This is a genomic window from Bradyrhizobium sp. 27S5, assembly GCF_037217225.1.
Classification (GTDB): Bacteria; Pseudomonadota; Alphaproteobacteria; order Rhizobiales; family Xanthobacteraceae; genus Bradyrhizobium; species Bradyrhizobium septentrionale.
Window position 1 is genome coordinate 4,052,305 of sequence record NZ_CP147714.1, and the last position, 57,671, is coordinate 4,109,975.

At 65.5% G+C, this 57,671-nt stretch carries 43 protein-coding genes (2 of these 43 only partly in view); 23 read left to right on the forward strand and 20 right to left on the reverse strand.

Features of this window, described 5'->3' with window-relative positions:
- On the reverse strand, positions 1–1,243 hold the 5' portion of the coding sequence (locus WDM24_RS18720; protein WP_338700516.1) for a M48 family metalloprotease. The gene continues 179 nt to the left of window position 1, outside the view; the window shows 1,243 of its 1,422 coding nt (coding positions 1–1,243); it begins with the start codon at positions 1,241–1,243; its stop codon lies off the left edge, out of view.
- 239 nt (positions 1,244–1,482) lie between these two features.
- Here WDM24_RS18720 and WDM24_RS18725 point away from each other — a divergent pair, with 239 nt between their 5' ends.
- Entirely contained in the window at positions 1,483–2,670 is a 1,188-nt protein-coding gene (locus WDM24_RS18725; RefSeq protein WP_338700518.1) for a pyridoxal phosphate-dependent aminotransferase, read from the forward strand.
- 194 nt (positions 2,671–2,864) lie between these two features.
- A complete protein-coding gene (locus WDM24_RS18730) occupies positions 2,865–4,196 on the forward strand; it encodes a dicarboxylate/amino acid:cation symporter (protein ID WP_165123431.1) in 1,332 nt (443 codons plus the stop codon).
- 13 nt (positions 4,197–4,209) lie between these two features.
- Here WDM24_RS18730 and WDM24_RS18735 read toward each other — a convergent pair whose 3' ends face one another.
- A complete protein-coding gene (locus tag WDM24_RS18735; RefSeq protein ID WP_166294890.1) occupies positions 4,210–5,442 on the reverse strand; it encodes an NAD(P)/FAD-dependent oxidoreductase in 1,233 nt (410 codons plus the stop codon).
- Between the two features lie 106 nt (positions 5,443–5,548).
- Positions 5,549–8,749, reverse strand: a complete 3,201-nt coding sequence (locus WDM24_RS18740) for an Rne/Rng family ribonuclease (protein ID WP_338832051.1) — start codon at positions 8,747–8,749, stop codon at positions 5,549–5,551.
- A 705-nt stretch (positions 8,750–9,454) separates the two neighbouring features.
- On the opposite strand from WDM24_RS18740, the gene WDM24_RS18745 reads away from it, so the two are divergent.
- The 5 genes from WDM24_RS18745 (at position 9,455) to WDM24_RS18765 (ending at position 16,695) form a co-directional block, all read left to right on the forward strand.
- Positions 9,455–10,792 carry an N-acetylmuramoyl-L-alanine amidase gene (locus tag WDM24_RS18745; RefSeq protein WP_338832052.1) on the forward strand — a complete coding sequence of 446 codons (1,338 nt, stop codon included), beginning with the start codon at positions 9,455–9,457 and terminating at the stop codon, positions 10,790–10,792.
- A 279-nt stretch (positions 10,793–11,071) separates the two neighbouring features.
- Complete coding sequence (locus WDM24_RS18750; protein WP_338832053.1) at positions 11,072–13,573, forward strand: penicillin-binding protein 1A; 2,502 nt, start codon at positions 11,072–11,074, stop codon at positions 13,571–13,573.
- Positions 13,574–13,670: 97 nt separating this feature from the next.
- Positions 13,671–14,802 (forward strand): peptide chain release factor 2 gene (gene prfB / locus WDM24_RS18755; RefSeq protein ID WP_166204679.1). Its coding sequence is split into 2 segments (ribosomal slippage): positions 13,671–13,739 and positions 13,741–14,802, totalling 1,131 coding nucleotides; the frame shifts between segments, so codons are not numbered across the junction.
- 3 nt (positions 14,803–14,805) lie between these two features.
- Positions 14,806–15,675: an NAD(P)-dependent oxidoreductase gene (locus tag WDM24_RS18760; protein WP_338832054.1), complete on the forward strand. Its 870-nt coding sequence runs from the start codon at positions 14,806–14,808 to the stop codon at positions 15,673–15,675.
- Between the two features lie 84 nt (positions 15,676–15,759).
- On the forward strand, positions 15,760–16,695 hold the full coding sequence (locus tag WDM24_RS18765) for a DMT family transporter (protein WP_338832055.1): 936 nt from the start codon (positions 15,760–15,762) through the stop codon (positions 16,693–16,695).
- Here WDM24_RS18765 and WDM24_RS18770 read toward each other — a convergent pair.
- Positions 16,655–18,808 carry a carbamoyltransferase C-terminal domain-containing protein gene (locus WDM24_RS18770; protein ID WP_338832056.1) on the reverse strand — a complete coding sequence of 718 codons (2,154 nt, stop codon included), beginning with the start codon at positions 18,806–18,808 and terminating at the stop codon, positions 16,655–16,657. The genes WDM24_RS18765 and WDM24_RS18770 overlap by 41 nt on opposite strands.
- A 162-nt stretch (positions 18,809–18,970) precedes the next feature.
- Between WDM24_RS18770 and WDM24_RS18775 the strand changes: the two genes are divergently transcribed.
- Positions 18,971–20,206 carry an ABC transporter substrate-binding protein gene (locus WDM24_RS18775; RefSeq protein WP_338832057.1) on the forward strand — a complete coding sequence of 412 codons (1,236 nt, stop codon included), beginning with the start codon at positions 18,971–18,973 and terminating at the stop codon, positions 20,204–20,206.
- Positions 20,207–21,037: 831 nt separating this feature from the next.
- On the opposite strand, the gene WDM24_RS18780 is transcribed toward WDM24_RS18775, so the two are convergent.
- From WDM24_RS18780 to WDM24_RS18810, 7 genes are all read right to left on the reverse strand, one after another.
- Positions 21,038–21,697: a hypothetical protein gene (locus tag WDM24_RS18780; protein ID WP_338832058.1), complete on the reverse strand. Its 660-nt coding sequence runs from the start codon at positions 21,695–21,697 to the stop codon at positions 21,038–21,040.
- A complete protein-coding gene (locus tag WDM24_RS18785; RefSeq protein WP_338832059.1) occupies positions 21,694–23,019 on the reverse strand; it encodes an O-antigen ligase family protein in 1,326 nt (441 codons plus the stop codon). The genes WDM24_RS18780 and WDM24_RS18785 overlap by 4 nt, the downstream gene beginning before the upstream one ends.
- A 6-nt stretch (positions 23,020–23,025) precedes the next feature.
- The gene (locus WDM24_RS18790; protein WP_338832060.1) at positions 23,026–24,453 is read right to left on the reverse strand and encodes a glycosyltransferase family 1 protein; all 1,428 of its coding nucleotides are present in this window, start codon (positions 24,451–24,453) and stop codon (positions 23,026–23,028) included.
- Positions 24,450–25,190: an ABC transporter ATP-binding protein gene (locus WDM24_RS18795; RefSeq protein ID WP_338832061.1), complete on the reverse strand. Its 741-nt coding sequence runs from the start codon at positions 25,188–25,190 to the stop codon at positions 24,450–24,452. The genes WDM24_RS18790 and WDM24_RS18795 overlap by 4 nt, the downstream gene beginning before the upstream one ends.
- Before the next feature lie 2 nt (positions 25,191–25,192).
- On the reverse strand, positions 25,193–27,133 hold the full coding sequence (locus tag WDM24_RS18800) for a glycosyltransferase (protein WP_338832062.1): 1,941 nt from the start codon (positions 27,131–27,133) through the stop codon (positions 25,193–25,195).
- Positions 27,134–27,150: 17 nt separating this feature from the next.
- The gene (locus WDM24_RS18805; protein WP_338832063.1) at positions 27,151–27,357 is read right to left on the reverse strand and encodes a hypothetical protein; all 207 of its coding nucleotides are present in this window, start codon (positions 27,355–27,357) and stop codon (positions 27,151–27,153) included.
- A gap of 261 nt (positions 27,358–27,618) precedes the next feature.
- The gene (locus WDM24_RS18810) at positions 27,619–28,053 is read right to left on the reverse strand and encodes a hypothetical protein (protein WP_338832064.1); all 435 of its coding nucleotides are present in this window, start codon (positions 28,051–28,053) and stop codon (positions 27,619–27,621) included.
- A gap of 161 nt (positions 28,054–28,214) precedes the next feature.
- Between WDM24_RS18810 and WDM24_RS18815 the strand changes: the two genes are divergently transcribed.
- Complete coding sequence (locus WDM24_RS18815) at positions 28,215–29,090, forward strand: DUF6502 family protein (RefSeq protein WP_338832065.1); 876 nt, start codon at positions 28,215–28,217, stop codon at positions 29,088–29,090.
- Positions 29,087–30,310 (forward strand): DUF5666 domain-containing protein, encoded by a 1,224-nt coding sequence (locus WDM24_RS18820; protein ID WP_338832066.1) that lies wholly within the window; start codon positions 29,087–29,089, stop codon positions 30,308–30,310. Before WDM24_RS18815 ends, WDM24_RS18820 begins: the two co-directional genes overlap by 4 nt.
- A gap of 69 nt (positions 30,311–30,379) precedes the next feature.
- On the opposite strand, the gene WDM24_RS18825 is transcribed toward WDM24_RS18820, so the two are convergent.
- Entirely contained in the window at positions 30,380–31,744 is a 1,365-nt protein-coding gene (locus WDM24_RS18825; protein ID WP_166294912.1) for a M23 family metallopeptidase, read from the reverse strand.
- A gap of 100 nt (positions 31,745–31,844) precedes the next feature.
- Positions 31,845–32,558 carry a peroxiredoxin gene (locus tag WDM24_RS18830; RefSeq protein ID WP_338832067.1) on the reverse strand — a complete coding sequence of 238 codons (714 nt, stop codon included), beginning with the start codon at positions 32,556–32,558 and terminating at the stop codon, positions 31,845–31,847.
- 241 nt (positions 32,559–32,799) lie between these two features.
- Between WDM24_RS18830 and WDM24_RS18835 the strand changes: the two genes are divergently transcribed.
- Both WDM24_RS18835 and WDM24_RS18840 read left to right on the forward strand, forming a co-directional pair.
- Complete coding sequence (locus WDM24_RS18835; RefSeq protein WP_338832068.1) at positions 32,800–36,504, forward strand: DUF3971 domain-containing protein; 3,705 nt, start codon at positions 32,800–32,802, stop codon at positions 36,502–36,504.
- 37 nt (positions 36,505–36,541) lie between these two features.
- On the forward strand, positions 36,542–37,165 hold the full coding sequence (locus tag WDM24_RS18840) for a class I SAM-dependent DNA methyltransferase (RefSeq protein WP_338700560.1): 624 nt from the start codon (positions 36,542–36,544) through the stop codon (positions 37,163–37,165).
- A gap of 60 nt (positions 37,166–37,225) precedes the next feature.
- Here WDM24_RS18840 and WDM24_RS18845 read toward each other — a convergent pair whose 3' ends face one another.
- The 3 genes from WDM24_RS18845 to tyrS all read right to left on the reverse strand — a co-directional run bounded on the left by WDM24_RS18845 (position 37,226) and on the right by tyrS (position 41,558).
- Complete coding sequence (locus WDM24_RS18845) at positions 37,226–38,818, reverse strand: alkaline phosphatase family protein (protein WP_338832069.1); 1,593 nt, start codon at positions 38,816–38,818, stop codon at positions 37,226–37,228.
- A gap of 185 nt (positions 38,819–39,003) precedes the next feature.
- Positions 39,004–40,248 carry an MFS transporter gene (locus WDM24_RS18850; protein ID WP_338700562.1) on the reverse strand — a complete coding sequence of 415 codons (1,245 nt, stop codon included), beginning with the start codon at positions 40,246–40,248 and terminating at the stop codon, positions 39,004–39,006.
- Between the two features lie 56 nt (positions 40,249–40,304).
- The gene (gene tyrS / locus WDM24_RS18855; protein WP_338832070.1) at positions 40,305–41,558 is read right to left on the reverse strand and encodes a tyrosine--tRNA ligase; all 1,254 of its coding nucleotides are present in this window, start codon (positions 41,556–41,558) and stop codon (positions 40,305–40,307) included.
- Positions 41,559–41,708: 150 nt separating this feature from the next.
- Between tyrS and WDM24_RS18860 the strand changes: the two genes are divergently transcribed.
- The 3 genes from WDM24_RS18860 (at position 41,709) to WDM24_RS18870 (ending at position 43,905) form a co-directional block, all read left to right on the forward strand.
- Positions 41,709–42,812 (forward strand): anhydro-N-acetylmuramic acid kinase, encoded by a 1,104-nt coding sequence (locus WDM24_RS18860; RefSeq protein ID WP_338832071.1) that lies wholly within the window; start codon positions 41,709–41,711, stop codon positions 42,810–42,812.
- An 82-nt stretch (positions 42,813–42,894) separates the two neighbouring features.
- Positions 42,895–43,572, forward strand: coding sequence for a glutathione S-transferase family protein (locus tag WDM24_RS18865; protein ID WP_338832072.1), 678 nt, complete (start codon positions 42,895–42,897; stop codon positions 43,570–43,572).
- 3 nt (positions 43,573–43,575) lie between these two features.
- A complete protein-coding gene (locus WDM24_RS18870) occupies positions 43,576–43,905 on the forward strand; it encodes a multidrug efflux SMR transporter (RefSeq protein WP_338832073.1) in 330 nt (109 codons plus the stop codon).
- A gap of 102 nt (positions 43,906–44,007) precedes the next feature.
- Here WDM24_RS18870 and WDM24_RS18875 read toward each other — a convergent pair whose 3' ends face one another.
- Entirely contained in the window at positions 44,008–44,655 is a 648-nt protein-coding gene (locus tag WDM24_RS18875) for an alpha/beta hydrolase (RefSeq protein ID WP_016843213.1), read from the reverse strand.
- A gap of 358 nt (positions 44,656–45,013) precedes the next feature.
- Here WDM24_RS18875 and WDM24_RS18880 point away from each other — a divergent pair, with 358 nt between their 5' ends.
- From WDM24_RS18880 to WDM24_RS18915, 8 genes are all read left to right on the forward strand, one after another.
- Positions 45,014–46,171 carry a cysteine desulfurase family protein gene (locus WDM24_RS18880; RefSeq protein ID WP_338832074.1) on the forward strand — a complete coding sequence of 386 codons (1,158 nt, stop codon included), beginning with the start codon at positions 45,014–45,016 and terminating at the stop codon, positions 46,169–46,171.
- 96 nt (positions 46,172–46,267) lie between these two features.
- The gene (sufB, locus tag WDM24_RS18885) at positions 46,268–47,764 is read left to right on the forward strand and encodes a Fe-S cluster assembly protein SufB (protein WP_166294936.1); all 1,497 of its coding nucleotides are present in this window, start codon (positions 46,268–46,270) and stop codon (positions 47,762–47,764) included.
- 61 nt (positions 47,765–47,825) lie between these two features.
- Positions 47,826–48,578 carry a Fe-S cluster assembly ATPase SufC gene (sufC, locus tag WDM24_RS18890; protein ID WP_166294938.1) on the forward strand — a complete coding sequence of 251 codons (753 nt, stop codon included), beginning with the start codon at positions 47,826–47,828 and terminating at the stop codon, positions 48,576–48,578.
- Positions 48,579–48,597: 19 nt separating this feature from the next.
- Positions 48,598–49,920 carry a Fe-S cluster assembly protein SufD gene (gene sufD, locus WDM24_RS18895; protein WP_338832075.1) on the forward strand — a complete coding sequence of 441 codons (1,323 nt, stop codon included), beginning with the start codon at positions 48,598–48,600 and terminating at the stop codon, positions 49,918–49,920.
- The gene (locus WDM24_RS18900) at positions 49,917–51,164 is read left to right on the forward strand and encodes a cysteine desulfurase (RefSeq protein ID WP_338832076.1); all 1,248 of its coding nucleotides are present in this window, start codon (positions 49,917–49,919) and stop codon (positions 51,162–51,164) included. Before sufD ends, WDM24_RS18900 begins: the two co-directional genes overlap by 4 nt.
- Positions 51,161–51,532 (forward strand): SUF system Fe-S cluster assembly protein, encoded by a 372-nt coding sequence (locus WDM24_RS18905; RefSeq protein WP_166294943.1) that lies wholly within the window; start codon positions 51,161–51,163, stop codon positions 51,530–51,532. The genes WDM24_RS18900 and WDM24_RS18905 overlap by 4 nt, the downstream gene beginning before the upstream one ends.
- Before the next feature lie 74 nt (positions 51,533–51,606).
- Positions 51,607–51,996, forward strand: coding sequence for a HesB/IscA family protein (locus tag WDM24_RS18910; protein WP_029083373.1), 390 nt, complete (start codon positions 51,607–51,609; stop codon positions 51,994–51,996).
- A 145-nt stretch (positions 51,997–52,141) separates the two neighbouring features.
- On the forward strand, positions 52,142–52,621 hold the full coding sequence (locus tag WDM24_RS18915) for a TfoX/Sxy family protein (RefSeq protein ID WP_338832077.1): 480 nt from the start codon (positions 52,142–52,144) through the stop codon (positions 52,619–52,621).
- Between the two features lie 39 nt (positions 52,622–52,660).
- On the opposite strand, the gene WDM24_RS18920 is transcribed toward WDM24_RS18915, so the two are convergent.
- The 3 genes from WDM24_RS18920 to WDM24_RS18930 all read right to left on the reverse strand — a co-directional run.
- Positions 52,661–53,728, reverse strand: coding sequence for a GGDEF domain-containing protein (locus WDM24_RS18920; protein WP_166204707.1), 1,068 nt, complete (start codon positions 53,726–53,728; stop codon positions 52,661–52,663).
- A 316-nt stretch (positions 53,729–54,044) separates the two neighbouring features.
- Positions 54,045–55,553, reverse strand: coding sequence for a DEAD/DEAH box helicase (locus tag WDM24_RS18925; protein WP_338832078.1), 1,509 nt, complete (start codon positions 55,551–55,553; stop codon positions 54,045–54,047).
- Positions 55,554–55,943: 390 nt separating this feature from the next.
- A protein-coding gene (locus WDM24_RS18930) for an autotransporter domain-containing protein (RefSeq protein WP_338832079.1) crosses the window boundary here: on the reverse strand, positions 55,944–57,671 show its 3' portion. It continues 2,139 nt past the right edge of the window; the window shows 1,728 of its 3,867 coding nt (coding positions 2,140–3,867); its start codon lies off the right edge, out of view; it ends in the stop codon at positions 55,944–55,946.

The window sequence follows — 57,671 nt, forward strand, 5'->3', positions numbered from 1 at the left end:
CCTTGCGGCCATAGGCCATCGCGAGCTGGGTATAGCCGAGCGGCGCCTCGGGCTCGCGCGCCACCGCGGCGCGCAGCATGTTGATCGCATCGTCGGTGTAGGCCTTGTTGTCCGAAGCAACCAGGGCCTGACCGAGCAGCATCTCGATCAGCGGTGAGCTGCCGGAGAGTTGCACCGCGCGGCGCAGCGGCGCGATCGCCTCACTGGGCCGGCCGCCTTCGAGCAGCGCCTGACCGCGCAATTCGTAGAAATAGGGATTGTTCGGCTGCACCTGGATCAAGCCGTCGATCTGCGCGATCGCCGAACGCAGATCGCCGTGCAGATAGGTCGTGATCGCGCGCGCATAGCGCGCCGGCAGGCTGGTGTTGGACAGCGGATAGCGGCGGTAGACCGTGTCCTGCCGCTCCATGAAGCCCGAGATCTTGGCGCGCATCATGTCGTGACGCAGCTGCAGCGCCGGATCGTCCTTCTTGTCCCAATAGGGGCTCGAGCGCGCCAGTTCCTCCAGCGCCGAGACGCGATCGACCGGCATCGGGTGCGATTGCAGATAGGGGTCGGCACCACGCGAGGCGAACAGGCTCTCATCGGTGAAGCGCTTGAACGTCTCGTACATGCCCCGGGCCGACTGGCCGGTCGCGGTCAGGAATCTGACGCCGGCGCGGTCGGCGTTTTCTTCCTGCTGGCGCTGATAGGACAGCAGCGTGCGCTGAATGACCGACTGCGGCGCCGAGATCGCGGCGGCACCGGCGCTGGAGAGGCCGCTGCCACCGCCGCCGCCCGCTGCACCTGCGGCCAGCGCGCCGACGCCGAGCAGCATCGCAATGATCATCTGGGTCTGCGCCTGCGCCAGCTGCTCGCGCATTTTGGCGAGATGGCCGCCGGCCAGATGGCCGGTCTCATGCGCCAGCACGCCGATGATCTGGTTCGGCGTCTCCGATTGCAGCAGCGCGCCGTAATTGACGAAGATGCGGCGGCCGTCGGCGACGAAGGCGTTGAACGAGCTTTCGTTGATGATCACGATCTGGATGTTCTGCTTCTCCAGACCGGCGGCGCGCAGGATCGGCCGCGTATATTCGCGCAGCAGCTGCTCGGACTCGGTGTCGCGCAGCACCGGCGGGCCCTTCTGCTGGGCCCGCGCAGGGACGGCGGGACCAATCGCGAGCGCGACCGCAGTCAGCAATGCGGTCAGCTTGGATGCAGTCGGCTGGAAGGTTCTGGTGCGAAGCGCGAGGCGAAACAGCATGGGCGATCTATCGGCGATGGCTGGCCGCGCCGGGGCGAAGCCCGGTTCCGGGCCCGACCGGATCAGGCGCGTGGCGCAGTCTGTTGTTTTTGCAGTTCTTCTTCACGCGAACCGGGTATGCACTTGGCCTATTCACTTGGCCTGAAAACGTTATAAGGAGCCACCGAATGCGGCCAGTCTGGGGCGGTAGAAGGTGCGGGAACCTGAATTCGGCAGCGGCCGTGCAATAGCAGAAATCCATGCGTGAAGCGACAGCGAGAGACCGTGTGAGCAGCCTTTTGACAGCGTCCGGCCGGAGCGATGTTCCGCCGTTCATGGTGATGGACGTGATGGCGGCCGCCGCGCGAATCGAGGCGGCGGGCGGCCATGTCATCCACATGGAGGTGGGGCAGCCCGCCGAGGGTGCGCCGAAGCCGGCGATCGCCGCCGCGCAGGCCGCGCTCGCCGGCGGGCGGATCGACTACACCTCCGCGCTCGGCATCCCCTCGCTGCGCGCGCGCATCGCCCGGCATTACCGCGACACGTATGGCTGCGCGATTGCGCCCGACCGGATCATCGTTACCACCGGCTCGTCGGGAGGATTCATCCTGGCGTTTCTTGCGATGTTCGAGCCGGGCGACCGGGTTGCGGTCACCGTGCCGGGCTATCCGCCGTACCGGCACATCCTGACCGCGCTCGGCTGCGAGCCGGTGCTGATCGAAACCTCCGGCGACACCCGCCATGCGCTGACCGGGGAGGCGCTGCTCGCCGCCCATCGCAAGGCGCCGCTGAAGGGCGTGCTGGTCGGCAGTCCCGCCAACCCGACCGGCACCATGATGTCGCGAGAGGCGCTGTCGAGCCTGATGGCGGCCGCCGACAGCGCCGGCATCCGCTTCATCTCCGACGAGATCTATCACGGCCTCGACTACGCATTTCCGGCGGTGACGGCCGCGGAGCTGTCGCCGAACGCGCTGGTGATCAACTCGTTCTCGAAATACTTCTGCATGACCGGCTGGCGCGTCGGCTGGATGGTGGTGCCCGACGTGCTGGTGCGGCCGATCGAACGGCTGCAGCAGAACCTGTCGATCTCGGTGCCGACCTTGTCGCAGATCGCTGCCGAAGCGGCCTTCGAAGGCCGCGAAGAGATGGAGGCGATCAAGCGCGGCTATCAGGAAAACCGCCGCATCCTGATCGAGGGCCTGCCGAAGGCCGGGCTGACCAAATTCCTGCCCGCCGACGGCGCGTTCTATCTCTATGCCGACGTCTCCGACTTCACCTCCGACAGTTTCGCCTTCGCCAGCGAGATGCTGGAGAAGGCGCATGTCGCGGCGACCCCCGGCGTCGACTTCGATCCGATCCACGGCCGCGCCTTCATCCGTTTTTCCTATGCGCGCTCGGCGGCGGAGATGCAGGAAGCGGTTGCGCGGATCGCGCGTTGGCTTAAATAGCCCGCAAACTTCAAGAGCCTTCCGGAGTTCGTCTTGTCAGCCAGATCGGTCTTGCAGCCCGGCGCCATGATTTCGGCTGCGCGGTGCGCGGCAGATCGTCGCGGATAAGCGGCAGCGCACACACAGTTTCCAGTTTGACTTCAACCGCCAAGTTGATCTTGGCTATTTCCGCCACTTCTGAGGGGGAGTGACACATGGCAACGACAACCGTTGCCACGGCTGCGCCGGCGAGCGCCGGCAAGCCGTGGTACAAGATTCTCTATGTCCAGGTCCTGATCGCGATCGTGCTCGGCGCGCTGGTCGGCGCGTTCTGGCCGAGCCTTGCCACCAACGAGTGGATCAAGGCGCTCGGCGACGGCTTCATCAAGCTGATCAAGATGGTGATCGCGCCGATCATCTTCTGCACCGTGGTGTCGGGCATTGCCCATATCCAGGATGCCAAGAAGGTAGGCCGCATCGGCGTCAAGGCGCTGGTCTATTTCGAGGTGGTCTCGACCTTCGCGCTGGTGCTCGGCTTGCTGGTTGGCAATCTGGTCAGGCCGGGCGCAGGCTTTGGCAATGCGGCGGCGAACGCGCAGGCGGTTGCCGGCTATGCCAAGCAGGCGGAGGCGCAGAAGAGCGTCGACTTCGTGCTGCATATCATTCCGGACACCGTGGTGGGCGCATTCGCGCAGGGCGAGATCCTGCAGGTGCTGCTGTTCTCGGTGCTGTTCGGCTTCGCGCTCATGGGGCTGGGCGAGCGCGGCCACACCATCCGCTCGTTCATCGACGACGCCGCGCATGCGGTGTTCGGCGTGATCTCGATCGTGATGCGGGCGGCGCCGATCGGCGCGTTCGGCGCGATGGCCTTCACCATCGGCAAGTTCGGCACCGGCGCCATCCTCAACCTGATGGGGCTGATCGCGACGTTCTATCTGACCGCGGCGCTGTTCGTGTTCGTGGTGCTCGGCTTCATCGCGCGGACCGCCGGGTTCTCCATCTTCAAGTTCCTGGCCTATATCAAGGACGAGCTGTTGATCGTGCTCGGCACCTCGTCGTCCGAAAGCGCGCTGCCGTCATTGATGGAGAAGCTCGAACGGCTCGGCTGCTCGAAGTCGGTCGTCGGCCTCGTGGTGCCCACGGGCTACTCGTTCAACCTCGACGGCACCAACATCTACATGACGCTGGCGACGTTGTTCATCGCGCAGGCGCTCGGCTTCGATCTCAGCTTCGGCCAGCAGCTCACGATCCTGATCGTGGCGATGCTGACCTCGAAGGGCGCCTCCGGCATCACCGGCGCGGGCTTCATCACGCTGGCGGCGACGCTGGCGGTGGTCGATCCGCGGCTGGTGCCGGGCATGGCGATCGTGCTCGGCATCGACAAGTTCATGAGCGAGTGCCGCGCGCTGACCAATCTGTGCGGCAACGGCGTCGCCTGCGTGATCGTCGCCTGGTGGGAGGGCGAGCTTGACCGCGACAAGCTCAACGCCAACCTCGCCCGGCAGATCGATCCGACCGACCTGGAGACCGCGCTGACAACCGATTAATTCGCGTCCGGAATCAGAACCGGTCAAGCCGATACGGCGAGGTGTTCACCGAGGATGCCTCGCCGTTCATCGTTTCGGCCAGCACGCGCGCCGTCGCCGGGCCGAGCGTAAAACCCTGATGGCCGTGGCCGAAATTCACCCACAGCCCGCGATGGCGCGGCGCTGGCCCGAGCACCGGCAGCATGTCGGTGGTGCAGGGGCGGGTGCCGAACCAGGGCTCGGGCTCGACGCGGCTGCCGATCTCGAGCAATTGCCGCGCCGCAGCTTCGGCGTGGCCAAGCTGGATCGGCGTGGCCGGCGCGTCCGGACTGGTCAGCTCCGCGCCGGTGGTGATGCGGATTCCCTTCGCCATCGGCGCCATCGCGTAGCCATTCGCGGTATCGACGAGCGGTAGGTCGAGCGATCGGCCGCCCTGGTAATGCATATGGTAGCCGCGCTTGCGCACCAGCGGGATCCGGTAGCCGAACTTGCGTAGCAATTGCGGTGACCACGGCCCGAGCGTGACCACGACGTGGGCGGCATCGATCCGGCCGCCATCGGTGTCGACCGACCAGCCGGACGCGGTCTCGGTCAGCGTCTGCGCGTCACCGCGCAGCAGCGTGCCGCCGAGGCGTTCGAACAATCCGGCATAGGCCGAGACGAGACCGCCGGGGTCCGACACGGTCCACGGCTCGAGCCAGTGAATGGCGCCGGGCAGGTCGTCGCGCAGCAGAGGCTCCGCCCTGGCGAGCTCGCCGCCATCAAGCACGCGAAACTTCACGCCGAAGTCGCGCTGGTTCTCTTCGGCGACTGCGATCGCTTGCTCCAGCGCTGCCGGGTCGCGATGCAGCAGGCGATAGCCGGCGCGGCGGATCAGATTGTCGGCATGCGCCTCGCGGATCAGCGTGTCGTGCTCGGCAGTGGCGTGGGCGATCAGGCGCGCCCAGGCGATGGTGGCCTCGCGGTGCCGCTCGGGCGTCGAGTTCCACCAGTAGCGCAGCAGCGGACCCGCGTGCTGCGGCAGCGACGCCAGCCGATAGCGTACGTCGTTGGTGCGTCCCATCGCGATCCGGGCGAGTGTGGCGGGATCGCGCGGCATCGGATAGGGCCGCACGGCCTCGCTTTGAATGATCCCGGCGTTGCCGTAGCTGGTTTCGCGGCCCGGTTCCTTGCGGTCGACGAGCGTAACCGCCCAGCCGCGCCGCTGCAGATGCAGCGCCGTGCTGACGCCCACCATGCCGCCGCCAAGAACGATCGCGCTTTGCATTGGAATCCGTCTCCGTCAGGCTCCGTCACGCCGGCGCCTGACGAACGGTTTGCCTGTCCAATAAAAACGCCCGGCGTGAACCGGGCGTTTTGACTTCCAGGGAGCGCTAGTTGCCTCCGCCGCCGAAGCGGCGCGACCACCAGCCCTTGCGGGTCGGAGCCTCGGCCGTAGCGGCCGGCGCCGCCTCCTGGGCAACGGCTGCGGGCTCAGGGGCAGCTTCCTCAGCTGGGCTCTGAGCCAGCGCGTGCGCTGGTGTTTCAGGCTGCGGGCTCGACGCGAAGCTGACCTTTTCGCGCACCGTCGAACGGCGCCGCTGCGCGCGGTCGCTTTCGGCGGCCGTGTCGTCGGCGGCCGCGGCAGCAGCCTCCGGCGCGGGCGTGGCAACGGCCTCGACAGGTGCAGCCTCGATCGGCTGCCATTCCTGCGGCTGGGCGAACAGCTCGGGCTGCGCGAGCGTGGGGGCCGGCTCCGCGTCATGACTATCGAAATCGGCGACCGCGTCGGCGGCTTCCGGCGCTGCGGCAGGGCTCAGCTCGTCGGCGATCGATCCCGCGAGACCGTCATCCGGTCCGCTGCCGCGCCGGCGGCGGCCGCCACGACGTCCGCGGCGGCGCGGGCGGCGATCGCCGTTGCCGGCCTCACTTGCGGACTGGTCATCGCGGGCCGCGCCCTGCGCTTCGTCGCCTTCGTCCTCGTCGCCTTCGGCATCCTGCGCGGCAACCGCCTCGGTGCCTTCGGGCAGGACATGCATCAGATCGCCGTCCTCGCGCGGCTGCGGAGCGCCCTCGCGCGCTTCGTTGGCACCACCGCGGCCGCGGCGCCGGCGGCGGCGCTTGCGGCGCTGACCGTCACCTTCGCCCTCGGCGGCAGAGGCTTCCTCGCCGGCGGCCTGCTCGTCGGCAAGGCCTTCGGTCTCGTCGGTCTCGACCTCGTATTCGAACAGCTCTTCCTCGTCATCGGCCTCATCGGCCTGGGCCGGCGCGGCGGCGGCTTGCGCAGCCAGCAGCGCCTTGGCGGCCTCGAGCGTATGCACCTGCTCGCCGCGATCGATGATGTAGGATTGCTGGCCGTGCACCGTGGCGTCCGCCACGATCGACAGCGAGACCCGGAAGGAGTCTTCGAGGTCGCGCAGATGGCCGCGCTTGTGGTTGAGCACGTAGAGCGCGACGTCGGTACGGGTGCGGACCACCAGATTGTGGGTCGCGCCCTTCATCAGGATTTCCTCGATGCCGCGCAAGAGCTGCAGCGCCACCGACGAGACCGAACGGACGTGACCGCTTCCGCCGCATTGCGGGCAGGGCTCGGTCGAGCTTTCGAGCACGCTGGCGCGGATGCGCTGGCGCGACATTTCCAGCAGGCCGAAATGCGAGATGCGGCCGACCTGGATCCGCGCACGGTCCTGGCGCAGGCAGTCGGACAGCTTGCGCTCGACCGCGCGGTTATTGCGCTTCTCGTCCATGTCGATGAAGTCGATGACGATCAGGCCGGCGAGATCGCGCAGACGCAATTGACGCGCGACTTCTTCCGCCGCTTCCAGATTGGTCTTGAGCGCGGTGTCCTCGATATGGTGCTCGCGCGTGGCGCGGCCGGAGTTGACGTCGATCGAGACCAGCGCCTCGGTCTGGTTGATGACGATGTAGCCGCCGGAGCGCAGTTGCACGGTCGGCGAGAACATCGCGTCGAGTTGGCTTTCGACGCCCATGCGCGAGAACAGCGGTTGGCCGTCGCGATACTGCTTCACGGCGCGCACATTGGCCGGCATCAGCATCTTCATGAAATCGCGCGCTTCGCGGTAGCCGGCTTCGCCCGCCACCTGGATCTCGTCGATCTCCTTGTTGTAGAGGTCGCGCAGCGAGCGCTTGATCAGCGAGCCTTCCTCGTAGACCAGCGTCGGCGCCTGCGACTTCAGCGTCAGGTCGCGCACCGTTTCCCACATCCGGATCAGGTACTCGAAGTCGCGCTTGATCTCCGGCTTGCTGCGGGAGGCGCCGGCGGTGCGCAGGATGATCCCCATGCCCTCGGGCACGTCGAGATCCTGCACCACTTCCTTGAGCCGCGAGCGGTCCTGCGCGGAGGTGATCTTGCGGCTGATGCCGCCGCCGCGCGCGGTGTTGGGCATCAGCACGGCATAGCGACCGGCGAGCGACAGATAGGTGGTCAGCGCGGCGCCCTTGTTGCCGCGCTCTTCCTTGACGACCTGCACCAGCATCACCTGCCGGCGCTTGATCACTTCCTGGATCTTGTACTGGCGGCGCGGGCGGAACGCGCGCTCCGGAACCTCCTCGAGCACATCGTCGCCGCCGACGGACTCGACGACATCCTCTTCCTCGCCTTCCTCGCCGTCGTCCTCGTCATCATCTTCGCCGGCCTCGTCGCCGTGCCGGGCCTCGGACGCGGTCACATCCGCCAACGGGGCGTATTCGGCGCCCGCGTGCTCATCCGCGGTGGGGTGAACTTCGCCCGCAGCGATATGCGGAGCGTCGTCGGCATGCGCGGCGTTCTCTTCGACCTGTTCCTGATGGGCCCGGTCAGGCTCATGATTGACTTCGACCGTCTCGACGGCCTCAGGCGCGGCAGACGCGACCGAGGCTTCGACCGCCGCGACCACGGGGTCGGACTCGGCGGCCGGCGCCTCGCTCGCTGCCGGGGCGTGGTCGTGATCGTGCGCATGATCGTGGTCGTGGTGGTCGTGGTCATGATCGTCGTGACCATGAGCATCGTGATGCTCGTGATCATGGTGGTGATGCTCATGGTCCTCGTGACGGGCATGATCATGCGCATCATGCTCGTGACCTTGGTAGGCGACCACGCCATGATCGTGATGCCCGGCATCATGTTCATGATGCGCGGCATCGACGGGGTGCTCGTGAGCCTCAATGGCCGGCTGCGCCTGCGCGTCGCCAGCGCCCTCGATCACCTCGCTCTGGACGCGCTCGCCATGGCCGCGGCGACGGGCGTTGCGGTGGCGCGACCGGCGGCGATGGCCGCGGTTCTCGTGCTCTTCCTCGGCCTCGCGATGGGCGCGTTCGTCGGCTTCGATCAGCGCCTGACGGTCGGCGACCGGAATCTGGTAGTAGTCGGGATGGATTTCGCTGAAGGCCAGGAAGCCGTGCCGATTGCCGCCATACTCGATGAAGGCGGCCTGCAGCGACGGCTCTACGCGCGTGACCTTGGCGAGGTAAATGTTGCCGCGCAGCTGCTTGCGCTGGGCGGTCTCGAAATCAAACTCTTCGACGCGATTGCCACGGACCACGACGACCCGGGTCTCTTCCGGGTGGGTGGCATCGATCAACATCTTGTTGGGCATTTTGGAGCTCTTGGCGGCGGCGGGCGCGGATCATGGCGCGCGCAAATAGCGCCGCCCGGTGACGCGACGGTCCACCTGATTCGGGGGTGAGGGGAAGGCCAAAACGCGTCTCGCGGCGCAGCGCCGGACGGGAACCCACCGGGATGATCCGACGGGCGAAGCTTTCACCTCGCGTCAGCGCGATCATTCGGGGGATCCTGGTCGGCAATACAGTCTGGCGCATTAAGCGTCGGCCCGTCTAAACATGTTGGCGGCGAGAAATACCGCCGTATCTTTTGCTGAAGACCCCGCCTGGCGCCGAAGCGCCTGCCGGCCATCGCATATCGAGGCCCCAAGGGACCGGATAATCAGTTATGCCGTGTCTCAAACCGTCCCTCTGGCGAGGGAGTGTGCCTGGGACCGGACGCCGCTCGGGCTCGAATCCGCCACTCCATGTCAGCCGCGCGCGGCGCTGGCTGGGGAGGGACCGGAAAAACACGGCGGGATCTTCGATCTGGAAGGTTCCACCGCTGCACCGGGAGGCTGAACGCGACACAACCGGGAGTACTAGCCGTCAGCACCCCGTACATACGTGGATTGACCGCCGCGTGCAAGGGAAGCGTCACGCCGCCGCAACACTCGGTTCTTTTCGCCTGGGCGTCATTAGGGTGCGATTAACCGTCCGGTTCTAATGCGGTAAGAAGCAGTCGGGAGGCTCCGAATCGGGTGGCGAGCCGTGCAAATCACCTTGTTTTTCTGGGATGCGGGCTGTTGTGCACCGCAGCATTGGTGTTTGCTGTAGCCAGCGCTCCGAGCGCCGCCGAGGGACCGCAGGGCGGCGCGTCTACCCCCACCGCGAGCGCCCCGGCCGCGAATGCCCCGAATTTCCCGGTCGCGTCCGGCGCCAGGCTCGCCGGCGACGACAAGCAGACCCGATTCATCCTCGACCTCGACCGCAAGATCGAGTTTCGCGCCTTTCCGCTGGCTGACCCCTACCGCGTCGTGGTCGATATCCCGCAGGTCAATTTCCAACTCGCGGCCGGTACCGGCTCGGCGGGGCGGGGACTGGTGAAGGCATTCCGCTATGGGCTCGTGATGCCGGGCGGCTCGCGAATCGTGTTCGACCTGGCCGGGCCGGTGAAGATCGCCAATTCTTACGTGCTCGATGCCGCCAATGGCCAGCCGCCGCGGCTGGTGCTGGACTTCGAAGCGGTCGATCGCACCGCGTTCGTGCAGTCGCTTGCGCCCGAGAGCCGGCCCGAACTGAAGCCGGCGATTTCCGATGCCAACACCAGCAGCAACACCGTCACGGTTCCGCCGGTCACAACAGCGGCGCTGCCGCCGGTCGCGGTCACCGATCCCCGTCCATTGATCGTGATCGATCCCGGTCACGGCGGTATCGACAACGGCACCCAGTCCGGCGGCGAGACGGAGAAGAATCTGGTGCTGGGCTTTGGCCTTGCCCTGCGCGACCGGATCGAGAAGTCGGGCAAGTATCGGGTGGTTATGACCCGGTCCGACGACACCTTCATTCCGCTGAATGACCGGGTGAAGATCGCCCGAACCCAGTCGGCGGCGCTGTTTGTCTCGATTCATGCCGACGCTCTGCCGCGCCGCGAAGGCGATGCCCAGGGCGCCACGATCTACACGGTGTCGGACAAGGCTTCCGACGCCGAGGCCGAACGGCTCGCCGAGGCGGAAAACAAGGCCGATGCCATCGCCGGCGTGAACCTGACGGACGAGCCGACCGAGGTCGCCGACATCCTGATCGACCTCGCGCAGCGCGAAACCAAGACCTTCTCCAACCGCTTCGCCCGTCTCCTGATGGACGAGATGAAGACCTCGGTGCGGATGCACAAGCATCCGCTCAAGTCGGCCGGTTTCCGGGTGCTGAAGGCCCCCGACGTGCCGTCCGTGCTGGTCGAGATTGGCTACGTCTCCAACAAGGGCGACCTCGAGCACCTGGTCTCCGAGACCTGGCGGAACAAGGCCGTTGGCGCCATGGCCCAGGCGATCGACGCGTTCTTCGCCAAACGGCTGGCAACCGCCGGACCGGCAAAGTGAAATTGGCCGCCTGAAAAGGCCGCTCCGTTGCCGGGAAGCCCTAGTTTGGCCACAGCGGCGACGGTATAGACAATGGACCGCAGGCCCGCAGAATCGACCATATTGTCCGGCGGCTCTTGTATATTCGCGCGCGCAAGGCGGCTCGCTGGGCCAAGGCTTCGTTGTGTAAGGCCTCGTTGTTTGAGCCTTCGTTGTGCGAGGCTTTGTTTGAGGCTTTCGCTCTTTTGGACAGGCGCTCCCGACGACTGAGCGCCGGAGGGTAGGAACGGAACGTCGATAATGCGCCTGCTCGTGCGGTTCATGGGTTTCTTGTTCGCCGCTGGAACCGTTGTGTTCCTGGTTGGTGTCGCCGCCGTCGCCGGCGCGATCTGGCATTTCTCCAAGGATCTGCCCGACTACTCGCAGCTCCAGGATTACGAGCCGCCGGTGATGACCCGCGTGCATGCCTCCGACGGCGCGCTGCTCGGCGAATACTCCAAGGAGCGCCGGCTCTATCTGCCGATCCAGGCGGTGCCGAAGCTCGTGATCAACGCGTTCCTCGCCGCCGAGGACAAGAACTTCTACGAGCACGGCGGCATCGACTATCAGGGCATGGCGCGCGCCGCCGTTCTCTATGCGCAGAACTACGGCTCGAACCGCCGCCCGCAGGGCGCCTCCACCATCACCCAGCAGGTCGCGAAGAACTTCCTGCTCACCAACGAAGTGTCGTTCGCCCGCAAGATCAAGGAAGCCTTGCTGGCGATGCGCATTGAGCGCGCCTATTCCAAGGACCGCATCCTCGAACTTTATCTCAACGAAATCTATCTCGGGCTCGGCGCCTACGGCATCGCGGCGGCGTCGCTGGTCTATTTCGACAAGTCGGTCAACGAGCTGACGATCGCGGAGGCGTCCTATCTCGCCGCGCTGCCGAAGGCACCGGCTGCATTGCATCCCGTGCGCAACCGCGATCGCGCGATCGAGCGCCGCAACTATGTGATCGATCGCCTGCTCGAGAACGGCTGGATCAAGCAGGCCGACGCCGACAAGGCGCGCAAGGACCCGCTCGTCGTCACCAGCCGTTCCAACGGCGCGCATATCTTCGCCGGCGAATATTTCGCCGAGGAGGTCCGCCGCGACATCTTCGAGCGCTACGGCGAAAAGAAACTCTACGAGGGCGGGCTGTCGGTCCGCACCACGCTGGATCCCAAGATCCAGGTGATGGCGCGCAAGACCATGGTGGCGGGTCTCGTCAATTACGATGAGGCGCAGGGCTGGCGCGGTGCGCTCCACAAGCTCGATGTGTCGGGCGACTGGGGCGTCAAGCTTGCCGACGTCAAATCGCTCTCCGACATCTCGCCATGGCGGATGGCCGTGGTGCTGGAGACCAGCGACCAGTCGGCGCGGATCGGCTTCCAGCCGGGCCGCGAGCTCGGTGGCGCGGTCAGCAAGGAGCGGCAGACCGGCATCATCACGATGGATGGGGTGCGCTGGGCCAAGGCCAAGGGCAAGGCGCCGACGGCGGTTTCGCAGGTGCTGCAGCCGGGCGACGTGATCTATGCCGATCCGCTGGTGACCAAGGAGGGCACGGCGGTCGAAGGCCAGTACCGCCTGCGGCAATTGCCCGAAGTCTCCGGCGCGATGGTGGCGATGGATCCGTGGACCGGCCGCGTGCTCGCGATGGTCGGCGGCTTCTCGTTCGACCAGAGCCAGTTCAACCGCGCGACGCAGGCCTACCGGCAGCCCGGATCGTCGTTCAAGCCCATCGTGTACTCGTCGGCGCTGGACAACGGCTACACGCCGTCGACCACCGTGATCGATGCGCCGATCGAGATCGATCAGGGGCAGGGCGGGGGCGTGTGGCGTCCGGAGAACTATTCGACCGGCAAGTATTATGGGCCGACCACGCTGCGCAACGCGCTGCAGCGCTCGCTCAACACCGTGACGGTGCGGCTCGCGCAGGACATCGGCATGCCGCTGGTCGGCGAATACGCCAAGCGGTTCGGCGTCTATGACGAATTGCCGAACTATCTGTCGTATGCGCTGGGTGCCGGTGAAACGACCGTCATGCGCATGGTTACCGCGTATTCGATGTTCGCCAATGGCGGCCGTCGGGTGAAGCCGACGCTGATCGATCGCATCCAGGACCGCTACGGCCACACCATCTTCAAGCACGACACCCGCGAATGCCGCGGCTGCGACGCGCCCGCTGGCTGGAAGAGCCAGCCCGAGCCGCAGCTCGTCGACCGCCGCGAGCAGGTGCTCGATCCGATGACCGCCTACCAGATCACCGAGATGATGGAAGGCGTGGTCCAGCGCGGCACCGCCACCGTCGTCAAGGAGGTCGGCAAGCCGATCGCCGGCAAGACCGGCACCACCAACGACGAGAAGGACGTCTGGTTCGTCGGCTTCTCGCCGGATCTCGCGGTCGGCGTCTATATGGGCTACGACAAGCCGCGCAATCTGGGCCGCGCAGCCACCGGCGGCCACGTCGCGGCACCAATCGCCCGCGACTTCCTCAAGCTTGCGCTCGCCGACAAGCCGCCGACGCCGTTCAAGGTTCCCGCCGGCATCAAGCTGATCCGCGTCGACGCCAAGTCCGGCATGCGGGCCGGCCCCGGCGATAGCGGCAACACCATCCTCGAGGCCTTCAAGCCGGGCACCGCGCCGCCGGACAACTACTCGGTCATCGGTGTCGCCGATGCCGACGGCCGTGGCCCCGGTCCCGGCCCCCAGCCGTCGCAGAGTGGTGGACAGCCGGATGGCGGCTTCTTTATGCGTCCGGGAACCGGCGGGCTGTATTAATCGGCTTCGTGCCCAAATCGCCGGGATAACCCGATTGCGCTTTGCCGCGCCGGCCGCTACATCCCCGGCAAGCTTTTTTGCCAACACCTGAAAGACCATGCGCGCGGAAATCGAACGCCTTGTTGAAGAGATCAAGCAGTCAGTCGGGCTGCTGAGGAGGCATCTTTGACGTCGATCAATCGACGGCACGCCTCGCTGAGCTGAACAAGCTCGCAGAAGACCCCAATCTCTGGAACGATCCCCAGAAGGCCCAGCGGCTGATGCAGGAGCGGACCTCATTGGAGGACGCGCTCTCTGGAATCGGCAAGGTCGAGCGCGAGCTCGAGGATCAGGTCGGCATGATCGAGCTCGGCGAGGCCGAGAACGATGCGGCCGTGGTCGCCGAGGCCGAGAAGGCGCTCAAGGACCTCAAGAAGGAGGTCGCCCGGCGCGAGCTCGAGGCGCTGCTCTCGGGCGAGGCCGACAAGTTCGATTCCTATCTCGAAGTCCATGCCGGCGCAGGCGGCACCGAGAGCCAGGACTGGGCGCAGATGCTGCTGCGCATGTACACGCGCTGGGCCGAGAAGCACGGTTTCAAGATCGAGTTTCTCGAGGAGTCGCAGGGCGAAGAGGCCGGCATCAAGTCCGCCACCATCCAGATCTCCGGCCACAATGCCTATGGCTGGCTGAAGACCGAGGCCGGCGTGCATCGCCTAGTGCGGATCTCGCCATTCGACTCGAATGCGCGGCGACACACCTCGTTCTCGTCGGTGCAGATTTTCCCCGTGATCGACGACAGCATCAAGATCGAGATCAAGGAGTCCGATGTCCGCACCGACACGATGCGGTCGGGCGGCGCCGGCGGCCAGCACGTCAACAAGACCGAGTCGGCGGTGCGCCTGACGCACATCCCGACCGGCATCGCGGTGGTCTGCCAGGCCGGCCGCTCCCAGCACAAGAACCGGGCGCAGGCCTGGGACATGTTGCGCGCGCGGCTCTACGAGATGGAGCTGAAGAAGCGCGAGGAGCAGGCCGCCGCCGATCAGGCCGCCAAGACCGATATCGGCTGGGGTCACCAGATCCGCTCCTACGTGCTGCAGCCCTACCAGATGGTGAAGGATTTGCGCACCGGCGTGCAGACCTCCGACACCTCGGGCGTGCTCGACGGCGATCTCGATGAATTCATGGCGGCGACGCTGGCGCAGCGGGCCTTCGGCACCGGGCCCGGCTCCGTCGAGGATGTGGATTAGCCCATGCCGCGCGTCGCTTTCATCGGATTGGGACGCATGGGCCATGGGATGGCTGGCCGTTACCTCGATGCCGGCTTCACGGTCGCGGTGTGGAACCGCAGCAAGGCCAAGGCCGAGGATTTGATCGCGCGCGGCGCGCAGTGGGCGACCTCGCCGGAAGATGCCGCGATCGATGCCGATGCCGTCGTGACCATGGTCGCCGACGACGAGGCATCGCGCGCAGTCTGGCTGACCAAGGACGGCGCCGCCGCCACCATGAAGGCCGGCACGCTCGCGATCGAATGCTCCACGGTCTCCTACCAGCACACGCTCGACATGGCGCACGAGTTGCGCAGCCGCGGCCTGATCTACATCGATTGTCCCGTCACCGGCCTGCCGGAGGCGGCGGCTGCCGGCAAGCTGACGCTGCTGGTGGGGGCTGATCCCGCCGATCTCGAGCGGGCGCAGCCGTTCCTCACTCCGATCGGCAGCACGATCCGTCATTTCGGCGCGGTCGGCACCGGCACCGTGTTCAAGCTGATCAACAATCTGATCGGCGCAGTGCAGATCGCGAGCCTTGCCGAGGGCATTGCGATCGCCGAGCAGGCCGGTCTCGACATGCAGCTGGTGGCGGAGGCGCTCGCGACCGGCGCGATCGCGAGCCCGCAGGTGATCCGCCACTCCAGGCGGATGATCGACCGCAACTTCTCCGGCGCGTCCTTCACCGCGGCGCTGCGCCACAAGGATGCCGATTACGCCGTGCGGCTGGCCGAAGCGCTGCTGCCCGGCGTGCCGGTGAGCCGCGCCGCGCTGGGCGCCTATGACAAGGCCAAGGCCCATGCGCCCGATGCCGACGAAGGCCAGATGATCGAGATCGTGTCGCGGCCGAAATAGGCCGGGCCGCCATTCACGGAAATCGGGTGGGAATATTCGCAAGCCTGCGCTAGTCACCTGTTCGAGTGCAGGTGAGTGCCCGACATGCCTTCCACCGACAACCGCATTGATAGCCGCGACTGGGGGCTGCTGGGTCTGCTGTCGGTGCTCTGGGGTGGCTCGTTCTTCCTTAACGGCGTGATCCTGCGCGAATTGCCGCCGCTGACCCTGGTGCTGCTGCGCGTGGTGCTCGGCACAGTCCTGCTGCTGCCGCTGCTGCGGGCCGCGAAGATCGAATGGCCGCGCGGCGTGTCCGGATGGGCGCCGTTTGTCGCGATGGGGCTGTTCAACAATGTGCTGCCGTTCTCGCTGATCGTGTTCGGGCAGACCTACATTCCGAGTGGCCTCGCCTCGATCCTCAATGCGACGACGCCGCTGTTTGCGGTGGTCGTGATGGCGGCCGCCGGCGAAGAGCGGCTGCAGGCGCGCCGCGTCGCGGGCGTGGTGGTCGGCCTGATCGGGGTCGCGATCCTGCATGGCGATGCGCTCGGCTTCGAGAGCCGGCAGGGCATCGGCATCCTGCTGTGCCTCGCGGGCGCCTTCAGCTACGGCATTGCGGCGCTGGTCGGGCGGCGGCTGCCACAGCGGGTGCCGCCACTGGGCACGGCGACGTTCCAGATGATCGCATCGGCCGCGATGATGGCGCCCGTTGCCGGTGTGGTGGAGCGGCCGTGGCTGCTGCCGATGCCGCATCCGGCCACATGGCTCGCCGTGCTCGGGCTCGCGGCGCTGTCGACGGCGCTGGCCTACATCGTGTTCTTTAAGATCCTGCAGCGCTCCGGCGCGACCAATGTGATGCTGGTGACGTTGCTCATCCCGGTGACCGCGATGCTGCTCGGCACACTCGTGCTCGGCGAGCCGGTCGCGCCGCGCGAGGTGATCGGCGCGCTCGTGATCGCCAGCGCGCTGCTCCTGATCGACGGCCGCGTGCTGGGCTGGTTCAGCCGCGCGCCTGCTTCCACGCCGCATACCAGCCGGTGAAGCGTCCGCTGTCACGCTCGCCGCCGTGCCTGGCCGCGTAGGTGGTGCCGTCGTCGGCGACCAGCACCACGGCATCGAGCCCCCTGGAGCGGCGCAGCGTGTCGATCGCCTGCGCCGGCGTCTGCGCGATGGGGCCTGCGACGTTGAACGAGGTGTTGACCGACATCTCGACGCCGACATGGCGGCCGAGCGCCTTCAGATAGGCATAGGTGAGGGGATCGTCGATCTCGCGCACGATCTGGATGCGGCCGGTGCCGTCGGCATGCACCACCGCCGGAATCTTCTCACGCGCCTCCGGCTTCGAATGCGCGGTCAGCACCATGTAATTATAGGCGTTGTAGTCGCCGTCGGACGCGCCGTCTTCGAGCTCGAAATAGTCGCGCGCGGCCTGCAGCGTCGCCATCGGTGCTAGCGGCCGGATCGCCTCGCGATATTTGACGCGCTCGTTGAGCCGCTCGCGCACATGCGGGTCGCAGGGGTTGGCGAGGATCGAGCGATGGCCGAGCGCGCGCGGGCCGGTTTCGGCCGCGCCCTGGTAGATCGCGATCACGCCGCCTTGCGCCACCATGCTCGCCATCAGATCCGCGATCGCGTCGCGGCCTTGCGGCGTCGAGACGTTGCCGATCTCCATCGAGGCGACGTCGTCGTTCCTGAGCGCCGTCGTGATATCGGCGTTCGAGGGCGGCAGCCCGCAATAGAATGCGTGCGACAGCGGCGCGCCGCGCGGAGCGCCCGCCATATGGGCGAACAGCCAGGCGGCGCCGATTGGCACGCCGGGATCGCCGGGCACTGGCGGCACCCACATGTGCAGCCGCGTCTCGCGCCCCTGCGCGCGCTCGAACCAGGCTTCGTCGAAATGCTCGAGCAGACGCATGTTGCCGAGCGCGTTCAGCGCCACGCCGCCGGTCAGCACCAGGCGGTCGGTGCCGGTGATGCGCAAGAGATGATCGATGACATGGATCATCGCGTCCTCGAACACCAATTGCGTCGCGGCGGCCTTGTCGAGCCGGTCCTTGGTGTCGGGGCGATGATTGATGTCCTCGACGCGCAACACGGCGTCGGGATTCCAGATCTGGTCGGGGCGCAGCGGCGGGCCCAGGATGTCGATCAGCGGCTGATGATAGGGATTGTCGGCGGGATCGGCATACCAGTTGGCCATCGCGCGATTGAGCCGCACGGTGCCGCCCGGCCCAAGCTGCAGCACCGCCTTCAGCCGCCGGTAATACGGATTGGTGGCGCGGTTCATGTCGCCCCAGGCAGCGGCGCCCATGTAGCCGCCCTCGCTGGACAGCCAGGTCCAGCCGCCCTGGCTCGACGAGATTACGGTGTAGAAGGCGCCGAGCGAGTCGAACAGGCTCTCGTTGCAATAGAGCTGCTTCATCTCGCCGTTCTCGGCGGCATAGAGCGAGATCGAGCCGACATCGCCGGTGCCGTCAAGCACCGCGATCGCAACCCGCTCGCGCGCATCTGCGAACGGCGAGGCCGTGAACGAGTACCAGGCGTGATTGTCGTGATGCGGCATGCAGATCAGCGGCAACTGCTCGCCGAGCCCGTACATCCGGCCGAGCCGGCGTGACAGCCGCCGCACCTGATCCAGCTGCCGCAGATTGATCGCGGGCGCGATCGGGGCGCGAAGCAATTTGAGGCTCGCCGGCGCTTCCTCCAGCGAGGTGCGGATCAGCATCGCCAGCAGCGCGGGATAGTCCCATGTCGTGACGAAGGCGGCGATGTCGCCGATATCGCGGCCCATCCGCTGCAGCACCTTGCGCATGTCGTCGAGCGCATGGTGCGGAAACTCGTTGGTGTGCTTGTTGCCGGAAAAGCGCTCTTCCTCGTTGTTGACGATCAGCCGCGGTCCGTCCTTCTGGGTGACCTCGACCAGCGCAACGCCGGTGTTGTGCGTGCCGGGGCAGGCGAGACCCGCGATGTAGATGGTCTCGCCGCGTTGCAGCCGCTCGCGGATCGAGGCGATCGTGCGCTGCGCGAACTCGCCGTTGGCCTTGTGCAGGCCACGCTTCGCCAGCACAGATTCACCGAGGCGGCGCGTGATCTCATAGCCCGCGACCGCAATACGCGGATGCCGCGGACCGGTACGAATGTCCGGTTTACGCAATCAGAACGCCTCGACTCGTGAGCCCCAGATCGACCTTCAATCACAAATAGCGCCAGGCAACAATGCCGTTTCGCCCAACGGAAAAACCCAGCGCTTGCCAGCACATGCGTCTCTTGCGAGACTTGCCGCCAAAACCAACGACAAAAAATCGGGGAGAAAACGATGCCGGCTCGTCTCGGATATATTGGCGCAATCGCGGCGTTCGCAAGTGCCGCACTGATCGCGACCTCGGCCACCGCGCAGAAGAAATACGATCCCGGCGCGAGCGATGGCGAAATCAAGATCGGCAACATCATGCCATACAGTGGCCCGGCGTCGTCCTATGGGGTGATCGGCAAGACCGAGGCCGCGTTCTTCCGCATGATCAACGACCAGGGCGGCATCAACGGCCGCAAGATCAACTTCATCAGCTACGACGACGCCTATTCGCCGCCGAAGGCGATCGAGCAGGCGCGCAAGCTGGTCGAGAGCGACGAGGTGCTCTTGATCTTCCAGCCGCTCGGCACGCCGTCCAATTCGGCGATCATGAAGTACATGAATGCCAAGAAGGTGCCGCAATTGTTCGTCGCCTCCGGCGGCACCAAGTTCGGCGACCCCAGGAACTTCCCCTGGACGATGGGCTTTCAGCCCAACTACCAGAGCGAGGGACGCATCTACGCGAAATACATTCGCGACAATTTCCCGAACAGCAAGATCGCGGTGTTCTGGCAGAACGACGATGCCGGCAAGGATCAGTTCAAGGGCCTGAAGGACGGGCTCGGCGACAAGATCGGCATGATCATCGCCGACAAGTCCTACGAGGTCTCCGATCCCTCGATCGATTCGCAGATCGTCGCGCTGCACGATTCCGGCGCCGACATCTTCTTCTCCTGGGCGGCGCCGAAGGGATCGGCGCAGGCGATCCGCAAGGTCGGCGAGCTCGGCTGGAAGCCAAAGTTCTTCCTCGCCAACACCGCGACCACGGTCGCCTCGGTGCTGAAGCCTGCGGGGCTCGAATATTCCAAGGGCATCATCTCGACCCAATACCTGAAGGATCCGACCGATCCAACTTGGGACAAGGACCCCGCGGTCGTGAAGTGGCGCGGCTTCATGGACAAATACTATCCCGAGGGGGACAAGGCCAATTTCAACAGCGTCTATGGCTATGTGCAGTCGGAGGCCATGGTGCAGGTGCTGAGGCAGTGCGGCGACAATCTCACGCGCGAGAACGTCATGAAGCAGGCGGCCAGTCTGAAGAACTTCCACTCCGATCTGATGCTGCCGGGCATCATGGTCAACACCTCGCCGGACGACTACTACCCGATCGAGCAGATGCAACTGATGCGGTTCAACGGCGAGGCCTGGGAGCTGTTCGGCGACGTGATCACGGGCGAGGTCGGGCACGACGCGACGCGGTAGGATCGCATTTTTCGATACTCCCGTCATTGCGAGCGAAGTGAAGCAATCCGTCGCGCCGCAAGTGGAGGCTTGGGTTGCTTCGTCGCTTCGCTCCTCGCAATGACAGGGAGTTTCGGATTGAACTGAGGCAGCAAATTCTCGGTGTCATCACCCGCGATGCGGGTGATCCAGTATCCCAGAGGCCGCAGTGTTTGAGCCGAGAGGCCGCGGCGTACTGGATCGCCCGGTCGAGCCGGGCGATGACAGCGTGGGTGGGGACGGAGCTTCGCATTCTCGCGACATGGTCGTCCGAGCTTTGCTCTTCGTTCCGCCCTTTCCTTGAGCAGAGGGCGCAGGGAAAGCCGGGTGCCGATCGCACCCATGGGTCCGGTGCAACAAGAAGCACCGGAGGTAGGACCACAGGTGTAACCGGAGCAATCCGGCTTTCCCTGCGCGATGGGCTACGGCTTACTTCGTGCTCTCCCCGGCGAGACTTGGCTTTTTTGTCACCGCCTCGCGAAGATGCTTCGCATCTCGCGGGGGACACCGGCCACTAGGGCGTCAGGACCACACGACTTCGCCGTCCGCCTCATGCGCACTCGTCAGTCGCGCAATCGGCGTCCACCGCATCTCACCGCAACACCCGTGGCGATGCGCAGCGCCCTTCAATCGGGTGAGAGGCCGCAATCTATACACTGAGTTGCAGTTCGGATAAAGCGAATTATTTCAACCGCGAGGATTTGACAGGTTTTTGCTGAGTTGCCCGCCAGAAGAGCTGGAAACTCCATCCGGTCGGACGCAAAAAATCAATGAGTCGCGCCGGCACCGATCGATGCCTTTGCGTAGTTCGCGCTATTCGCAATATTCCGAAAGGATCAGGTTCAGCCAGGCGCTGCCTTGCACACCGTTGACGCCCCACGCGGCTTCGATCGCCGGGATCGGCTGGCCATTTTTGTCGAAGACCGGATTGCCCGCCGGGTCCCGCAGCTGGCCAACGGGCACGTCGACCGAAAGGCTGTCGGAGTGGACGCTGTTGGTGATCGGCGAGAGCGCCCAGCTCGCGCCTGGCCGGCGAAACGAGCTATAGATCGTGCCGGTCCAGTCGGACGACCCTGCCGATCCGGTCAATCTCACCTCTTTCGGGAAGGGCACCTTGCCGGTTGCGGGGTCGCGCAAGAACTGATCGAGCGGGATCTGGGTCCAGGCGCCGGCGCAAGCGTGGGTCGGTCCGGTCCCGTTGGAGCACATCGCGGGCGTGGTGTTCGGCGCGAAGTTGCACGGCGAGAAGGCGTATTGCGTGTCGTCGTAGCCGGGACAGGCGCCATAGGTGCCGCCGTCATTGTAGTGGTTGTAAATGATCGTCGGGTCACGGACGCTGCCCCTGGCGAAATGCCAGGAGCATGCCTCCGACCAGTTGGCATAGACCGCAGCGTTCGCCGGTTGCGCGAGCAGCCCGGCAAGCGCTGCGGCAAGATGTACGCGCGTCCGCGTTGGCGCCGCTGTCGCACTCATGCCCGGCGTGCCGTGGCGGTAGCTGCCAAGATCTTCTCCGGCTGCCGCGCCCGCAGCGTCATGCCGCCGGCGACGCCGACGCCCATCACATACATCCAGCCTTCGTGAAAATCGGACAGATGCGAGTTGAGCAGCGAACTCGTGATGTTCTGCACGACGACGGCAAGCCCGATCCAGGTCACGAGATCGCGGCTGACGAGATCGCGGCCGGTGAACAGGCGGATGTGGCTGGTCCACATGGCATAGAGCAACAAGATGCCAATCAGCCCCCACTGGATCCCGACATTGAAGGTCTGGTTGTGCGGATTGTTGATCACCTCGGCCTGCAGGCCGGTCTGGCCGGCGGCATCCTGCGTGAACGTGTGCTTGATCGCGCCGGTGCCGTGCCCGAGCCACGGCGCCCCGGCGATGAATTTCACCGACTTCCGCCAATAGGTCAGCCGCTGCGCGGTGGAGGCGATGCCGAAGGTGTCGTGCGCGCGATACTCGATGCCGACATCGGCGATACGTTGGCGCAGATAGGGGGATGTGGTCCAGACCAAAAGGCTTGCTGCGGCGACAGCGGCGAACAAGAGCCGCGTGGCGCGTCGTGACAAATGCAGCGAGGCGAACAGGATCAGGAGCAACGGTATGTAGACCAGCGCGGTCCGTGCCGAGACGACATAGAACATGTTGGCGAGGAACAGCAGGATCAGCGCGAGGCAGCCTGCCGCGATGCGCCATTGCCGGGCCCGCATCGCCGTCAATGCCGGCAGCGCCAGCGCGAAGACGCACAGCGCGAACTCCTGGCTCTGGTCGACATAGTTCTTGACCGGCACGCCGGCGGAGGCGGTGTGTGCGAGCTTGAGCTGCGGCAGCGCCAGCACGATCCAGGACAGGACCATCATCAGCGTGCACGAGGCCAGAAAGGCCGTGAAGACCCAGAGCCCGCGCTGCGAGCGCTGGAAGTAGCCGAGCAGGAACGGCAGCAGCAGCAGCTTGCTGAGCGGCTTGATGCCGTGCAGCCGTTCGGTCCAGTCGGCCTCCGACCAGGCCAGGCCGACCAGCGCGAGCGCGACCAATGCGATCGGCAACGCAAAGGACGGCCGTGCGAGATCGAGAACGAATTGCTCCCAGTCGATGGTCGGGAGCACCGCGACAAGCCACAGCAGCATGAAGACGGCGAGCGCGGTCGTCGACCAGGGCAGCGACGCCGCGGCCAGCGCGATCATTGTATCGGTGGCGCGGAGGTAGGCGACCGAGCCGGACCAGGCGCGGACACGGTCGCGCCATCGCATCGGCGGTTCGATGGCAAGACCAATGGCGTCGGAATCGGTGGTCATGACCGGTCACACGCCGTGTGCGGTCGCGCTGTGGAATGTAACCATCGCGGCGGACAGCGCCGCGGCGGCGGCCGCGATTTCGGGGGCAGCCCGATGGGACAGCAGGTCGCGCGCCTGGGTATGATGGCCGAAGCGCTCGGCGAGCTCGGTCCGGCGCTCGCGGATCCGCTCGCGCCATTGCTCCTGCTGCGCCAGAACGCGCCGCACCGAGGCGCAGATCGATTCGGTCGAGAACGGATCGAAATAGTCTGCAAGCTCGCCCGCGACCTCGCGGAACACGGCAATATCGGAGCACAGTACGGGGGTATTCGCCGCAAATGCCTCGATGATCGGGACGCCGAAGCCTTCAGCGAGGCTCGGCATGATCAGGCCATGCGCGCCCGCGATCAGCGCCGCCTTCTCGTGCTCATCGACATAGCCGGAGAAGCGGACGTTCTTCGGCAGGTTGCGCGCCTGATTGGCGCCGCCGGCATAGCCGATCACGATGAGATCAGCCTCCGGCAGCGTGCGGAAGGTGCGGATGACGGCCGCAAGGTTCTTGCGGGGCTCGTTCGAGACGATGACGACGAAGCTCGGCCGTGCCGGGACGGTGGTTGGCACCGGCGCAAGCGGGGCTTCCGCCACGTCGAAACGGGTCCGCGGATAGACCACCCGCGCCGGAATGTGCGCATATTGCGGGAGCAGGGCGCGGAAGCGGTTCATGCTGTAGTTCGAGACGAAGGCGAGCTCGTCGGCCTGATGCACGCTGGTGAAAAGGCGCGACAGGAACAGGCGGGTCGCGATGTCGTCCAGCTTGAGATCGGTGATCGGCAGCAGGTCGTGGACGACGCAGATCACCTTGGCGTTCGGATGGCGCCTGATCGCAACCCGGGTCGGGGTGTCGATGAGAATGACGTCATAGTCGCGCGCATCGACCCGCGGCGGGGGCAGCCGGGTCAGGGCCGAGGTGTCCTGATAGCTGTAGAAGCCGGGCTCGAGCAGGAAATCGCCGAACAATTCGAGATGGCGCAAATCGGTCGGAATGTATTCGAGGCCCTCGGTCCGGTTCTCGATCAGCTTGACGCTGGTCGGCAGCAGATGAACCGAGCGCAGGAAGGCGATGATGAATTCAAGCGAGGTCGCCGCCTTGAGCTTGTGCTTGAACCAGTCGACGGTGCGGCGCAGGCCGCCGCGCATCATCGGCGAGTTCATGTCGGTTTCATCGAGGAAACGATAGAGCGCGAGCAGCTCGATCAGCCGCGAGTCCTCGGGCAGCAGGCGCGTCCGCTGCTGCCTCTGGCGCAGCTTCCGGTAGCGGCGCGTCGTCTCCACGACGAGCGTCAATTGATTTCCGTCGCCGGCGAGCGAGCGGATCAATTCGCGCGTGAAGTGGAAGATGCCGCGCTTGTGGTTGGGTTCGCCAAGCGCCTCGCTGACGACCAGGATCTTTGTCATGCGCTGATTTCTCTGAGCTCGAGGTGATGCGGGACGGGAGCATCCAGCGCAACGGTGCTGGCGATGCGGCCGTGATCGAGATTGATGATGCTGGTGCAGGTGCGGCGCAGCAGCGCATGGTCGTGCGAGGCGATGATCACGATCGCCGCGGTCTCGACCATCTTGCGCAGCCGCTGCTCCGCCTTGGCCGAGAAATTCTCGTCGACCACACTGAGCCATTCGTCGAGCAGCAGGATGTCGGCGGGAAAGGCGGTGGCGGTCGCAAACAGCACGCGCATCAGCATGCCCGAGGAGAACATGCGCAGCGGCAGCCGCCGCATGCGCTCCTCCAGTTCGGTGAAGGCCCAGATGTCGTCGAGGATCGCCGGTGTCGGCTTGCGTCCCGATATCCGCAGCAGCAGGTTGATATTGTCGGCGGCGACGAAATCGAGATTGACGCCGGCCCCTAAGCCCAGCAGCGGCACGATGTTGCCGGAAATCTCGACCCGGCCGCTGGTCGCCGGAAAGACCCCGGCGATCAGCCGCAACAGCGTCGACTTGCCGGAGCCATTCGGCCCGGCAAGGCCGATGCGTGCGCCCGCTTTCGCGTCGATCGAGATGTTGTCGATCGCGCGGATGGTGCGCATCTCGCTGCCCTGGCGGAACAGCCGCCCGAGCACGCGGCGCTTCAGCGAGAAGTCGTAGGCGCCGTACAGCGGATAGTCGAGGCAGACGTCGCGGAGCTGGATGCTTGCCATGCCTAGATCCAGAACGCCGCTTTGCGCAGATGGGCGACGGTGACGGTCGCGGCGACCGCGAGCACGGCGAGGCAGGCCAGCACGTAGATCACGCTGGTCGTCGCGACATGACCTGTTATCAGCGGGTCGCGCCAGATCGCGAACAGATGCGTCAGCGGATTGAGCCGCATCACCGTGGAGCCGCGATCGATCATCTCCTCTGTCCAGATGATCGGCGAGGCCAGGAATGCCAGGGTCAGCGAGGATTCGATGATCGGCTTGATGTCGCGATAACGTGTTGCCAGCGCGCCGAGCACGAGGCTCAGGGCCAGCGTGCAGACGACGAAGAGGGCAAGGCCGGGCAGGGCGGCGATGGCGCCGCCGACATCGCGGGGTGTCAGCGCGAGCCAGAGGATCAGCGGCACGACCGCGTTGTGGGCCGCGAACAGCGCCTGCCGGAAGGTACATTGCAGCAGGAAGACCACCGGCGGCAGCGCGCGATCCTTGATTAGGCTGGCCGAGTTCTGCAGCGCGGTGGTGGCGTCGAGCACGACGCTGTTGAGAAAGGTCCAGGCGGTGAGGCTCGCCGCGAGCATCGGCAGCCGCGCCAGCGCGCTCGCGTTGGAGAGATGGCCGATGACCGAGCCGAGCACGGCGACCATGATGGCCATCTGGATCGACATCCAGAAGGGTCCAAGGAGGGAGCGGACGTAGCGATGGCGCACGTCGGACCAGGCCAGTGCTGCCGCGATCTGGACCGCCCCGACGAGACCGGCCGTTTGGGGACGCGAGGCTGGGGCTGGTGAACCTGCGTCCTTTGCGGTGGCCTCGTCGGTAACGACCTTGCGGTACACTGTCTCGACTCCCTCCTTGAAGGCTGTGGTTGAGTATTTCGTCATGGCGCGATGGCGCGCGGCCTGGCCCATGCGGCGGCGGCGCTCGGGATCGTTGATCAGGGTCTCGATGGCGTCGGCAAGCGCTGCGGGATCGCCCGGCGGCACCGTAATGGCCTCGAGGCCGTGGCGGGCGACATGCGGAACGCCGGTGTCGAGCGCGGTGTTGACGATGGGGCGGCTCGCGGCCATCGCCTCGAGCTGCACCAGCCCGAAGGTCTCCGCGTTGGTCACCGACGGCATCACGAAGACGTCGGCGATGCGCATCAGCTTGACGCGTTCGCTCTCGGACACCGAGCCGAGTAGGCGGACGCGGTCCTGCAGGCCGTAGTCGCGGATCAGCTGCTCAAGGTACTCGCGCTCGCGGCCCTCGCCGACGATCCAGACTTCGAAATTGCGAGCATGCGCCGCACGCACCAGCACGTCAAAACCCTTGTAGGGTACCAGCCGTCCGCAGGCGAGCACCAGGCGGCCGCGCGCGTTGACGTCATCCGGCTGGGCCGCCGGCCGGTCATATTTCGCAACATCCACACCAAATGGAACGGCGTGGCATTTGTCGGAAAATTCCTGCAGCAGCGGCGTGGTCTCGAGCAGCACCGGATCGGAGACGATGATCGCGGCGGCGCGACGCAATGTCCGCCGCATCAACGGTTCGACGAGGAAGCGCAAGGCCGCGTGCGAGACGATGTCGGCGTGCCAGTGCACCACCAGCGGACGCGCGCGGCCGAGCCCGAGCGCGAACACGAGGTCGGCGAGCGGGAAGGGGGCGTGCAACGCCAGCAAATCGTGCTCGCCGATGCGGCGCCACAGCCGCCACGGATAGGTCGGCGCGGCCGGCAGCGACAGCATGTCGCCGAACGAGTGCACGCGCTCGACGGCGACGTCGTTGACCACGATCTGCCGCTCGCCGCCGGAGCGCGAGCAGACCAATACCGCGGCGTTGAAGGTGTCCTTCAGGCCGGCGCAGATGTCGCGGATCACCGTTAGCGTGCCGCCGAACAGGTCGGGGTAGTAGACCTTGAAGATGTGCAGCACCGAGGGGCGCCGGACCGGCGCGTTGACAACAATCATGGGCGGCTCGATCCGGATCATGCTGCGAACAGGGCGACGACGAACGGCAGCGCCAGCGCGGTGAAGAACACCAGCGAGCGCAGCAGCGCCGGAAACACCGGCTCGATCGGGCCGCAGGGCACCTGCGGCGTGAAGCGGAGTGTGGTGGCGGCGAACCGACCGGGTTCGCAAGACGAACCGGATTCGCGAGGCGAACCGGGGTCGCGGGCCGAACGGAGAGACATTGCGTCGGATTCCCTGCTGAATGGATTCTGGATACGTGGGAAAATTTCACACGTCAATGGCGCCGGACTAAAATGTGGGATTATGTCCCACGTGTGGCGGTGGATAACTTTTTTGAAGGAGGAGAAACGCGGCCGCGTGACGTCACGGTCGCGCCACGACGGCGCGAGCTGAGCGAAATGACGAGGAAATGAGCAGAGCTATCGCGTGCGGCAGGCGACAACTGATCGTCATGCCCGGGCACGGCGATCAGGGAGCAGGCGTCAGGCCGGCTCGGCCGCGCTGCGTGCGGCGGATGGCTGCAACTTGCGGCGGATCGCGGCGATGTCGAAATGGATCCGCTCGGGCAGCATTGCGGCTGCGGGTCGCTGCAGATCCTGTTCGATCACGACGCGCTTGCCGCCATCCGATGTCAGCGCGATCGAGATCGAATGCGCCCGCGGCTCGGCCGCGAGCCCGGCATGCGCGCGGCAGGCATATTCGCCGGCACGCAGGGCGCCGAAACCGAAGGCGAGCAGGCGGCCATAGATGTACAGCGCCACCAGGTCGGCTTCGTCGAACCGGCGCGGCGAGCCGGGCACAACGCCCGGCAGGCAGGGATAGCTGCCCGCCATCACCGTCGCCACGAACTCCTCGTAGGGAACCTGGGCGATCCGGCAGGCTTCCGCGATCGCAAGGTCGAATCGGGCAGGCGTCATGGAGCGGTCCGTAGCGATGGCGCAACGTCACGCACCGTGACGTCAGCGCCCGCAAGCGCGCATTGTGTCCGGAGGTGACTTTATTTCCCATAAGTGGGAAAATGTCACACGTCAAGGGCGGTGGGATTGTGTCCCACGGGACGGACGGCTAAAACTTGGGCATGAATGCCAAAGTCCAGAAGCCGAAACCGGCATCGTCAGCGCCGATTGCCGCAGCGAAGCTGCATTCGCCGCTGGCGCGGATGCTGCGTCCGCTGGTCCGGCTTTGCATCCGCGGCGGCATGACGTTTCCGGCGCTGACCCAGCTGTTGCGCGAGCTCTATGTCAACGTCGCCGAGCACGATTTTGCGCTCGAAGGCAAGGAGCAGACCGACAGCCGCGTCAGCCTGCTGACCGGCATCCACCGCAAGGAGGTGGCGCGGCTGCGCGGCGCCGGCGCGCCGGTCAATGCGGTGCCGGCGACGCTGTCGCGCACCAGCGCGATCATCGCGCGCTGGCTGGCCGCGCCCGAATTCACCGACGCGAAGGGCGACCCGCTGCCGCTGCCGCGCACCGCGGATGGCGGCGCGCCGTCGTTCGAGTCGCTGGTCGAATCGATCACCAAGGACGTGCGGCCGCGCGCGGTGCTGGACGAATGGCTCGACCGCAAGCTCGTCACCATCAACGACGATGACGAGATCGTGCTGGTCGAGGAGGCCTTCGTCCCGCATGGCGACGACGACCGCAAATGGCACTATCTCGGCCGCAATCTGCACGACCATGTCGCGGCCGCCGAGATGAACGTGTCGTCGGCGACACCGCGCTTCCTCGAACGCGCGGTGCATTATGACGGGCTGTCGGCCAAGCTGGCAAAACGGCTCGAGGGCCGCTCGCGCGAGCTCGCGATGGAGGCGCTGAAGGTCGCCAACCGCGAGGCCAACCGCGCTCTGGCCAAGGACAAGGGCGGCGACTATCGCTGGAATTTTGGCATCTACATCTATCGCGAAGGCCCGGACGGCCCGGTCGATGACGATGCGGACGAAGGCGGCGCGTCATGAAGCGCCCGCCCGTCATCTCGCGCCGCGCGCTGCTAGCAGCGTTCTGGCTCGCCGGAACGTCGCTCGCGGGCGCGCAGGGCAAGAAGCGCGGCAGCGACCAGGGCATCGGCGGCACCGGGATCACCGGCTCGGATCAGGGCATCGGCGGCACCGGCATCGTCGGCGTGATCCAGCGTTTCGGCTCAATCTATGTCAACGGCGAGCGGGTCGGCTACGCGGCCGATGTGCCCGTGCGGATCGACGGCGAGGCGGCGAGCGCGAAGGCGCTGCGGATCGGACAGCTCGCGCGCGTGGTGGCGCAGCGCGATGCTGGCGGCACGCTGTCCACCAAACGCATCGATGTGACGAGCGAAGTGACCGGGCCGGTCGAGCAAATGAAACCGGGCGAGCTGACGGTGCTCGGCCAGAAGGTCGCCTGGAACGGCCGCGAGAGCTGGCTGAAGCCGGGCGCGCATGTCGCCGTGTTCGGGCTGCGCCGCACCGACGGCGTCGTCGTCGCGAGCCTGGTGCAGCAGCACAGCGCCGCCGCGACGCATGTCACCGGGCCACTGGAGCGCGACCGCTCCGGGACCTTGCGGATCGGCGATCTCAAGCTGACCGGCGTCAACGCCGCGCTCGCCGGCCAGCGCGTCTATGCCGAGGGCCAGGTCGCGCAGGGCGTGATGCAGGTTGCGCGCAGCCGCGCCGACGACTTCTCCGATCTCACCGGCGCCAACCGGCTCCTGATCGAGGCCTATGTGCGGCGGGTTGGCAACGATCTGCAACTCGGCTCCGGCTTCGTCGCGCGCGATTATTCGCGCTTCTCGCCGGCGGCCGATACGCGCGTGGTCGTCAACGCGCAGCTGTCGGGCACGCGCGAGCTGCGCGTCGAATCGGTGCAGTCGGTCGGCAAGTTCCCGGGCTCCTCGGTGCGGAGCCCCGGCACGCCCGGACGTGGATCCGGTGGCGGCGGACCCGGATCAGGACATGGTCCCGGCGGGCCGGGTGGTGGTCCTGGCGGTACTCCCTCTGGTCCGTCCGGTGGACTGCCGCCGGGTGGCGGCGGTCCCGCGCCCAATCCGGCCACGGGTGGATCAACCGGTCCAGAGCCCGGCGGTGGCTTTGGGGCACCCGGCGGCGGACCCTTCGGAGGCGGTGGTGGACCTTTCGGCGGCGGCGGGCCGGGCGGCGGGTTCGGCGGCGGCGGACCGCCGGGCGGCATGGGCGGCGGCCGGCGCTGACGCCACAAACGAGATCGGCGCAAGCGGGGCCGCTTGCGCCGACGTTCAGATCATTGTCGAGCGGCGGAGCTAGCCCGCGCTGAGCCGGACGCCGGCGCGGAGGAATTTCTGCGGATCGACCGCTTCGCCGTCGATGCGGGTTTCATAGTGCAGATGCGGACCGGTGGAGCGGCCGGTCGAGCCAACGGCGCCGATCACCTGGCCGATCTTGACGGTGTCACCGACCTTGACGCCGATCTCGGAGAGATGGCCGTAGCGGGTCGACAGGCCGTTGCCGTGATCGACCTCGACCATGCGGCCATAACCGCCGGCCCAGCCCGCCGACACCACCTTGCCGTTGGCGGTGACGCGCACCGGATCGCCCTGGGCGGCGCGGAAGTCGAGGCCGGTGTGCATCGCCGGCCGGCCGAGGAAGGGATCAGAGCGCACGCCGAAGCCGCTGGTGAACTCGACTTCGCCAACGACCGGCTTGCGATAGGGCACCAGCGCCAACGTCTGGTTCAGCCGCTGCATCTGGGCGCGGTTGATGTTGATGCGATAGAGCTGGCGCTCAAATGCGCCGGCGTCGGCAGAGAGTTTCACAGGGACAAAGGGCCCGCCCATGCCCGAGCGCGGCGTCGCCGCTTCGAGCTGCGCCATGTTGAGGCCGAGGTCGGAGATCACGCCGCGCATCCGGCGCACCCGCGATTCGATGCCGTCCTCGACCGAAGACAGCGCGGCGACCTGGCGCCGCTCGACCTGGTCAAGCGAGGTCTGCAGACGGACCAGGACGTTGTCGACGCCCTGCGCCTTGGCGAACTGGTTCGGCTGCGCCTTGGCGATCAGCGGCGCGCGCGATTCCAGCCGCGCCTCGCGATCCGGCGGCGCCACGAAGATCACAGTGTCGCTGATCGGCGAGGGTTTTGGCGTGCCGGAGGAGGGCGCCTGCTCGGCGCGGCCCTGCGGCTTTATCGATCCGGTAGAGGTGGCATCGGGCATCGCGCCGAGCGCGGTGGCGCGCGATTCCAGCGTCGACTGCCGCTTCATGATCTGGTCGAGCTTCTGGTCGAACTGCTCCTGGTCGAGCAGCTGGCGACTGGTGGTGCGATCGACCTTGGCGCGCAGCTCGGAGATGCGGTCCTCATAGGCGTATTGCATCTCGGCCTGGCGCGCGATCAGCCGGGTCAGGACGTCGTCACGGAATGCGAAATAGGTCGCGGTCGCGGCCGACCACATGCCGAGCAGGACCACGGTGCCGACCGCGATCCAGAACACGACCGGCCCGAACCGGACCTGCTTGCCGGCATGGACAATGGTGTAGCCTTCGCCGGAGGCCGCCACCGCTGCGGCCGGAGCGGCGTACTGCGCTGCCGGACGGCGTGCGGGCGTCCGGCCATGGTCCTGCGGATGATGGTGTTTCTGGTATTCCTGGTGATGACCGGACCGGCTCGACATCGGTACTCCCGCGGCCGGTCGGACCAAGCTCCGTACGGCTAATTTGCGGGGCCGATTTGAGCCCGCCATGGTTAATTTTCAGGAAACGGAACCCCTCCGATCAGAGCGCTCGGGCGGCCTCCAGTACCGCTTCGGCATGGCCGTCGACCTTCACATGGCGCCAGATCCGGGCGACTTTTCCACCGGAATCGACCAGAACCGTGGTGCGAATAATTCCCATGAAGGTCCTGCCATACATGGATTTTTCACCCCAGGCGCCATACGCCTCCAGCAACTGATGGGCCGGGTCGGAGACGAGCGGCACGGACAGCTGGTGTTTGTTTCGAAATGACTCCTGCGCCTTAACCGTATCGGCGGATATGCCGACCACCTCGGTCCCGCTGGCGGTGAACTCGCTCTTGAGCCGGGTGAAGTCGATCGCCTCCCGGGTGCAGCCAGGGGTGTCGGCGCGGGGGTAGAAGAACAGCACCAGCTTCTTGCCGGCGAAATCCTTAAGCGAAACGGTGTCGCCGCCGTCGCGCGGCAGGCTGAAGGCCGGCGCCGCGGCGCCTTCGGCGAGTGTGACGGCGGACGGCTTGGTCACTGACGCGGCCGGCTCACGCTTTAACGGTTTCGATGCAGCCTTGTGCGAGGCTTTGCTTCGAACACCCGCCGCGGTCTTGGTCTTGGTTGTTTTGGCGGCTGCCTTTTTCGCAGCTGTTGTGCGGGTTTTGGTCGCGGACTTCCCAGTGCTTGCGCTTGCGGCGCGCGCAACCTTTGTTGCGACCCGCTTTCCGGTTGTGTTGGAGGATTTCTTGCGCGTTTTCTTGGACATACGCCTTCCTTTCGTCGCTTTCCGAGGCTCAACCATTGAGGTATTGCGGGTCTCATTCGGGGCGGCCGGATTCGCGTCGGCCGCTGGGCAAGTTTGATGGCCACGGAGTATGGTGACAAGGAATTCGACGCGTACCCGTCCGCTTGCTGAATTGGCTTTTGTTTGGGTTGTTTGGTCCGTTCTTTTTGGTCCGTTCTTGGGGCCATCGGCGAGTAACATGATTAGGCGAGGATAGGCGGCGATGCCGGCACAGGAGCGCTCGATACGAATCGACGGGCGTCCTGATGGCGGCGATCAGCTTCGCCGTCAGCACAGAGAGGCAATGGCAAGGAACACGTCGCCGCAGGGTCCAAATCCGCGCGCCGGGGCTGACTTCTCGCAATGGGAAGACGCCGCCGCGTGGGACGAGCAGGATGAGGCGGCGGGCCACCGTGCGCGGCAATTGCTGTCGCGTTCCAACGGCAACCTGCATCGCTTCTCCGACTTCTGCTCCGGCATGCAGCGCTGGCTGAACGGCGAGCGCTGGATTCGTCGCATCGGTCTGGTCCTCGCGGTGCTCGTCGTGATCTTCGCGACCTGCTTCGCCGCGTTGTGGTGGCGGCTCGGTGCCGGTCCAATCAATCTCGACATGGCGACGCCGTGGCTTGCCGCGGCGATCGAGGAAAATATCGGCCACGGCAACACCGTCGAGGTCGGCGGAACCCAGATCGAGCGCGCCGGCCGCGTCAGGATCGCGGTGCGCATCCGCGACATCATCGTGCGCGACCGCGACCATGCGATCGTGGCGAGTGCGCCGAAGGCCGAGGTGCGCTTGTCGGGCACGGCGCTGCTGATGGGGCAGTTGCGGGCGGAGAGCCTCAACCTGGTCGATGCGGAGCTGTCGGTCCGCATTACGCCCGATGGCTATGTGACGGTATCCACCGGCGATACCGCCAAGCCGCTTGCCACCGGCGTTGCTTCCAAGAGGGAGGCGGGCATGCCGCCGACATTCCCGCGTCCGGTACCCGCCGCACCATCGCCCGCGGTGCCGTCGCCGCCGGTTGCCTCCGAGCCCTCGGCGGCCACGCCGGAATCGGCCCAGAGCGGACTGCTCGCCGGTCTCGACTGGCTCGACAGTCTCAGCCTGACCGGCCTCGACGGCCAGAACCTCAACGAGATCGGCCTGAAGAACGGCAATCTCGTCGTCGACGACCAGCAGCGCGGCAACAAATGGAGTTTTGAGAATATCAGCCTGAGCCTGCGGCGCCCGAGCGGCGGCGGCGTTGCGCTCAGTTTCGGCGAGGAGGGCGCAAAGCCCTGGTCGGTGCGCATGGTGATCGGGCCGCAGACCAACGGCGTGCGCTCGGTCGACATCAAGGCCGACAAGGTCTCCACCAGCAACATCCTGCTCGCGCTCAGGACCAAGGACCTGACCTATACCGCCGACCTGCCGTTATCGGGCGAATTGAAAGGCGAGCTCGGCCGCGACGGCCTGCCGACCTATTTCCGCGGCAAGGTCAATGTCGGAGCCGGCAACATCATCGATACCGATACGCCCGACTACCCGATGCCGGTCGATTCGGCCGAGATGAGCGTCGAATGGGATTCAGGGCGGCGCGTGCTGCTGGCGCCGATCAAGATCGTCTCAGGCGCCAATCGCATCACGCTGCTCGGCCATCTCGAACCACCGAACGACAATGTCACGGACTGGCAGGCCGGTCTGTCGGGCGGCACCATCGTGCTGGCCGACGCCGACAAGAATGAGCCGCCGCTGATCTTCAATCGCATCAACATCGGCTTCCGGTTCGACACCGACAAGAAGCGCGTGCTGCTGACCCAAGCCGACATCTCCAATGGCGAGATCGGCGTCGCCGGCACCGGCAGCATCGATTATTCCGGCGAGCCGCGGTTGCAGCTCGGTTTTGCCGGCACGCCGATGTCGGCCTCCGCCCTGAAGCGGATGTGGCCGGTCATCATCGTGCCCGAGTTGCGCGAATGGGTGCTCGAGCGGATCGACCGCGGCACGCTCCAGCGCATCGATGTCGGGGTCAACTCGCCGGTGCACAATCTGTCCCGCAAGGGACCGCCGATTCCGGATGACGGCCTCTCGGTCAACATCGTCGCCTCTGGAGTCACGGTGCGTCCCGTGGACAAGATGCCTGCGGTGCATGATGCGGACCTGAAGGCGAGGGTAACCGGCCGCACCGCGACCGTGACCATCAACCAGGGCATCGCCGACACGCCGGCGGGCCGCAAGATCACGTTGTCGGACTTTACCTTCGAGGTGCCGGACATGGCGCCCAAGCCGTCGCCGTCGAAGGTCAAGTTCCGGGTCGACTGCCCGGTGCCGGCCGCCGCCGAAATCTTGGCATCCGACCGGCTCAGCGATCTCTCCGGTCCGCCGATCGATCCCAACGCCAGCAAGGGCAACGTCACGGCCACGATCAATCTCGGCATGCCTGTGAAGGGCGAGCTGACCAAGGCCGATACGCAATATTCCGTCACCGCCGACATTGCCGGTGTTGCCGTCGACAAGCTGGTGATGAACCAGAAGCTCGAGGCCAATACGCTGAAGGTGATCGCCAGCAACGCCGGCTTCCAGGTCAAGGGCGACGTCAAGATCAACGGACAGGCGGCGTCGCTCGACTACCGCAAGCCGGCCGACGGCGATGCCGACGTCAAGCTGCAGGCGACGCTGGATGACGCGAGCCGCGCACGCCTCGGGCTCGATCTCGGGCCGGCGGTCTCGGGCGCAATCCCGATCAAGCTGAGCGGCAAGATCGGCAGCGGCGACAATCCGACCACCAAGATGGGCGTCGAGGCCGACCTCACCCAGCTCAAGCTCGACAACATCCTGCCGGGTTGGGTCAAGGCGCAGGGCAGGGCCGGCAAGGCGACCTTCAACGTGGTGCCGAAGGGACAATCGACCCGGTTCGAGGACATCTCGATCGAAGGCAGCGGCGTGTCGATCAAGGGCGCGCTCGAGGTCGACCAGAACGGCGACCTGATGAATGCGAACTTCCCGACCTACGCGCCGTCGGAAGGCGACAAGACATCGTTGCGGGCCGATCGCGGTCCCGACGGCGTGATCAAGGTGACGATCCGCGGCGACGTGTTCGACGGCCGCGGCTTCCTGAAATCGGCGATCTCCGGCCGCGACAGCGATCCCAAGAGCAAGGCCAAGACCACCGATTTCGATGCCGATCTGAAACTCGGCGCGGTGGCCGGCTTCAACGGCGAGGCGATGCGCGGCGTCGACGCCAAGATCTCGCGCCGCAACGGGTTCTTCAAGGCGTTCACGCTGGCCGGCAAGGTCGGCGGCCAAGCCACCCCCGTCAGCGTCGACTTGCGGCGCCAGCAGGCACGGGAAGTGATCTATCTGCAAACCGCCGACGCCGGCGCGCTGCTGCGCTTCATCGATACCTATTCCAAGGTGGTCGGCGGTCAGCTGATGCTGGCGTTGGAGCCGCCGACACCGGATCAAGGTCCCAAGGACGGCCTGATCACCATTCGCGACTTCTCGGTGAAGGGTGAATCCCAGCTCGACCGCGCGGTCGCCGGCGGGCCGATCAGCACCCAGAACGGCATCGGGTTCGACGCGCTGCGCGCCGAGTTTACGCGCCAGAGCGGGCAGCTTTCGATCCGCGACGGCGTGGTCAAGGGACCGAGCATCGGCGCCACCATCAAGGGCAGCATCGACTATGTCGGCAATCAGGTGCGGATGAACGGCACCTTCATTCCGATGTACGGGCTGAACAACATGTTCGGGCAGATCCCGTTCTTCGGGATATTCCTCGGCGCCGGCAGCAATGAGGGCCTGATCGGCGTCACCTATGAAGTGGTGGGAACGCCGAACCAGCCGGTGCTGCGCGTCAACCCGATCTCGGCCCTCGCGCCCGGGCTGACGCGGAAGATCTTCGACTTCAATCAATACAATCCGACCGATCTGCCGCCGACGAACAATTAGGGCATGATCCGTTGCAGCCGGCCAAGCTGGATCAGACTTGCAGGACAAGGCCAGCCAGATCATCGATCATTACGAGCGCCACGCGACCGCGTGGGATGCCGACCGGCGCGCGGCCGACTGGAACGACAAGCCGTGGCATGATCGCTTCATCAAGGCGCTGCCTGCCGCGGCTGATGTGCTCGATCTCGGTTGCGGATCGGGTGTCCCGGTCGCCCGGCACATGGCCGAGCGCGGGCTTCGCGTCACCGGCGTCGACGCGTCGCGGACTTTCATTTCGCTGTGCCGTGAACGACTCCCCGAGCATGAATTCGTCGTCGGGGATATGCGGTCGCTGCAGCTTGCCCGTCAATTCGATGGCGTGCTCGCCTGGGACAGCTTTTTCCACCTTACGCCGGAGGACCAGCGCGGGATGTTCGACGTGTTCGCCCGGCACGCCGGCCCATCCGCTGTGCTGATGTTCAACAGCGGGCCGCACCATGGCGAAAGTGTCGGCCGGTATCGCGGCGACCCGCTCTATCACGCGAGCCTGGGGCCGGACGAGTACAGGGCGTTGCTGGACGGCATCGGCTTTGATGTCATTGCCCATGCTATCGAAGATTGGACAAGCGCAGGCGGCCGTACGGTCTGGCTTGCGCAAAGGCGAGTTCACAGAACGGCATAAGAAAACGACGCCCGAATGGATCGGGCGCCGTTGATTTCAAGTTTTCCGCAGACGTCTGATTCAGCGGTCGAAACCGGGCAGGGCGGCGGTGTGCTCCGCGCGGGCGCCGGTCAGCTTGTTGGGGTTGAGGTGGAGTGCGCGCAGGATCGTCGGTGCGACCTGCTTGTTCTCGACCTTCTCATCAACCTCAGCGCCTTCGAAGCCGGGGTTGGCGACGACCAGCAGGACGTGGGTATCGTCATCGGTGAAGCCGCCATGCTCGGAGACCTTCTTCGAACTGCCGCTGTAGATCGTGCCATGGAGCGGCTGGATGATGATGTCGGGCGTGCGGCCCTGCGCCGGGTTACCGAATTTGTCCTCCAGTTCGTCGCCGGCATAGATCTTCTCGATCCGGGCCTGGTTCAGGAGGACCTTGTCGTTCTCGAGGATGCCGACGGCCTTCGCGGTTTGGGTCCGATCGGCCAGCCAGATCAGCGAGACGTCGTCGGCAGTCTCCTGTGCCACCTTCACACCGCCGGCGGTCAGGAGGTCGACCGGGTCGACGACGTCGGCATGGCCCATCGGCAGCCTCGGATTGGTGCTGCCCTTCAGCATGTGAAGCTGGCCCACGTCGATCGGCGACTGGCCATGCTTCGCACCGACGACAACCAAAGTATTCTTCGTGAGATGCTGCTTGTCGAGCTGATCAAGCATCTGGCCAAGCGAGCTGTCGACGAAGTCGAGCGACAATTCGAGCTGCGCGCTCGGTGTGCCCTTTGCGTCGGTGTAGCCGTCGGCCGTGACCTTCTGTCCGACGCTGACGGCCTGGAAGTTCATGCCCAGGATCGCCGGCACGCCAACCGTCTTGGTCCCGGTGTGGTCGAGGCCCTTGATCCAGTTCAGGACGGCGGTGACCTTCAGATTGTCATAGTAGCGGGTGTAGACCGGGTTCACGGTCCAATCGTCACTGGCCTGAGGCGTCGGGATCAACTGAGGTGCGGTGGCAAGCACGGTCGTCGAATTGATCTCGGGCGCATAGAGCTCATCGAGGCCCTTGCCGGAGGGGCCGCTGATAATCTCATAGGCCGGGTGCTTGTCCGACCAGGCCGTGCGCAGGCTGGCCTCGTGGATGACTTCCATGATCGTCGTGGTGTCGTTCTTCAGGTACGCGTGCGGATAGACCGGCTGGCAGGCGCTGCCGATCTTGCGCAGCGGCAGGTTCGCCGGATTGATGTGGTCGGAATTCGCCGGACCACCGCCGTCGAGCTTGTTCAGATCGTAATCGAGCGCTTCGAAGTATGTGGCTTCGGTACCGGGCTTGCCCTGGCAATTGCTTCCGGGCGGATACAGGGTCTGGTCGTAGGTGTCGTCGTAGAAGACGCCGTGCGTCTTCGGCGAGGCGCCGGTCATGAACGCCAGCAGCCCCGGAAAGGAGTCTGACGGGCGGGAGGTGTGCGCATTGGTGTAATGCACACCGTGCCTCAGCAGCTTGGCGAAGGCCGATGTCGGGTGACCCTTGACGTACCGCTGCAGGTCGACCTCGTGCATGCCGTCGACGCTGATCAGAAGCACGTGCTCGATAGCGCGATGGTCGTCATCGTCGGCGCGTGCGGCCGCGCTGAGCGCGGTCGAGCCGAGCAATACTGCAATCGCGAACTTTCCGAATCTATTCATGATTGAGCCCTCCCTGGAGAAATTGGCGTCCTTGAATACCGCCGCGAACACGACGGCGATGTGAAACCGGAATGATGATGTCATGACTGTCCGCGTCGAGCGACGCGGACCAGTTCGCGAGAAGAGAATGCGCCAAGACAAGAAATCGAGAGCCCCGATCCGATTCAATCGGAACGGAAGCAGCGCTAGCGCCGCAGCGCCGGCACCACCAGGAACGGGATCAGGCCGAGCACCACATTGACCAGCGCGAAGGCGATCAGCGGATTGTAGCTGTGGGTCCAGTCATGGATGAGGCCGCCACCCCATGAGCCGAGGCCGGAGCCCAGACCGCTGCCGATCATGATAGTGCCGTAGATGGTGCCGACGCGCTCGCCGCGGAAGATTTTCAGCGCGGTCGCAGTGATCAGCGGGCCGCGTGAGCCGATCATGCTGCCGAAGCAGATGATGAAGCCGGTCAGCAGCCAGTAGTTCGGATACCACTGCAGCAGCCAGAGCAGGATGATGCCGAGGATCGAGACGCCGTAGCTGAACAGCACCGACGGGCGGCGGCCGATGATGCCGTCGAGCGTGGAGACGCCGAGCATGCCGACGAACAGCGCGACGCCGGAGAATCCCCAGGCGGTCGCCGCCTGCAGCGGCGGGAAGCCGACATCGATCAAATAGGCGACGATCTGCGCGGTGAGCGCGTACATCGCGACCGCCGTGAAGAAGAAGGTGGAGAACAGCGCCCAGAAGGCGTGGTGGCGCATCGCGCCGAGCAGCGTCCAGCCTTCGTCGGCCAGACTGGTCTCTGCTTTCCTGACGATGTGCGGCGAGCCGCCTGCGAGCAGACGCCACGGCAGCAACACCAGCGGCACAAGGAGGCAGAGCGCACCGACGCCGAACGCCTGATAGGCGTCGCGCCAGCCGATCCGGTCGATCAGAACCTGCGATAGCGGCAGCAACACCAGCAAGCCGGCGCCCATGGCCGAATACATCACGGCCATCGCGGTCGGCAGCCGCGGCCCGAACCAGCGGCCGAGCAGGATCGAGTTCGAGACATTGCCGATCAGCGCAGTGCCGAAACCGACGCAGAGGCCGACGCTGAGCTGGAATTGCCAGAGTTGCTGAGCGCGCGACGCGACCAGGAAGGCGCAGCCGAGCAGCGACAGGCCGAGCGCATAGACCACGCGCGGGCCCGAGCGGTCGAACAGGCGTCCGACCAGCGGCGCGGCGAGGCCGCTGGCGAGCCAGGCCAGCGAATAGACCGACACCACCGAGGCGCGGTCCCAGCCGAAATTTTCCGAGATCGGTTTCAGGAACACCGTAAAACTGTCGCTGAGGCCGCGCCCGAGCACCGACAGCACGAAGCAGAGCGCCAGCACGTTCAGTGCGACGCGCGCGGATTTCGGCTTCGCGAACCTGTCGTCGAGGGGCGTGTTCTGGTCCATCGCAAAGGAGGGAGCGCGCTTTCGGCACGCCCCGCAACCGACAAATGCGAATATGCCTATGCAGGCTTCAGCAGCACGTGCCGCTTCTTGCCGAGCGACAGCTTGACGACGCCTTCCGGCGTGAGATTGGCTGACGTCAGCAGCATCTTCTCGTCGGTGACGGCGGCATCGTTGATGCGCAGTCCGCCGCCCTTGATCTGCCGGCGCGCTTCGCCGTTGGAGCCGACGAGCTCGGCCTTGACGAAGGCGGCGAGCACGCCGAGGCCGGCTTCGAGTTCGCCACGCGGAATTTCCACCGTCGGCAAGGTCTCGGCCAGCGCGCCTTCCTCGAAGGTGCGGCGTGCGGTCTCGGCAGCCTCAGCGGCCGCGGCGCGGCCGTGGAGCAGGGCGGTGGCTTCGGTCGCCAGCACCTTCTTGGCCTCGTTGATTTCGCTGCCGCCGAGCGCTGCAAGCTTGTTGATCTCGCTCATCGGCAGGATCGTGAACAGCTTGAGGAATTTTGTGACGTCGGCGTCCTCGACATTGCGCCAGTACTGCCAGAAGTCGTACGGCGAGAACTGGTCGGCATTGAGCCACACCGCGCCCTTGGCGGTCTTGCCCATCTTGTCGCCGGAGGCGGTGGTGAGCAGCGGCGTGGTCAGCGCGAACAGCTGCGGCGAGCCCATGCGGCGGCCGAGATCGACGCCGTTGACGATGTTGCCCCACTGGTCGGAGCCGCCCATCTGCAACCGGCAGCCGGCGCGGCGCGACAGCTCGACGAAGTCGTAGGCCTGGCAGACCATGTAGTTGAATTCGATGAAGCTCATCTCCTGCTCGCGCTCGAGCCGGAGCCGCACCGAGTCCATCGTCAGCATGCGGTTGACCGAGAAGTGCCGGCCGATGTCGCGCAGCATCTCGATCCAGTTCAATTTTGTCAGCCACTCGGCGTTGTCGAGCATGATGGCGTCGGAATGCCCGTCGCCATAGCGCAGCACCTTGGCGAACACGCCGCGGATGCTCGCCTTGTTCGCTTCAATCTCCGTGACCGTGCGCATCGCGCGCGTCTCGTCCTTGCCGGAGGGGTCGCCGACCATCGTGGTGCCGCCGCCCATCAGCGTGATCGGCTTGTTGCCGCTCTGCTGCAGCCAGTACAGCATCATCATGGTGAGGAAGTTGCCGATGTGCAGCGACGGCGCGGTGCAGTCGTAGCCGACATAGGCGGTCGCCTCGCCCTTCGCGGCAAGCGCGTCGAGGCCCTCGAAATCGGAGCACTGGTGGACGAAGCCGCGTTCCTGTAGAGTATTCAGGAAATCCGATTTAAATGCAGTCATTTGTCGGCGAGCCAGATCATTCTTGTTTTACGGTTTTTGCATCTATTTGCGGAACCTTGACGCTGAGGCCTCGCAGGCGGCCGCGCAGTGGCATTATAGGATGTACTTGTTTGAGACAAGCCGGGGGTTCCCGGTTGGGGCGCTTCCACGATGATGTTAACGGCACTCGGTCTGATGAGCGGCACCTCGCTCGACGGGGTCGACGTCGCGTTGATCGAGACCGACGGCCGCCAGATCAAGGCCTTCGGACCCACAGGCTATCGCCCCTATACCGACGGCGAGCGCAGCCTGCTGCGCCAGGCGCTGACCGAGGCGGTGCATCTGTCGCGGCGCGATGCCCGGCCGGGAATCCTGCGGCAGGCCGAGCAGGCGGTCACCACAGCCCATGCCGAGGCGGTCGCCAGCTTCACGGCGCAGACCCGGATCTCCGCCCAGGACATCGACATCGTCGGGTTCCATGGCCAGACCGTGCTGCATCGCCCGGAGCGGAAGCTGACGGTGCAGATCGGCGATGCCCTAGCGCTCGCCAAGGCGATCCACATCCCGGTGATGCACGATTTTCGCGCCGCCGACGTCGAGGCCGGCGGGCAGGGCGCGCCGTTCGTGCCGGTCTACCACCGCGCGCTGGCGCAATCGCTGAACCGCGAGGGGCCGATCGTCGTGGTCAATATCGGCGGCGTCTCCAACATCACCTATATCGACGGCACCGACACGCTGATCGCCTGCGACACCGGGCCGGGCAACGCGCTGCTCGACGACTTCATGTTCCGCCAGATGCATCAGCCGTTCGACACCGCCGGGAAGTTCGCCGCGCTGGGCAGGGTCGATGAGGCCTGGATAGCACAGGCCTTGAGGCTGCCGTTCTTTACGCTGCCGCCGCCGAAATCGCTCGACCGCAACGACTTTGCCAGCCTGAAGCTCGGCGCCGTGGCGCCGGCCGATGGCGCTGCGACCCTGACCGCCTTCACCGCGGCTGCGATCGCCCGCGTCGTGCCGCTGTTGCCGAAGGTGCCGAAGAGCTGGATCGTCTCCGGCGGCGGCGCCTCCAACCTCACGATGATGCGGATGCTGCGCGAACGGCTGGCGCCGGCGATCGTGGAACCCGCCGAGGCGCTGGGCTGGGCGGCGGACGCGATCGAGGCGCAGGCCTTCGGCTTCCTCGCCGCGCGCGGCCTGAAGGGCCTGCCCTTGAGCTATCCCGCCACCACGGGGGTGCCGATCCCGATGACCGGGGGCATCATCGCGCGACCGTGATTTAGATGCAAATGCATCTACCTTGACAGTTCTATGCCGCTGCATTTAATTCGATGCAGTTGCATTGAACGCGAGGTTCGTCATGGCCGCCCTGAAGCTGATCAGCCACAAGCTCTGCCCTTATGTGCAACGCGCTGTCATCGCGCTGCATGAGAAGGGCGTGCCGTTCGAGCGGATCGACATCGATCTCGGCAACAAGCCGGACTGGTTCCTGAAGATCTCGCCGCTCGGCAAGGTGCCGGTGCTGGTCGTGACCCGTGACGACGGCACCGAGGTCGCGCTGTTCGAGAGCAACGTGATCTGCGAGTACATCGAGGAGACGCAAGGAGGCGCCAAGCTGCATCCGCAGGAGGCGCTGGTGCGCGCCGAGCACCGTGCCTGGATGGAGTTCGGCTCGGCCATTCTCGGCGATCTCTGGGGGCTCGAGACCGCAACTGATGCCGCGGCCTTCGAGGGCAAGCGGCAGGCGGTCGCCGCAAAATTCGCGCGGGTAGAGGCGGCGCTGGGTGCGGGGCCGTTCTTCTCAGGCCCAAATTTCAGCCTGGTGGATGCTGTGTTCGCGCCGGTGTTCCGCTACTTCGATCTGTTCGACCAGCTGACCGATCTCTCGGTGTTCACGCATACGCCAAAACTGCGCGCCTGGCGCCGCGCGCTGGCGCAGCGGCCAAGCGTACGCAGCGCCGTGTCAGCCGACTATCCCGCGTTGTTGCACGCATTCCTGGTTAACCACCGCGCGCACATGCTGAAGCTTGCCGCGTAAGCCATGTCGCACTCACTTGCCTGGATCGCGCTCGTCGTCGCCGGAATGCTGGATGTCGGCTGGGCGATCTCGATGAAATATGCTGAAGGTTACACGCGGCTCGGCTGGACGCTGGTCTCGCTGCTGCTGCTCGCCGCCTTCGTGTTCCTGCTCGGGCGCGCGCTGCAGGTGCTCGGCGTCGGCGTCGCCTACACGGTGTGGACTGGCATCGGCGCGGTCGGCACGCTGACCATGGGCGTGCTGTTGTTCAACGAAGCCTTGAACCCGATGAAGGTTGCGGGGATCGCGTTCGTGCTGATCGGTATCGCCGCGTTGAAGTTCGCGCCGGAGTGAATTCGTAGCCCGGATGGAGCGAAGCGCAATCCGGGTCAGCTCTCACCGCGGCGTCACTGGTCCCGGATTTCGCTGCGCTCCATCCGGGCTACAAGTTGGCGTCTAGCGCACGTTGGCGAGCCGCATGTCGAGATAGCCGGTCACCGTCTCCATCAACGGCTCGAGCTTGCCGTCGAAGAAGTGGTTGGCGCCGGGGATGACCTGCTGGTCGATCACGATGCCCTTCTGCGTCTTCAGCTTCTCGACCAGCGTGTTGACGTCCTTGGGCGGAACCACGGCATCCTTGTCGCCGTGCACGATCAGGCCCGACGACGGGCAGGGCGCGAGGAACGAGAAGTCGTAGAGATTGGCGGGCGGTGCGATCGAGATGAATCCCTCGACCTCAGGCCGGCGCATCAGAAGCTGCATGCCGATCCATGCGCCGAACGAGAAGCCGGCAACCCAGCAGGCGCGCGCTTCCGGATTGATCGCCTGCGCCCAGTCGAGCGCGCTCGCCGCGTCAGACAATTCGCCGGTGCCGTGATCGAACGAGCCCTGGCTGCGGCCGACGCCACGGAAGTTGAAGCGCAGCACCGAGAAGCCGCGATGCGCGAACGCGTAGTAGCACTGATAGACGATCTGGTGGTTCATCGTGCCGTGGAACTGCGGATGCGGATGCAGGATCATCGCAATCGGCGCGTTCTTTTGCTTGGCCGGATGATAGCGGCCCTCGAGACGGCCGGCAGGGCCGGTGAAAATGACTTCAGGCATTGCGTTCCCTCGATTGACGTCGATCAATCAATCGGTTGGAGCCATCTTCAGCGACGGTGCGCGAACAAAGCGGCTCATGATGAAAGCGGCGCAGGCACCGCCGGGCGGCACGCTGGAAGGCCTTCTAGCATGACGCAAGGGGCAAAAATCAAGGAAATTGTGCAGCTTGGCGGGGGCGAATATGCGCTGTGTGATGCGCGCGCAGGGAGCTGTGACTGTCTTGCTTGGCAACAAGACGAGGCTCCGAGCGAGCGTGAAAAATCTCGCCTGCCGGTGACTCCGATCTGGTCTCGGTGTCCGACTGTCGTTATGTCGCAGTGGATGGCCGCAACCATGGTGGTTGCGGCGGACAGATTGCATGGCCGAGCGCGTCTATCTCGACTGGAACGCCACCACGCCGCTTCGCGCCGAAGCGAAAGCGGCGATGGCTGCGGCGTGGGAATTGAGCGGCAACCCGTCCTCGGTGCACAGCGAGGGCAGGCGGGCGCGACGGCTGGTCGAGGATGCCCGCGACGCGGTGGCGAAGGCGGTTGGCGGCCGCGCGCAGGACGTCGTCTTTCTCTCCGGCGGGACCGAGGCCAATGCGCTGGCGCTAACGCCGGGATTGCGCCGCGCTGCGAGCGCGCCGGTGCGGCGCCTGTTGGTGTCGGCGATCGAGCATGCGTCCGTGCTCGCGGGCGGACGGTTTTCAGCGGATGCGATCTCGGCAATCAATGTCACGCGCGCCGGGGTGATTGATCTCGATCATCTGCGCGCGCTGCTGGTGGAGGGGCCGCCTGCGCTGGTCTCGGTGATGCTGGCGAACAACGAGACGGGTGCTATCCAGCCGGTCGCTGACGCCGCCGGGCTCGTCCATGCGGCCGGCGGGCTGTTGCATGTCGACGCGATCCAGGCGTTCGGCAAGATCCCGTTCGATCTGGCCTCGACGCAGGCCGAACTCATGACGCTGTCGGCGCACAAGATCGGCGGACCGAAGGGCACCGGCGCGCTGGTGCTCGCCGCTGATGTCGAAGGGCTGGAGGCGTTTCTGCGCGGCGGCGGACAGGAGCTCGGGCGGCGGGCAGGGACCGAGAACGTCGCGGGGATCGCAGGCTTTGGTGCGGCGACAAAGGCCGCGATGGCGGCGCTGAAGGCCGACGCCGCCCGCGTCAGAGGGCTGCGCGACCGACTCGAGCACGGTCTGCGGCAGACGCCGGGCTTGCTGGTCTTCTCCGACGACGTGAAGCGGTTGCCGAATACCGTTCTCTTCACAGCGCCAGGGATGAAGGCCGAGACGGCGGTGATCGGGTTCGACCTGGAGGGCGTAGCGGTGTCCTCCGGCTCTGCCTGCTCGTCGGGCAAGGTCCAGCCGTCGCACGTTCTGGAGGCAATGGGATACCGTTATGAGGTCTCCCAGGGAGCGGTGCGGCTCAGTCTTGGCTGGTCTACCACGGAGACAGACGTGGATTTGGCCCTCAAGGCTTGGCGAAAGCTCGCCGATACCTTACTTAAGGGAGAGCGACGAAACACAGCTTGAACAGTTCTAAGCGGGTGATTTCGTCTTCAAAGCATCGTAAGAGACTTCGGAACTTGAGATCCACCGCGGTCCTTGAAACCGCGAGCGGAGGATTGAATGCCTGCTGTACAAGAGACGGTCGAGCGCGTCCGGCGCATCGACGTCGACCAGTATCGTTATGGATTTGAGACGCTGATCGAGTCCGACAAGGCCCCGAAGGGGCTGTCGGAAGACACCGTCCGCTTCATCTCCGCAAAGAAGAATGAGCCGGCCTGGATGCTGGAATGGCGCCTGGAGGCGTATCGCCGCTGGCTGACCATGACCGAGCCGACCTGGGCGCGCGTCAACTATCCGAAGATCGACTATCAGGACATCTACTACTACGCGGCGCCGAAGCCGAAGAAGACGCTGTCCTCGATCGACGAGATCGATCCGGAAATCCTCAAGACCTACGAGAAGCTCGGCATTCCCTTGCGGGAAGTCGCGATCCTCGAAGGCGTCGAGCCGCCGCCCGGCGGCCCGCCGTCGCCCAGCCGCAAGATCGCGGTCGATGCCGTGTTCGATTCGGTGTCGGTGGCGACCACCTTCCAGAAGGAGCTGAAGGCGGCCGGCGTGATCTTCATGCCGATCTCGGAGGCGATCCGCGAGCATCCCGAGCTGGTGCAGAAATATCTCGGCACCGTGGTGCCGACCACGGACAATTATTTCGCGACGCTGAACTCGGCGGTGTTCTCCGACGGCTCGTTCGTCTACGTGCCGCCGGGCGTGCGCTGCCCGATGGAGCTGTCGACCTATTTCCGCATCAACGAGCGCAACACCGGCCAGTTCGAGCGCACGCTGATCATCGCCGACAAGGGCTCCTACGTCTCCTATCTCGAAGGCTGCACCGCGCCGCAGCGCGATGAGAACCAGTTGCACGCCGCGGTGGTCGAGCTCATCACGCTCGACGATGCCGAGATCAAGTATTCGACGGTGCAGAACTGGTACCCCGGCAATTCCGAGGGCAAGGGCGGCATCTACAATTTCGTCACCAAGCGTGGCGACTGCCGTGGCCGGAATTCCAAGATCTCCTGGACCCAGGTCGAGACCGGTTCGGCGATCACCTGGAAATATCCGAGCTGCATCCTGCGCGGCGACAATTCGAGCGGCGAGTTCTACTCGATCGCGATCTCGAACGGTTTCCAGCAGGTCGATAGCGGCACCAAGATGATCCACCTCGGCAAGAACACGTCGAGCCGGATCATCTCCAAGGGCATCGCCGCCGGCAAGTCGCAGAACACCTATCGCGGCCTCGTCAGTGCGCATCGTAAAGCCACCGGCGCGCGCAACTACACCGCCTGCGATTCGCTCCTGATCGGCGACAAATGCGGCGCGCACACCGTGCCCTATGTCGAGGCCAAGAACTCCTCGGCAACGTTCGAGCATGAAGCGACGACGTCGAAGATCTCCGAGGACGTGCTGTTCTATTGCGTCCAGCGCGGGCTCTCGCAGGAAGAAGCCGTCGGCCTCGTCGTCAACGGCTTCGTGAAGGACGTGCTGCAGCAACTGCCGATGGAATTCGCGGTGGAAGCGCAGAAGCTGATCTCGATCAGCCTTGAAGGTTCGGTTGGCTAATCCATCCCGCTGAAGGCGCGGCCGACTCGCGCTTTGCGGATGATGCTCAGGAAAAATCAGAATGTCTCTGCTGGAAGTGAAAGATCTGCAGGTTCGTGTCGAGGAGCGCGAGATCCTCCATGGGCTGTCGCTCACGGTGAATCCGGGCGAGGTGCACGCGATCATGGGGCCGAACGGCTCCGGCAAGTCGACGCTGTCCCACGTCATCGCCGGCAAGCCCGGCTATGAAGTCACCGGCGGGCAAATCCTGTTCAGGGGCGAGGACCTGCTGGAGATGGCGCCCAACGAGCGCGCCGCCAAGGGCGTGTTCCTGGCGTTCCAGTATCCGGTGGAGATCCCCGGCGTCACCACCTGGAATTTCCTGCATGCGGCGCTCAACGCGCAGCGCAAGGCGCGCGGCGAGGACGAGATCTCGTCGCCTGCGTTCCTGAAGAAGGTCCGCGAGGTGGCGAAGCAGCTCAACATCCCGCAGGACATGCTGAAGCGCGGCGTCAATGTCGGCTTCTCCGGCGGTGAGAAGAAGCGCAACGAGATTTTGCAGATGGCGCTGTTCGAGCCGGCCGTCTGCATCCTCGACGAAATGGATTCCGGCCTCGACATCGACGCGTTGCGGATTGCCGCCGACGGCGTCAACGCGCTGCGCTCGCCGGAGCGCGCGATGGTCGTGATCACCCACTATCAGCGGCTGCTCAACTATATCGTGCCCGATGTCGTGCACGTGATGTCGAAGGGCCGGGTGGTGAAGAGCGGCGGCAAGGAACTGGCGCTGGAGCTGGAAGAGTCCGGTTACGCGCAGTTCGAAGACGCTGCCTGATCAGGTTACGGGTTTTCATATGAACGTTGTAGCAAAGACCGAGACCGGACGCGCGCTGGGCGATGCATTCGCCGTGGTGCGCGATCGTCTACCGGGCAAGGGCATGATCGCCGATCAGCGCCGCCAGGCATTCGAGGCCTATGAACGATCAGGCCTGCCGCATCGCCGGATCGAGGACTGGAAATACACCGACCTGCGCGCCCTGATGCGGGAGGTGCTGCCGCTCGCACCGACGCCGGATGCAGCCGGGCTGGATCGCGCGGCTGCTGCCGTCAAGCTGCAGGCGATCGACGGTGTGCGCCGCCTGGTGCTGGTCGATGGCACCTTCGCGCCTGATCTGTCCGATCTCGGCGGTATCGAGAAGGGGCTCAGCATCCGCGCGCTGCGCGAAGTGCTCGAGGCCAGCGATGGCGGGCTCTCCGCCCAGGCCTTTGCCTCCGACAACTCCAATCCGATGATCGCGCTGAACGGCGCGATGGCGACCGATGGCGTCGTCATCGACGTCGCCAATGGCACCGTGCTGTCGCAACCGCTGCACATCGTCCACGTCGCATCAGGCGCGACGCCGGCTTCGATGTTCACGCGGTCGCTGCTCCGGCTCGGCCGCGATACCGGCGTGACGCTGGTGGAGAGCTATCTCGCGGGCGAAGGCGCCAAGGCCTACCAGACCCATGACGGGCTGATCGTTGCGATCGGCGACAATGCGCGGCTCGATCACATCAGGCTGGTCGAGGACTCCATCGACGCGTTCAACATTTCCTCCGCGACGGTTACGCTCGGCGCGCACGCCCATTTCAACACGTTCGGCCTGACTTCGGGCGGTCATGTCAGCCGCTACCAGCTGACGATCACCTGTGCCGGTGAGGGCTCCAACGTCGAGACCAACGGCGTCAATCTGATCAACGGCAAGCAGCACGCTGACACCACGCTGTTCATGGATCACGCGGTGCCGCATTGCGCCAGCCGCGAGATCTTCCGCGCCGTCGTCGACGACCGCGCCCATTCCGTGTTCCAGGGTCGCATCATCGTCCGTCCGGACGCCCAGAAGACCGACGCCAAGATGATGACCCGCGCGCTGTTGCTGTCCGACGACGCGGAAGCCGACAACAAGCCCGAGCTCGAGATCTTCGCCGACGACGTCACCTGCGGTCATGGTGCGACCACCGGCGCGCTGGACGAGAACCTGCTGTTCTACATGCGCGCCCGCGGACTGCCCGAGAAGGAGGCGCAGGCGCTTCTGATCCAGGCCTTCGTCGGCGAGGCGATCGAGACGATCGCCAGCGACGCCTTGCGCGAGGTCGCAATTGCCACCGCGCAGCGCTGGCTTCAGGCGAGGGCGTGAGCATGCACAAGGCGGTCGCCAACGGCTCTTACGACGTCGCCCTGGTGCGGCAGGATTTCCCGGCGCTCGCCATGCAGATCTACGGCAAGCCGCTGGTCTATCTCGACAACGCGGCCTCGGCGCAGAAGCCGAATGCGGTGCTCGACCGCATGACGGAGGCGTACAAGAGCGAATACGCCAACGTGCATCGCGGCCTGCATTACCTCGCCAATGCCGCGACGGAAGCCTATGAGGGCGCCCGCGACAAGGTCGCGAAGTTCATCAACGCCCGCCGCAATGAAGAGATCGTCTTCACCCGCAACGTCACCGAGGCGATCAATCTGGTGGCGTCGTCCTGGGGCGGTGTGAACATCAAGGAGGGCGACGAGATCGTCCTCTCGATCATGGAGCACCACTCCAACATCGTGCCGTGGCACTTCCTCAGGGAGCGCCATGGCGCCGTGATCAAGTGGGCGCCGGTCGACGACGAAGGCAATTTCCTGATCGAGGAGTTCGAGAAGCTCCTGACGCCGCGCACCAAGATCGTCGCGATCACCCAGATGTCGAACGCGCTCGGCACGCTGGTTCCGGTCAAGGAGGTGGTCCGGCTCGCCCATGCCCGCGGCATTCCGGTGCTGGTCGACGGCGCGCAGGGCGCGGTGCATCTGCCGGTCGACGTCCAGGACCTCGATTGCGATTTCTATGCCTTCACCGGCCACAAGGTGTACGGGCCGACCGGCATCGGCGCGCTCTACGCCAAGCACGAGCATCTGGTGGCGATGCGGCCGTTCAACGGCGGCGGCGAGATGATCCGCGAGGTCGCCAAGGACTGGGTCACCTATGGCGATCCACCGCACAAGTTCGAGGCCGGGACGCCGCCGATCGTCGAGGCGATCGGGCTCGGTGCCGCGATCGACTACGTCAATTCGATCGGCAAGGAGCGTATCGCCGCGCATGAGCATGAGCTGCTCACCTATGCGCAAGAGCGCCTGCGCGAGATCAACTCGCTGCGCCTGATCGGCACCGCCCGCAACAAGGGCCCGGTGATCTCCTTCGAGATGAAGGGCGCGCATGCCCACGACGTCGCGACCGTGATCGACCGCCAGGGCATCGCGGTGCGCGCCGGCACCCATTGCGTGATGCCGCTTTTAGAGCGGTTCAACATCACGGCCACCTGCCGGGCGTCGTTCGGGATGTATAATACCAAGGAAGAAGTCGACCATCTGGTGCAGGCGCTGATCAAGGCGCGGGAACTGTTCGCATGACCGATACAGCCGAAGTCAAGACGGCCTCCATGGAAACCACCTCGGCGCTGCCCGCGGAGGAGACCGAACGCATGAGTGGCGAGATCGTCGCGGCGCTGAAGACGGTGTTCGACCCGGAAATCCCGGCCGACATCTACGAACTCGGCCTGATCTACAAGGTCGATCTCAAGGATGATCGCTCCGTCGATATCCTGATGACGCTGACCACGCCGAACTGTCCTGCCGCGGGCGAATTGCCGCAGATGGTCGAGAACGCGGTGGCCAGTGTTCCCGGCGTCGGCGTCGTCAACGTCAATCTGGTCTGGGATCCGGCCTGGACGCCGGACCGGATGTCGGACGAGGCACGCCTCGTCCTCAATATGTGGTGATGCGTTAGGGAACTAAATTTTGGCTCAAGAAGAACGGCAATTGATTTGCCGCTGGGACTGACCACATGAGTGACATGACGCAAGCTTCACCGACTCCAGCCAAGCCGAAGCGGCCGCGCCCGCAGGTCATGAAATTGACCGATGCCGCGGCGGAGCGGATCACCGAGCTGACCAAGCGCGCCGATTCCGAGATCGTCGGCCTGCGCGTCGGCATCAAGAACGGCGGCTGCGCCGGACAATCCTATACCGTCGAATACGCCCACGAGATCCGTCCGACCGACGAAGTGGTCGAGGACAAGGGCGTGAAGATCCTAGTCGATCCGAAGGCCGTGCTGTTCCTGCTCGGCACCGAGATGGATTACAAGGCCGACAAGATGCAGGCCCAGTTCGTGTTCAACAACCCGAACCAGGTCTCTGCCTGCGGTTGCGGCGAATCGGTGCAGCTCAAGCCGGCCACCGTCTGATTCTCTTGTGTCCCGGACGCGCTGCGGCGTGTAGCGCCGCATCGCAGAGCCGGGACCCATCCCTCAGTTGCGCAAAGGCCGATGGGCCCCGGCTCTGCAGCGCATCGTTCCACGCTGCGCTGCGTCCGGGGCACGAGGCAGGCACATGGACCGTGAATTCCTGAGCGACCTGTTCGCCGATTTCGGCCCGGTCACGCTGCGCCGGATGTTCTCCGGCTACGGCATCTCCGCTGACGGCACCAATTTCGCGCTCGCGCTGCGTGCCGGGCTCTACTTCCGTGCCGACGAAGAAACCATCCCGCAATTCGAGGCTGAAGGCTGCGGGCCGTTCCAGTACCAGACGCGGTCGAAAACGGTCACGGTGAATTCGTACTGGCAGCTGCCGGCGCGGTTGTTCGACGATTCCGAGGAACTCGCGGTCTGGGCACGCTCGGCGCTCGGCGCTGCCCAACGCGCAGCGCTGCGCAAGCGGCCGAGGAAACGATCGGTCGCGCGGAAGGCGAAGGCGCCTGCGAAGAAAGCTTCCGCGAAGAAGACCGCTGGCAAGAAGGCCGCGGTGAAGAAGGCGGGCGCGAAGCGACCTTCAAAGAAGCGATCTCAAAAAGGAAAAAGGTCTCCATCCTGAGGAGCGCGCATCGCGCGCGTCTCGAAGGGTGGCCGAAGGTCACGCCACGCGGGTCTGAGTTTCAGCGCTGTATTCCGGATCGGTCTCGCAGATCACCCGGTTGCGGCCGGCGCGCTTGGCGGCATAGAGGCAGGCGTCGGCACGCTCGATCAGCGAATCCGTGTCGTCGCCCTGTTTCAGCATGGAGACGCCAACCGAGATCGTGACACGGCCGAGGATCTCGCCGGTCGATTTCTTCTTCAGTTCCTTGGCCATCACGGCGCGGCGGATGTGGTCGGCGACCGTCAGCGCCTGGCGCAGTGCGGTGTTGGGCAGCACGACAGCGAATTCCTCGCCGCCATAGCGGGCAGTGATGTCCTGGCCCTTGATGGTCTGCTTCAGCGACTGCGCCACCAGCCGCAGCACCTGGTCGCCGGTGAGGTGGCCGTAGGAGTCGTTGAACGACTTGAAGTGATCGATGTCGAACATCAGGAGCGACAGCGGTTCGCTGCTGGCGAGCGCAGTCTGCACCGCCATGTCGATCGAGCGGTCGAAATATTTGCGGTTGCCGAGGCCGGTCAGCGGATCGGTCAGGCTCTCGGCGCGGATCGCCTCGAGGCTGTGCTGCAGGTCGCTGATCTCGGACTTCGACAGCGCGAGTCGGTTCTCCAGCGCCTGGTTGGTCTCGCGCATCTCGCGGGTCGATTTCGCCAGACTGTCGACGATTGCCTTGATGTGATCGCGGGTGGTCGCGGTCGCAAGCTTGCTGGTGGCGCCGACCAGGCTCGCATCATATGTGGCCGACACACCAAGCGCATCGGTGATCAGCTTCATGACGGCGTCGATCTCGCCGATGACGCGCGCACCGACCTGGTCGATGCGGTCCGACGTCTTGATGTGCGAGAGATAGGTTTCGTAGATCTGCTCGAGGTCGGATTCGCTGAGCTTGCCGCTGCGCGCCAGCGTCTCGTTGATGACCTTGTTGAGCGGAGCGTTGTAGCCGGTCGCGTAGACGTACCAGATTTCGTAGTTGCGGGGCACGGCGGTCTGGCGAAGCGAGCGGATCTGGCCAAGCGCGACTTCGGCAAAGGCCAATGTACGTTCTTGTTCGTCCAGCAGCTTAACCACTGTTACGTCCCCAATGCGCGCAATGCCGGTTATGCCCGGCGGCAATGACTAAACTATTGGCGGGAAGGTACGGGACGAGAGTGAAGGCAAGGTAAATAGTGGAACCACGGGGATTTGGCCGCGACGATCGTCGTACGAGCTCGATTCCGCCGAGGATCGCGCGCCGCTTTCGGAAGCTTTTCGCTTGCTCGCAATTCCGGTGCGAAAGCCGTGCGAATTTGCTTCAAACCCGAAGCAATCACTCGCGCCTCGGTCGTCGGCGACGACTGAGATTCCCCGGACGACCGCCGCGGGCGCGGCGGCGCCGGAGCCAACATTAGGCGCGTGCGCGCACAGGTCGCAGCAGGAAGGCGGGCAGGTGCGAATGATCGCCGGGCTCGTGGTCCGCCTCGCGCTGCGGCCGGCGTGGCTCGGCACGCCCGATCGACGGCACGTGCGACGGGGCCTGCGGGCCAGCGTTGCGGCCGTGGCGCGGCTCGCGCTCCGGCTTCGCCGCACGCTCCTGCCGGGGCTCCCGGTCCTGACGCGGCTCGCGTTCACCGTGAGCCGCTTCGCGTTCACTTTGGCGCGCTTCGCGCTCACCGTGGCGCGGCTCGCGCTCACGGCGCGGCTTGCGGCTGCCACGGGCGCCATCGCGCGAACCTTCGCGGCTGCGCGAGCGGCGCGGCGCGTCGTCGTCGGAGGCTTCGCTGCGAACGGTGTAGTCGCCCTCGGCGCGCGGGATCGGCTGGCCGATCAGCTTCTCGATCGCGGTCATCGACTTGCTGTCGAGCGAGGTGACGATCGAGATCGCGGTACCGGTGCGTCCGGCGCGGCCGGTACGGCCAATGCGGTGGACGTAGTCATCGGGGTGGTGCGGCACGTCGAAATTGAAGACGTGGCTGACGGCGGGTATGTCGAGGCCGCGGGCGGCGACGTCGGAGGCGACGAGCAGCGGAATCTCGCCCTTGCGGAATTGATCGAGAGCTGCGGTGCGGGCGGACTGATCCATGTCGCCGTGCAGGGCGCCGACACTGAAGCCGTGCTTCTGCAGCGATTTGTGCAGGACTGCGACTTCGCGTTTGCGATTGCAGAAGATAATCGCGTTGTTGAGATCCTTGGCGTCGCGCAGCAGGCGGCGGAGGATATCGCGCTTCTCGTGCGCTTCGCGGCCGGCCGGGACCTGCAACTGCGTCACCGTGACGGCGGCGGTCGCGGGCTTGGAGACTTCAATCCGTGCCGGATTATGCAGGAAGGCCTCGGTGATGCGGCTGATCTCCGGAGGCATCGTCGCGGTGAAGAACAGTGTCTGCCGCGTGAACGGGACGAGCTTGCAGATGCGTTCGATGTCGGGAATGAACCCCATGTCGAGCATGCGGTCGGCTTCGTCGATCACCAAGAGTTCGACGCCGGTGAGCAGCAACCCGCCGCGTTCGGTGTGGTCGAGCAGGCGGCCGGGCGTTGCGATCAGGACGTCGACGCCGCGCGTCAGCTTGGAGTCCTGGTCGCCGAACGAGACGCCGCCGATCAGCAGCGCCACGTTCAGTTTCTGACCGGCGCCGTATTTGTCGAACTGCTCCTTCACCTGCGCGGCCAACTCGCGGGTCGGCTCGAGGATCAGGGTGCGCGGCATCCGTGCCCGGGCGCGGCCCTTTTCGAGGAGGGTGAGCATCGGGAGAACGAAGGCAGCGGTCTTGCCGGTTCCAGTCTGGGCAATGCCGAGCACGTCGCGCCGGGCGAGGACGTGCGGGATTGCCTGTTCCTGGATGGGAGTGGGGGTGGTGTAACCGGTGGCCGCAACTGCGGCGAGGACCTTATCGGACAGGCCTAGATTGGAAAAAGACATTGAGCCTCTGGTCGAAACCGCCGTTCGGCATCGCAGGTAAAAGGCTGTCGCGTTCGGCCCCGAAACGGCTCGCTTTTCTATAAAGCTCGGGGGCTCTGACTAACGCTGACGGACGGCAAACCTGACGAATCGCGTTTCGATCCGAGGGCCGCGTTGCCCCGCAACATAGGGGCGAAACCGGTAAAGTCAATCTATGAACCGGCCGATGGCCGAAAAAGCTTAATGTTTTCGCAGAAATAAGCGTCGTTTCCGTCATTTTGCGGTCAAATGAATCACCACCCCCAGATCCGGCGGCCGGGCCTCGGCAGGGGCGTCCGCGCTACTTTTCGGCCTGGATTCGCCTGATGTCAGGCCCCCGGATGCGCCGGCCCCGCCACGGCCCGGGACGCCCTACCATGCATAGCGGACCGCGCCCTTGCCGGCGTAGGAGCGGGTCACGTTGGAGAATTCGCCCTCGAAGCTTGCGAGCGCCGACCAGCCATTTGCCCATTTCAGCTCGGCGGAGGCGGTGGTCAGGGCGGAGTCGGACGCCGCTGCCGCGCCGTTCACGACGAAGCTCGCGCCAGGCAGGGTCTGGAATGTCGCGGCGATGCTGCGGTCGGGGTTGAAGTCATGCGCCCAGGCCGCGCGGCCGCGTAGCGTCAGCACCGCACTGGAGAGCGCAAAGGATTTGTCGGCGCGCAGGCCGAGCTCGCTGCGCGCGTCGGTGACGCTCTTTGCGTTGTAGGCCAGCGCAAAGGTGTTGGCGCCGACGATCGCTTGTTCGGTGTAGCCCGGCAGCTGGAACGTCGTGAACTGGCCGGCGGCATAGGGCGTCAGGCCGATGCCGCCGATCCATGGCGCGACGAGGCGGTAGCCACTCTCGACGCGACCCGACCAGGCGTTGGCGTTGAATTCGGCGCGCAGGCGATCGACGCTCCCGACCGTCACCGTGCGGTCGGTGGTGACATCCTGCCAACCATAGGCCAGCGCACCGGCAAGGTAGGCAGCGCCGATATTGTGCCGGACGAAGACGCCTGCCTGGAACAGGTCGGAGCGGCCGCCGCCGCTGTTGGCGACGCTGAAATTGGTGCCGCCGCCGGCGAACGCGAAGCCCGCGATCGTATTCGGCGAGAACCGATAGTCGGCGCCAATGGCGGTGCCGAACACCTGGCTTGTGGTGTTGTTCGAGCCGAGCGCGTTGTTGCCGTCGGTGGTCTGTGAGCCACCATAAGCCGCCGCCCACACGCTCCAGCGCGGATCGTAGCTCACGGCGATCGGCGCCTTGCGATAGACCGCGGCATAGGCGTCGCTGGTCGAGCGCCTGGCTGCGTAGGCCTGGGAATTGTCGTCGGCGTAGGACGTGGTGCCGGCCGGCATCGCCGTCGCGCCGCGACCGTCGATGAAGGGATCGAGCATCGTCCCCATGAACTGGTTCATGGCGTTGAACGTGGTCTGCTGCGAACCGGCCACGCTCTCGCCGGAGAGCTGGGTCAGGCCCTTCAGGAGATCGTCGCCCGACAGATTGAAGATCGCGCTGAACGCGGTGGAAAGGTTGGCACCGCCGAGCAGGCCGTTGTCGATCGCGCCCGCGACGCTCCTGTGGTTGATACCGGCATTGGTCGGCAGGATCGGCGAGAGCAGGCCGGGATCGAGCGACAGCAACACGTCGTTGCCGACATAGCTCAGCACCGGATTGCGGGCGAGGTTGTTGGCGAGCAACAAATTCGCCGAGCCGAATGTGCCGCTCAGCGTTCCCGCATTGACGATCGTGTAGGTGACCTTCCTGGTGATCCGTTCGAGCGGATCGACGATGACATTGCCGGCGATGTTGGCGGTGCCGGTCACGATCGCCTTGTCGCTGATCGTGTTGGTGACCTGCACCAGATAGGTCGCGGCCGCCGTCATGGTCAGGCTTGCCATCGTGATGGTGCCGGGCGAATTGCCGGGCGACAGCGTGCCGCTGATGACGGTGTTTCCGATGGTGCCGTTGCCGGCGAGCGTGCCGGTCGGGCCGACGGTGACGCTGGCGTTCGGCAAGACGCCGTTGAGGGTGAACACGCTATCGACGTTGACGGCGCCCGCAAAGTTCGAGCTGCCGGTGAAGCTCCAGCTTGCGCCGGCGAGCAGTGCAAGGCT

Bases quoted from the DNA above. Each gene is read 5' to 3' on its own strand.
- WDM24_RS18860 (WP_338832071.1), top strand. From the start codon at position 41,709: ATGATGTTAACGGCACTCGGTCTGATGAGCGGCACCTCGCTCGACGGG.
- WDM24_RS18795 (WP_338832061.1), bottom strand. From the start codon at position 25,190: ATGGCAAGCATCCAGCTCCGCGACGTCTGCCTCGACTATCCGCTGTAC.
- WDM24_RS18925 (WP_338832078.1), bottom strand. From the start codon at position 55,553: ATGTCTTTTTCCAATCTAGGCCTGTCCGATAAGGTCCTCGCCGCAGTT.
- WDM24_RS18765 (WP_338832055.1), top strand. From the start codon at position 15,760: ATGCCTTCCACCGACAACCGCATTGATAGCCGCGACTGGGGGCTGCTG.
- WDM24_RS18845 (WP_338832069.1), bottom strand. From the start codon at position 38,818: ATGAATAGATTCGGAAAGTTCGCGATTGCAGTATTGCTCGGCTCGACC.
- WDM24_RS18730 (WP_165123431.1), top strand. From the start codon at position 2,865: ATGGCAACGACAACCGTTGCCACGGCTGCGCCGGCGAGCGCCGGCAAG.
- WDM24_RS18870 (WP_338832073.1), top strand. From the start codon at position 43,576: ATGTCGCACTCACTTGCCTGGATCGCGCTCGTCGTCGCCGGAATGCTG.
- WDM24_RS18830 (WP_338832067.1), bottom strand. From the start codon at position 32,558: ATGTCCAAGAAAACGCGCAAGAAATCCTCCAACACAACCGGAAAGCGG.
- WDM24_RS18785 (WP_338832059.1), bottom strand. From the start codon at position 23,019: ATGACCACCGATTCCGACGCCATTGGTCTTGCCATCGAACCGCCGATG.
- sufB (WP_166294936.1), top strand. From the start codon at position 46,268: ATGCCTGCTGTACAAGAGACGGTCGAGCGCGTCCGGCGCATCGACGTC.
- WDM24_RS18910 (WP_029083373.1), top strand. From the start codon at position 51,607: ATGACGCAAGCTTCACCGACTCCAGCCAAGCCGAAGCGGCCGCGCCCG.
- sufD (WP_338832075.1), top strand. From the start codon at position 48,598: ATGAACGTTGTAGCAAAGACCGAGACCGGACGCGCGCTGGGCGATGCA.
- WDM24_RS18805 (WP_338832063.1), bottom strand. From the start codon at position 27,357: ATGTCTCTCCGTTCGGCCCGCGACCCCGGTTCGCCTCGCGAATCCGGT.
- WDM24_RS18800 (WP_338832062.1), bottom strand. From the start codon at position 27,133: ATGATTGTTGTCAACGCGCCGGTCCGGCGCCCCTCGGTGCTGCACATC.
- WDM24_RS18780 (WP_338832058.1), bottom strand. From the start codon at position 21,697: ATGAGTGCGACAGCGGCGCCAACGCGGACGCGCGTACATCTTGCCGCA.
- WDM24_RS18725 (WP_338700518.1), top strand. From the start codon at position 1,483: ATGCGTGAAGCGACAGCGAGAGACCGTGTGAGCAGCCTTTTGACAGCG.
- WDM24_RS18820 (WP_338832066.1), top strand. From the start codon at position 29,087: ATGAAGCGCCCGCCCGTCATCTCGCGCCGCGCGCTGCTAGCAGCGTTC.
- WDM24_RS18740 (WP_338832051.1), bottom strand. From the start codon at position 8,749: ATGCCCAACAAGATGTTGATCGATGCCACCCACCCGGAAGAGACCCGG.
- WDM24_RS18775 (WP_338832057.1), top strand. From the start codon at position 18,971: ATGCCGGCTCGTCTCGGATATATTGGCGCAATCGCGGCGTTCGCAAGT.
- WDM24_RS18915 (WP_338832077.1), top strand. From the start codon at position 52,142: ATGGACCGTGAATTCCTGAGCGACCTGTTCGCCGATTTCGGCCCGGTC.
- WDM24_RS18760 (WP_338832054.1), top strand. From the start codon at position 14,806: ATGCCGCGCGTCGCTTTCATCGGATTGGGACGCATGGGCCATGGGATG.
- tyrS (WP_338832070.1), bottom strand. From the start codon at position 41,558: ATGACTGCATTTAAATCGGATTTCCTGAATACTCTACAGGAACGCGGC.
- WDM24_RS18835 (WP_338832068.1), top strand. From the start codon at position 32,800: ATGCCGGCACAGGAGCGCTCGATACGAATCGACGGGCGTCCTGATGGC.
- WDM24_RS18875 (WP_016843213.1), bottom strand. From the start codon at position 44,655: ATGCCTGAAGTCATTTTCACCGGCCCTGCCGGCCGTCTCGAGGGCCGC.
- WDM24_RS18850 (WP_338700562.1), bottom strand. From the start codon at position 40,248: ATGGACCAGAACACGCCCCTCGACGACAGGTTCGCGAAGCCGAAATCC.
- WDM24_RS18815 (WP_338832065.1), top strand. From the start codon at position 28,215: ATGAATGCCAAAGTCCAGAAGCCGAAACCGGCATCGTCAGCGCCGATT.
- sufC (WP_166294938.1), top strand. From the start codon at position 47,826: ATGTCTCTGCTGGAAGTGAAAGATCTGCAGGTTCGTGTCGAGGAGCGC.
- WDM24_RS18825 (WP_166294912.1), bottom strand. From the start codon at position 31,744: ATGTCGAGCCGGTCCGGTCATCACCAGGAATACCAGAAACACCATCAT.
- WDM24_RS18880 (WP_338832074.1), top strand. From the start codon at position 45,014: ATGGCCGAGCGCGTCTATCTCGACTGGAACGCCACCACGCCGCTTCGC.
- WDM24_RS18790 (WP_338832060.1), bottom strand. From the start codon at position 24,453: ATGACAAAGATCCTGGTCGTCAGCGAGGCGCTTGGCGAACCCAACCAC.
- WDM24_RS18750 (WP_338832053.1), top strand. From the start codon at position 11,072: ATGCGCCTGCTCGTGCGGTTCATGGGTTTCTTGTTCGCCGCTGGAACC.
- WDM24_RS18865 (WP_338832072.1), top strand. From the start codon at position 42,895: ATGGCCGCCCTGAAGCTGATCAGCCACAAGCTCTGCCCTTATGTGCAA.
- WDM24_RS18810 (WP_338832064.1), bottom strand. From the start codon at position 28,053: ATGACGCCTGCCCGATTCGACCTTGCGATCGCGGAAGCCTGCCGGATC.
- WDM24_RS18735 (WP_166294890.1), bottom strand. From the start codon at position 5,442: ATGCAAAGCGCGATCGTTCTTGGCGGCGGCATGGTGGGCGTCAGCACG.
- WDM24_RS18905 (WP_166294943.1), top strand. From the start codon at position 51,161: ATGACCGATACAGCCGAAGTCAAGACGGCCTCCATGGAAACCACCTCG.